The 57671-nt window shown below is 65.6% G+C and carries 50 protein-coding genes and 1 tRNA gene (2 of these 51 cut by a window edge); 22 read left to right on the plus strand and 29 right to left on the minus strand.

Going from position 1 to position 57671, the window contains the following annotated elements; genetic code table 11:
* A protein-coding gene (locus tag WS68_RS03930) for a xylulokinase (RefSeq protein ID WP_059569601.1) crosses the window boundary here: on the minus strand, nt 1-61 show its start. It extends 1472 nt beyond the left edge of the window; only the first 61 of its 1533 coding nucleotides appear in the window; its start codon is at nt 59-61; its stop codon lies off the left edge, out of view.
* 379 nt (nt 62-440) lie between these two features.
* On the opposite strand from WS68_RS03930, the gene WS68_RS03935 reads away from it, so the two are divergent.
* A complete protein-coding gene (locus WS68_RS03935; RefSeq protein WP_059569508.1) occupies nt 441-1814 on the plus strand; it encodes a nucleobase:cation symporter-2 family protein in 1374 nt (457 codons plus the stop codon).
* Between the two features lie 366 nt (nt 1815-2180).
* Here WS68_RS03935 and WS68_RS03940 read toward each other — a convergent pair whose 3' ends face one another.
* Genes WS68_RS03940 through WS68_RS03950 form a run of 3 tightly spaced genes read right to left on the minus strand, consistent with a single transcriptional unit; the run spans nt 2181 to nt 8249 of the window.
* Complete coding sequence (locus tag WS68_RS03940; protein ID WP_059569509.1) at nt 2181-3758, minus strand: efflux transporter outer membrane subunit; 1578 nt, start codon at nt 3756-3758, stop codon at nt 2181-2183.
* Between the two features lie 3 nt (nt 3759-3761).
* Entirely contained in the window at nt 3762-6965 is a 3204-nt protein-coding gene (locus WS68_RS03945; protein WP_059569510.1) for an efflux RND transporter permease subunit, read from the minus strand.
* 18 nt (nt 6966-6983) lie between these two features.
* Nucleotides 6984-8249 carry an efflux RND transporter periplasmic adaptor subunit gene (locus WS68_RS03950; protein ID WP_059569511.1) on the minus strand — a complete coding sequence of 422 codons (1266 nt, stop codon included), beginning with the start codon at nt 8247-8249 and terminating at the stop codon, nt 6984-6986.
* Nucleotides 8250-8662: 413 nt separating this feature from the next.
* Here WS68_RS03950 and WS68_RS03955 point away from each other — a divergent pair, with 413 nt between their 5' ends.
* Nucleotides 8663-9301, plus strand: coding sequence for a TetR family transcriptional regulator (locus tag WS68_RS03955; protein WP_059569512.1), 639 nt, complete (start codon nt 8663-8665; stop codon nt 9299-9301).
* An 82-nt stretch (nt 9302-9383) separates the two neighbouring features.
* Here the strand turns inward: WS68_RS03955 and WS68_RS03960 are convergent, their stop codons facing one another.
* Nucleotides 9384-10025, minus strand: coding sequence for an isochorismatase family protein (locus WS68_RS03960; protein WP_059569513.1), 642 nt, complete (start codon nt 10023-10025; stop codon nt 9384-9386).
* A gap of 179 nt (nt 10026-10204) precedes the next feature.
* Between WS68_RS03960 and WS68_RS03965 the strand changes: the two genes are divergently transcribed.
* Nucleotides 10205-11176, plus strand: a complete 972-nt coding sequence (locus WS68_RS03965) for a helix-turn-helix domain-containing protein (protein ID WP_059569514.1) — start codon at nt 10205-10207, stop codon at nt 11174-11176.
* A gap of 148 nt (nt 11177-11324) precedes the next feature.
* Here the strand turns inward: WS68_RS03965 and WS68_RS03970 are convergent, their stop codons facing one another.
* The 6 genes from WS68_RS03970 to WS68_RS03995 all read right to left on the minus strand — a co-directional run bounded on the left by WS68_RS03970 (nt 11325) and on the right by WS68_RS03995 (nt 16937).
* Nucleotides 11325-12077, minus strand: a complete 753-nt coding sequence (locus WS68_RS03970; protein WP_059569515.1) for a CoxG family protein — start codon at nt 12075-12077, stop codon at nt 11325-11327.
* Nucleotides 12078-12101: 24 nt separating this feature from the next.
* Nucleotides 12102-12449, minus strand: a complete 348-nt coding sequence (locus WS68_RS03975) for a hypothetical protein (protein ID WP_059569516.1) — start codon at nt 12447-12449, stop codon at nt 12102-12104.
* 117 nt (nt 12450-12566) lie between these two features.
* Complete coding sequence (locus WS68_RS03980; RefSeq protein ID WP_059569517.1) at nt 12567-12989, minus strand: carboxypeptidase regulatory-like domain-containing protein; 423 nt, start codon at nt 12987-12989, stop codon at nt 12567-12569.
* A gap of 82 nt (nt 12990-13071) precedes the next feature.
* Complete coding sequence (locus WS68_RS03985) at nt 13072-14556, minus strand: DegQ family serine endoprotease (RefSeq protein ID WP_059569518.1); 1485 nt, start codon at nt 14554-14556, stop codon at nt 13072-13074.
* A 395-nt stretch (nt 14557-14951) separates the two neighbouring features.
* Nucleotides 14952-16268 carry an ATP-binding protein gene (locus WS68_RS03990; protein WP_059569519.1) on the minus strand — a complete coding sequence of 439 codons (1317 nt, stop codon included), beginning with the start codon at nt 16266-16268 and terminating at the stop codon, nt 14952-14954.
* A 3-nt stretch (nt 16269-16271) separates the two neighbouring features.
* A complete protein-coding gene (locus WS68_RS03995; RefSeq protein WP_059569520.1) occupies nt 16272-16937 on the minus strand; it encodes a response regulator in 666 nt (221 codons plus the stop codon).
* Between the two features lie 190 nt (nt 16938-17127).
* Between WS68_RS03995 and dacB the strand changes: the two genes are divergently transcribed.
* The 4 genes from dacB (at nt 17128) to WS68_RS04015 (ending at nt 22560) form a co-directional block, all read left to right on the plus strand.
* Nucleotides 17128-18699, plus strand: a complete 1572-nt coding sequence (dacB, locus tag WS68_RS04000; protein ID WP_059569521.1) for a D-alanyl-D-alanine carboxypeptidase/D-alanyl-D-alanine endopeptidase — start codon at nt 17128-17130, stop codon at nt 18697-18699.
* Between the two features lie 254 nt (nt 18700-18953).
* The gene (locus tag WS68_RS04005; RefSeq protein WP_059569522.1) at nt 18954-19862 is read left to right on the plus strand and encodes a sterol desaturase family protein; all 909 of its coding nucleotides are present in this window, start codon (nt 18954-18956) and stop codon (nt 19860-19862) included.
* Between the two features lie 105 nt (nt 19863-19967).
* Nucleotides 19968-21107, plus strand: a complete 1140-nt coding sequence (locus tag WS68_RS04010) for an SGNH/GDSL hydrolase family protein (RefSeq protein WP_059569523.1) — start codon at nt 19968-19970, stop codon at nt 21105-21107.
* 316 nt (nt 21108-21423) lie between these two features.
* A complete protein-coding gene (locus WS68_RS04015; protein ID WP_059569602.1) occupies nt 21424-22560 on the plus strand; it encodes an SGNH/GDSL hydrolase family protein in 1137 nt (378 codons plus the stop codon).
* 193 nt (nt 22561-22753) lie between these two features.
* On the opposite strand, the gene WS68_RS04020 is transcribed toward WS68_RS04015, so the two are convergent.
* From WS68_RS04020 to WS68_RS04060, 9 genes are all read right to left on the minus strand, one after another.
* The gene (locus WS68_RS04020) at nt 22754-23779 is read right to left on the minus strand and encodes an L-threonylcarbamoyladenylate synthase (RefSeq protein WP_059569603.1); all 1026 of its coding nucleotides are present in this window, start codon (nt 23777-23779) and stop codon (nt 22754-22756) included.
* Nucleotides 23780-23790: 11 nt separating this feature from the next.
* Nucleotides 23791-25005, minus strand: coding sequence for a 5-(carboxyamino)imidazole ribonucleotide synthase (locus WS68_RS04025; protein ID WP_059569524.1), 1215 nt, complete (start codon nt 25003-25005; stop codon nt 23791-23793).
* A gap of 222 nt (nt 25006-25227) precedes the next feature.
* Complete coding sequence (purE, locus tag WS68_RS04030; RefSeq protein WP_059520552.1) at nt 25228-25752, minus strand: 5-(carboxyamino)imidazole ribonucleotide mutase; 525 nt, start codon at nt 25750-25752, stop codon at nt 25228-25230.
* A gap of 36 nt (nt 25753-25788) precedes the next feature.
* Nucleotides 25789-26679, minus strand: coding sequence for a phosphoribosylaminoimidazolesuccinocarboxamide synthase (locus WS68_RS04035; RefSeq protein ID WP_059569604.1), 891 nt, complete (start codon nt 26677-26679; stop codon nt 25789-25791).
* A 142-nt stretch (nt 26680-26821) separates the two neighbouring features.
* Nucleotides 26822-27886 carry a class II fructose-bisphosphate aldolase gene (gene fba, locus WS68_RS04040; protein WP_059520554.1) on the minus strand — a complete coding sequence of 355 codons (1065 nt, stop codon included), beginning with the start codon at nt 27884-27886 and terminating at the stop codon, nt 26822-26824.
* Nucleotides 27887-28154: 268 nt separating this feature from the next.
* Complete coding sequence (gene pyk, locus WS68_RS04045; protein ID WP_059569525.1) at nt 28155-29591, minus strand: pyruvate kinase; 1437 nt, start codon at nt 29589-29591, stop codon at nt 28155-28157.
* A 226-nt stretch (nt 29592-29817) separates the two neighbouring features.
* Complete coding sequence (locus tag WS68_RS04050; RefSeq protein ID WP_059569526.1) at nt 29818-31011, minus strand: phosphoglycerate kinase; 1194 nt, start codon at nt 31009-31011, stop codon at nt 29818-29820.
* A gap of 313 nt (nt 31012-31324) precedes the next feature.
* Nucleotides 31325-31648 carry an AzlD domain-containing protein gene (locus WS68_RS04055; RefSeq protein WP_059569527.1) on the minus strand — a complete coding sequence of 108 codons (324 nt, stop codon included), beginning with the start codon at nt 31646-31648 and terminating at the stop codon, nt 31325-31327.
* Entirely contained in the window at nt 31645-32403 is a 759-nt protein-coding gene (locus WS68_RS04060) for an AzlC family ABC transporter permease (protein WP_059569528.1), read from the minus strand. The genes WS68_RS04055 and WS68_RS04060 overlap by 4 nt, the downstream gene beginning before the upstream one ends.
* Before the next feature lie 260 nt (nt 32404-32663).
* Here WS68_RS04060 and WS68_RS04065 point away from each other — a divergent pair, with 260 nt between their 5' ends.
* From WS68_RS04065 to WS68_RS04090, 6 genes are all read left to right on the plus strand, one after another.
* Entirely contained in the window at nt 32664-33587 is a 924-nt protein-coding gene (locus tag WS68_RS04065) for a branched-chain amino acid transaminase (protein ID WP_059569529.1), read from the plus strand.
* Nucleotides 33588-33635: 48 nt separating this feature from the next.
* Complete coding sequence (locus WS68_RS04070; protein ID WP_059520560.1) at nt 33636-33833, plus strand: zinc-finger domain-containing protein; 198 nt, start codon at nt 33636-33638, stop codon at nt 33831-33833.
* 139 nt (nt 33834-33972) lie between these two features.
* Nucleotides 33973-35013, plus strand: coding sequence for a lipopolysaccharide heptosyltransferase II (gene waaF, locus WS68_RS04075; protein WP_059569530.1), 1041 nt, complete (start codon nt 33973-33975; stop codon nt 35011-35013).
* Nucleotides 35014-35113: 100 nt separating this feature from the next.
* Nucleotides 35114-35563: a nuclear transport factor 2 family protein gene (locus WS68_RS04080; protein ID WP_059520562.1), complete on the plus strand. Its 450-nt coding sequence runs from the start codon at nt 35114-35116 to the stop codon at nt 35561-35563.
* A 19-nt stretch (nt 35564-35582) separates the two neighbouring features.
* Nucleotides 35583-36617, plus strand: coding sequence for a YheT family hydrolase (locus tag WS68_RS04085; protein WP_059569531.1), 1035 nt, complete (start codon nt 35583-35585; stop codon nt 36615-36617).
* Nucleotides 36610-37215, plus strand: a complete 606-nt coding sequence (locus tag WS68_RS04090) for a DUF2946 family protein (protein WP_059569532.1) — start codon at nt 36610-36612, stop codon at nt 37213-37215. Before WS68_RS04085 ends, WS68_RS04090 begins: the two co-directional genes overlap by 8 nt.
* 177 nt (nt 37216-37392) lie before the next feature.
* Here WS68_RS04090 and WS68_RS04095 read toward each other — a convergent pair whose 3' ends face one another.
* Complete coding sequence (locus WS68_RS04095) at nt 37393-39126, minus strand: M48 family metalloprotease (protein WP_059569533.1); 1734 nt, start codon at nt 39124-39126, stop codon at nt 37393-37395.
* Between the two features lie 224 nt (nt 39127-39350).
* On the opposite strand from WS68_RS04095, the gene moaC reads away from it, so the two are divergent.
* Complete coding sequence (gene moaC / locus WS68_RS04100; RefSeq protein ID WP_059569605.1) at nt 39351-39839, plus strand: cyclic pyranopterin monophosphate synthase MoaC; 489 nt, start codon at nt 39351-39353, stop codon at nt 39837-39839.
* A 219-nt stretch (nt 39840-40058) separates the two neighbouring features.
* Here moaC and WS68_RS04110 read toward each other — a convergent pair whose 3' ends face one another.
* The 7 genes from WS68_RS04110 to recA all read right to left on the minus strand — a co-directional run bounded on the left by WS68_RS04110 (nt 40059) and on the right by recA (nt 48561).
* The gene (locus WS68_RS04110; protein ID WP_059569606.1) at nt 40059-41837 is read right to left on the minus strand and encodes a PglL family O-oligosaccharyltransferase; all 1779 of its coding nucleotides are present in this window, start codon (nt 41835-41837) and stop codon (nt 40059-40061) included.
* Nucleotides 41838-41980: 143 nt separating this feature from the next.
* The gene (locus WS68_RS04115; protein ID WP_059569607.1) at nt 41981-42544 is read right to left on the minus strand and encodes a pilin; all 564 of its coding nucleotides are present in this window, start codon (nt 42542-42544) and stop codon (nt 41981-41983) included.
* A 198-nt stretch (nt 42545-42742) separates the two neighbouring features.
* On the minus strand, nt 42743-43456 hold the full coding sequence (locus WS68_RS04120; RefSeq protein WP_059569535.1) for a TerC family protein: 714 nt from the start codon (nt 43454-43456) through the stop codon (nt 42743-42745).
* A gap of 121 nt (nt 43457-43577) precedes the next feature.
* Nucleotides 43578-44459 (minus strand): succinate--CoA ligase subunit alpha, encoded by an 882-nt coding sequence (gene sucD / locus WS68_RS04125; RefSeq protein WP_059520568.1) that lies wholly within the window; start codon nt 44457-44459, stop codon nt 43578-43580.
* A 151-nt stretch (nt 44460-44610) separates the two neighbouring features.
* Nucleotides 44611-45792 carry an ADP-forming succinate--CoA ligase subunit beta gene (sucC, locus tag WS68_RS04130; protein WP_308410722.1) on the minus strand — a complete coding sequence of 394 codons (1182 nt, stop codon included), beginning with the start codon at nt 45790-45792 and terminating at the stop codon, nt 44611-44613.
* Between the two features lie 772 nt (nt 45793-46564).
* Nucleotides 46565-47491 carry a recombination regulator RecX gene (gene recX / locus WS68_RS04135; RefSeq protein WP_059569536.1) on the minus strand — a complete coding sequence of 309 codons (927 nt, stop codon included), beginning with the start codon at nt 47489-47491 and terminating at the stop codon, nt 46565-46567.
* The gene (gene recA / locus WS68_RS04140) at nt 47491-48561 is read right to left on the minus strand and encodes a recombinase RecA (RefSeq protein ID WP_059569537.1); all 1071 of its coding nucleotides are present in this window, start codon (nt 48559-48561) and stop codon (nt 47491-47493) included. Before recA ends, recX begins: the two co-directional genes overlap by 1 nt.
* Before the next feature lie 211 nt (nt 48562-48772).
* On the opposite strand from recA, the gene WS68_RS04145 reads away from it, so the two are divergent.
* The 8 genes from WS68_RS04145 (at nt 48773) to WS68_RS04175 (ending at nt 55648) form a co-directional block, all read left to right on the plus strand.
* The gene (locus tag WS68_RS04145) at nt 48773-49513 is read left to right on the plus strand and encodes a response regulator (protein WP_059569608.1); all 741 of its coding nucleotides are present in this window, start codon (nt 48773-48775) and stop codon (nt 49511-49513) included.
* A 14-nt stretch (nt 49514-49527) separates the two neighbouring features.
* A complete protein-coding gene (locus WS68_RS04150; RefSeq protein ID WP_059569538.1) occupies nt 49528-51087 on the plus strand; it encodes a sensor histidine kinase in 1560 nt (519 codons plus the stop codon).
* A 222-nt stretch (nt 51088-51309) separates the two neighbouring features.
* Nucleotides 51310-52968: an MFS transporter gene (locus WS68_RS04155; RefSeq protein WP_059569539.1), complete on the plus strand. Its 1659-nt coding sequence runs from the start codon at nt 51310-51312 to the stop codon at nt 52966-52968.
* Between the two features lie 188 nt (nt 52969-53156).
* Nucleotides 53157-53233 (plus strand) — tRNA-Met (locus WS68_RS04160).
* 182 nt (nt 53234-53415) lie between these two features.
* Nucleotides 53416-54414 carry a site-specific integrase gene (locus WS68_RS04165; protein ID WP_059569540.1) on the plus strand — a complete coding sequence of 333 codons (999 nt, stop codon included), beginning with the start codon at nt 53416-53418 and terminating at the stop codon, nt 54412-54414.
* A 53-nt stretch (nt 54415-54467) separates the two neighbouring features.
* Nucleotides 54468-54743 (plus strand): hypothetical protein, encoded by a 276-nt coding sequence (locus tag WS68_RS04170; protein ID WP_156429325.1) that lies wholly within the window; start codon nt 54468-54470, stop codon nt 54741-54743.
* A gap of 150 nt (nt 54744-54893) precedes the next feature.
* Entirely contained in the window at nt 54894-55265 is a 372-nt protein-coding gene (locus WS68_RS28210; protein WP_147483672.1) for a hypothetical protein, read from the plus strand.
* A complete protein-coding gene (locus WS68_RS04175) occupies nt 55262-55648 on the plus strand; it encodes a hypothetical protein (RefSeq protein ID WP_059569542.1) in 387 nt (128 codons plus the stop codon). Before WS68_RS28210 ends, WS68_RS04175 begins: the two co-directional genes overlap by 4 nt.
* Before the next feature lie 2 nt (nt 55649-55650).
* On the opposite strand, the gene WS68_RS04180 is transcribed toward WS68_RS04175, so the two are convergent.
* Nucleotides 55651-57671: the 3' portion of a conjugal transfer protein TraG N-terminal domain-containing protein gene (locus tag WS68_RS04180; RefSeq protein WP_197419514.1), read on the minus strand. 925 nt of this gene lie beyond the right edge of the window; the window shows 2021 of its 2946 coding nt (coding positions 926-2946); its start codon lies beyond the right edge, outside the window — the gene reads right to left on this strand; the stop codon is at nt 55651-55653.

The raw sequence follows: 57671 nt of genomic DNA on the forward strand, positions 1-57671 counted from the left end.
CGCCGTCGACGATCGCGAGCTTCAACGAGCCTGTCCCCAGATCAATGCCGAGAAATCGCATGACGTAATCGCAATGGATATGCATAAGCCGGCGCCGATGATAACCGGCCTGCCGCCGTCCGGTCCCCAACGCCCGCGCGAACGGCCGGCTGAACGCGCCTTGCCGCCGCCGAACGAACACCATGCCGATTCTTCGATACCGAAGATAAAGCCGGCGATATTTGACGGCATCGACCCATCATTTTTGAACTGCGATAAAAGCACGGCACACCGCCCGCACCGCTTCATTATCCGGCCCCGAGCATGAACGCATCGTCTTTTCCGTCTCCGAGCGCATATCGGCGCAGCAAAGCCCGGAATAAAACCGGGCGATCTTGTGGCGATTCGCCGACGCGCATAACGTTGGCCCACTGCCCCGACAAAATCATGGAGTGAGACAGATGCAATCGAACACGGTCCATCCGTGCGATGAAGTGTTGCCTGCCGGCAAGCTGCTGACGCTCGGTCTGCAACACGTTCTCGTGATGTACGCAGGCGCCGTCGCGGTGCCATTGATCGTCGGCGGCGCGCTCAAACTGCCGAAGGATCAGCTTGCGTTCCTGATCAGCGCGGATCTGTTCGCGTGCGGCATCGCAACGCTGATTCAGACGTTGGGCGTCGCGATCTTCGGCATCCGGCTGCCGGTCATCATGGGCTGCACGTTCGCGGCCGTCGGCCCGATGATCGCGATCGGCACGAATCCCGGCCTGGGCATTCTGGACGTATTCGGCGCGACGATCGCGGCCGGCGCGATCGGCATCGTGCTCGCACCGGCCATCGGCCGGCTGCTGCGATTCTTTCCGCCCGTCGTCGTCGGCACCGTGATCGCGGTGATCGGGCTGTCACTGATGGAAGTCGGCATCAACTGGGCGGCGGGCGGCGTCGGCAATCCGAACTACGGCGATCCGCTCTATCTCGGGCTGTCGTTCGTCGTGCTCGCGCTGATTCTCGCGATCAACCGGTTCGGTCGCGGCTTCGTCGCGAATATTTCGGTGCTGCTCGGCATCGCCGCGGGCTTCGCGATCGCGTTCGCGACCGGCCGCGTGAACACCGACGGCATCGCCGCGGCGCCGTGGGTCGGCTTCGTCACGCCGTTCCATTTCGGGTGGCCGCATTTCGATCCGCTTTCGATCGCCACGATGGTTATCGTGATGTTCATCACGTTCATCGAATCGACAGGCATGTTTCTCGCGGTGGGCGACATGGTCGAGCGGCCGGTCGATCGCGACACGCTCGTGCGCGGCTTACGCGTGGACGGCCTCGGCACGTTGATCGGCGGCATCTTCAATTCGTTCCCGCATACGTCGTTCTCGCAGAATGTCGGCCTGATCGGCGTGACGGGCGTGAAGAGCCGCTTCGTCTGCGCGACGGGCGGCGTGATCCTCGTGCTGCTCGGACTGTTTCCGAAGATGGCGCAGGTAGTCGCGTCCGTGCCGCCTTTCGTGCTCGGCGGCGCGGGAATCGTGATGTTCGGAATGGTCGCGGCGAACGGCATGAAGGTGCTGTCGAAGGTCGATTTCGTACACCGCCAGCACAATCTGTTCATCGTCGCGGTAAGCGTCGGGCTCGGGCTCGTTCCCGTCGTGTCGCCGCACTTCTTTTCGAAGCTGCCGGCCGCGCTCGCCCCGATTCTGCATAGCGGGATTCTGCTCGCGTCGGTATCGGCCGTCGTGCTCAACATCGTGTTCAACGGCATCCGCGGCGAGCGCGACGCGCGTCAAGCGATCCGGCAAGCGGGCCGCGATTTCGACCGGCGTCCGGCCGATCTTCATTGACGCTCATGCGCTCGTGGCGATTGCCGCGCGTGCGGACGCACCGGGGCTTGGCGCTCGCCACGAACCCACGAGCCGGCCGGGCGCACGTCGCCCTCCATGCGCCGCATGCCGGCCTGCCGATGCGATGAGTGCGGCAGTTTGACGGCACGCTGCGCGCCCATCAACGAAAACACCCCAAAGGCCGGAGGAAAGAAACGTCCGGCTTTCGGGGTGTGATACAACGCTACGCGAGATATTTCATCCGCACGGCCAACTTGCGATACAACAGTCGACTGCCGTTGCGCTCGCCTTGGCATGTCGGCAAGCCGGGCCACGGGAGGACGAATCGGGATTTCCGTTCGCCTGCCGCGCAGCCGTCGCGAATGCTCAGCTTGTCGTCGCGGCGGCAGCCGAGGCAGCCTGCGCGGCGGACGCCGCCGCAGGCGCGGCCGCGTTGCCGTAACGGACCGGCGCATCGGCCGGACGCGGCGTCTCGCCCGCCCGCTCGATCCACCCGCCGCCCAGCGCGCGGTACAGATCCACCAGGCTCGTCCACCGCGCAAGGCGCGCAGTGATCAGCGATTGCTGCGCCGAGTACAGATCCGTCTGCGCCGTCAGCACCGACAGATAGCTGTCCACGCCGTTCTTATAACGCAGATCCGACAGATCGAACCGCCGCTGCTGCGCGTGCTCGTTGCGCTCCAGCGCCGCAATCTGCTGATCATACGTGCCGCGCGCCGCCAACCCGTCCGACACCTCCCGGAACGCCGACTGAATCGCCTTCTCGTAGTTCGCGATCTCGATGCGCTTTTGCACGTTCGCGTAATTCAGATTCGCGATATTCTTCCCGCCTTCGAAGATCGGCATCGTGATCTGCGGCGCGAACGACCACGCCGCCGTGCCCGCCTTGAACAGGCCCCCGAGCGTCGGGCTCGCCGTCCCGAAGGCGCCCGTCAGCGAAATCCGCGGGAAGAACGCGGCGCGCGCCGCGCCGATGTTTGCATTCGCTGCCAGCAACTGCTGCTCCGCTTCCATGATGTCCGGGCGGCGGGTCAGCAGATCGGACGGCAGTCCCGCCGGAATGTCCGTCAGCAGGTTCTGCGCGTCCAGCGGCAGCCCCGCCGGCAGATCCTCCGGCAGCGGCTCGCCGATCAGCAGCACCAGCGCATTCAACGCCTGCGCGCGGGCGCGCGCCTGCGCCTGCTGGTTCGCCAGCGCCGTCTCGACCACCGTCTGCGCCTGCCGCAACGCCAGCTCCGTGCCCGTGCCGTTGTCGAATTGCAGCTTCGTCAGGTCATATGACGACTGCGCGGTCTTCAGCGTGTTCTCCGTCACCCTCAGCAGATCATCGGTCGACAGCAGCGCCAGATACTGGTCGGCCACCTGCGAGACGAGCGAAATCTCCGCCGCCTTGCGCGCCTGCGCGGTCGCCAAATACTGCGCGAGCGCCTGGTCCTTCAGGCTCTGCAGCCGGCCGAACAGATCCAGCTCCCACGACGCCGACAGCCCGACGTTGTAGGTTGTCGTGATGTTGTGGTTCGGCGTCACCGTCAGCGCGTCCGTGCGGCCCTGCGTCGCCGTCAGCGCGTTCGGCAACCGCTGGCGGCTGCCGGTGCCGCTCGCGTCGAGCGCCGGAAACAGCGCCGCGCGCGTGATCTGATACTGCGCGCGCGCCGCTTCGACGTTCAACACCGACACCCGCAGGTCGCGATTGTTTTTCAGCGCGATTTCGATCAGCCGCTGCAGCCGCGGATCGGCAAAGAACTCGCGCCAGCCGATCTCAGCGGCCGATTGGCCGTTCGCGCTGCGCGTACCCGGCGCGGCACCCGGCTGCGTCGCATACACGCCGTCGGTCGGGAACGCGCCGGATACCGGCGCGGCTGGGCGCTCGTAGCGCGGCGCCAGCGTGCAGCCCGCCGCGAGAAGCGCGACCGCGAGCGCGGTCAAAGCATGGATTGGCTTCATCAGTTATTCCTTCCTGCCAGCGTCGTCATCGCCGTGCTTCGGCGCTTCGGTGCGATGCGAGTGCTCCTGCGCGAGACGCAGCGCATCGTCGGCATCTTCCTTCTCGCCGCTGAACACCGCGCGCACCTTCACGAAGAACATCGGGATCATGAAGATCGCGAGGAACGTCGCGGTGATCATCCCGCCGATCACGCCGGTACCGATCGCGTGCTGGCTCGCCGAACCCGCGCCGTTACTGATCGCAAGCGGCAGCACGCCGAGAATGAACGCAAGCGACGTCATCAGAATCGGACGCAACCGCAACCGCGCGGATTCCAGCGCCGCCTCGATCGGCCCCATCTTCTCGGTGATCTGCAGCTCACGCGCGAACTCGACGATCAGAATCGCGTTTTTCGCCGACAAGCCCACCGTGGTCAACAAGCCCACCTGGAAGAACACGTCGTTCTCCAGCCCGCGCAGCGTCGCCGCAAGCAGCGCGCCGATCACGCCGAGCGGCACGACCATGATCACCGAGAACGGAATCGACCAGCTTTCATACAGCGCCGCGAGACACAGGAACACGACGAGAATCGAGATCGCATACAGAATCGGCGCTTGCGAGCCCGACTGGATTTCCTGGAACGACAGCCCCGTCCACGAATAGCCGATGCCCGTCGGCAGCTTCTTCGAGAGCGCTTCCATCGCCGCCATCGCTTGGCCGGTCGACTTGCCCGGCGCGGCCTGGCCCTGGATTTCCATCGCCGAGACGCCGTTGTAACGCTCGAGCTTCGGCGAGCCATACGTCCAGTGTCCGGTCGCGAACGAGCTGAACGGCACCATTCCGCCCGCACCGTTGCGCACGTACCAGATGTTCAGATCTTCCGGCTGCATCCGGAACGGCGCATCCGCCTGCACGTAAACCTTCTTGATCCGGCCATCGGTATCGAGGAAGTTGTTCACGTAGCTCGATGCCCAGGCGATCGAGAACGTCTGGTCGATCGCCGCCGCCGTGACGCCGAGCGCGTTCGCCTTCTCGCGATCGATGTCGACCTTGTATTGCGGCGTATCGTTCAGGCCGTTCGGACGAACGCCCATCAGCGTCGGATCCTTCGCGGCCATCCCGAGCAGTTGGTTGCGCGCGGCCATCAACGCATCGTGGCCAAGGCCCGCGTTGTCGGTCAGCTCGAAGTCGAAGCCGGCTGCCGTGCCCAGCTCCGGAATTGACGGCGGGTTGAACGGAATCACCATCGCATCTTTGTAGCCCGCATAGCGCCCGAACATCCGGCCGATCAGCGCCTGCACCTTCTGGTTCGCGCTCTGCCGCTTCGAGAAGTCCTTCAGCCTGACGAACACGAGACCCGAGTTCTGGCCGCGGCCCGCAAAGCTGAAGCCGTTCACCGTGAACGCCGATTCGACGATGTCCTTCTCGTCAGTGAGCAGATAGTCGGTGATGTTCGCGAGCGTCTTCGCGGTCGTCTCCTGCGTCGAGCCCGACGGCGTCTGCACGATCACGAACATCAGGCCCTGGTCTTCATCCGGCAGGAACGACTTCGGCAGCCGCACGAACAGCAGACCCACCGCGACGATCACCACCAGATAGATGATGAGCCAGCGGCCCGAGCGTTTGATCACGTGGTGCACGCCGACGTGGTATTTGTCGCGGCTCTTGTTGAAGGTGCGGTTGAACCAGCCAAAGAAACCCTTCTTCTCGTCGTGGTGCCCCTGCGGAATCGGCTTGAGGATCGTCGCGCACAGCGCGGGCGTCAGAATCAGCGCGACGAGCACCGACAGCACCATCGCCGAGACGATCGTCAGCGAGAACTGCCGGTAGATCGCGCCGACCGAGCCGCCCGAGAATGCAACCGGCACGAACACCGCCGACAGCACGAGCGCCACGCCGACGAGCGCGCCGGTGATCTGCCCCATCGCCTTCTTCGTCGCCTCCTTCGGCGGCAAGCCCTCCTCGGCCATCACCCGCTCGACGTTCTCGACGACGACGATCGCATCGTCGACGAGCAGGCCGATCGCGAGCACGAGACCGAACATCGACAGCGTATTGATCGAGAAGCCGACCGCCGACATGATCGCGAACGTACCGAGCAGCACGACCGGCACCGCGATCGTCGGAATGATCGTCGCGCGCAGGTTCTGCAGGAACAGATACATCACGAGGAACACGAGGACGATACCCTCGAGCAGCGTCTTCACCACTTCCTCGATCGACAGCCGCACGAACGGCGTCGTGTCATACGGATACTTGACGACAAAACCGTGCGGGAAATACGGTGCGAGTTCGGCGATCTTCGCGCGCACGGCACTCGCGGTGGCGAGCGCGTTCGCATTCGTCGCGAGCTGAATGCCCATCGCGGCCGCCGGACTGCCGTTGTACTTTGAGTCGAAGTTGTAGTTCTCCGCGCCAAGGCCGATCTTCGCGACATCCTTCAGACGCACCTGCGAGCCGTCCTGGTTGACCTTCAAGAGGATGTTGCCGAACTGCTCGGGCGTTTCCAGCAGCGTCGCCTCGGTGATCGTCGCTTGCAGCACTGTGCCCGGCTCGGCTGGCGTGCCGCCGACCTGGCCGCCCGCAACCTGCACGTTCTGCGCCGAAATCGCGCTCGTCACGTCAGTCGGCGTGAGGCCATAGTTCGTCAGCTTGTTCGCATCGAGCCAGATTCGCATCGCATATTGCGAGCCGAACACCGTGACCGTACCGACGCCGTTGATCCGGCTGATCGGGTCCTTCACGTGCGACGCGACGTAGTTCGCGAGGTCATACCGGTTCATGCTGCCGTCTTCGGATACGAACGCGAGCACGAGCAGGAAGCTGCTGCTCGACTTCGTCACCGACAAGCCGAGCTGCTGAACCACCTGCGGCAGAATCGGCGTCGCGAGGGACAGCTTGTTCTGCACCTGCACCTGCGCGATATCCGGATTCGTGCCCGGCGCGAACGTCAGCGTGATCGTCGCGGTGCCCGAGTCGTCACTCGTCGACGACATATACAGGAAGTTGTCGAGACCGCTCATCTGCTGCTCGATCACCTGCGTCACCGTGTCTTCCACCGTCTTCGCGGAAGCGCCCGGGTAATTCGCGCTGATCTGAATCGACGGCGGCGCGATGGTCGGATACTGCGCGATCGGCAGCGTGAAGATCGCCGCGACGCCGGCCAGCATCAGAATGATGGCGATCACCCAAGCAAAGATCGGGCGATCGATAAAAAACTTTGCCATGAAACAGGCCCCCTGCTGTTAACGCGCGCTCGACGCAGCGGCGGCGCTTGCGGATGAAGCGCCCGAGGCCGCGCCCGGCGCAGCCGAAGCGGACGACGATGCCCCTGCTTGCGCCGGCGACGCCGCGCCCGGCGCCCCCCCGGCTGCGGGCAACTGCGCCGGCACCGCCTTCACTGTCATCCCGGGCTGCACCTTTCCGGTGCCCTGCACGATCACCCGGTCGCCCGCCGACAAGCCGCCCTCGACCACCCAGTTCTGCCCTTGCATCCCCGTCGTCGTCAGCACCCGCGGCGCAACCTTTCCATCGCCGCCGACCACCAGCGCCACCGCCTGCCCCTTCGCGTCACGCGTGACGCCCACCTGCGGCACGAGGAACGCGTTCTCGTTGACCCCTTCCTCGATCCGCGCGCGCACGAACATGCCGGGCAACAGCACGCGCTGCTTGTTCGGGAAGATCGCCCGGACCGTCACCGAACCCGTCGTCTGATCCACCGTCGCGTCGGTGAATTGCAGCTTGCCCTGCTCCGGATACGGCTTGCCGTCCTCCAATATCAGCGTCACCTTCGCCGCCCCCGGGCCGTCCTTCTTCAGCCGCCCGCTCTGAATGTCCTGGCGCAGCTTCAGCCCGTCCAGGCTCGATTGCGTCAGATCGACGTATACCGGGTCCAGCTGCTGCACCGTCGACATCAGCGTCGCCTGGCTCGCCTGCACGTATGCGCCCGGCGTCACCTGCGAAATCCCCACGCGCCCAGAGATCGGCGACACCACGTCCGTGTATCCCAGGTTGATCTGCGCCGTATCCACTGCTGCCTTGCCCGCCGCCACGTCCGCGGCCGCCTGACCTTGCGAGGCCACCGCGTTGTCGTAGTCTTGCTTGCTCACCGCGTTCGCCGCCACCAGCACCTTGTAGCGCGCGACCAATGCGTTCTGCGTCGCGAGATTCGCCTGCGCCTTCGCAAGTGTCGCCTTCGCGCTGTTCAGCGCCGCGACATACGGCGCGGGATCGATCTTGTACAGCCGCTGCCCCGCCTTTACGTCACTGCCTTCCACGAATTCCCGGCGCAACACGATCCCATCCACGCGCGCGCGGACCTGCGCGACCAAGAACGCATTCGTGCGCCCCGGCAATTCGGTGACGACCGGCACCGATTGCGGCTGGACCGCGACAACCCCGACTTCCGGCGTTTGCGGCGCAGGAGCCGACTCTTTTTTTCCGCACGCGGCCAGGAAAACAGCGGCCGTCGCAACAGTGATTAAGCGGTATGGAACCCGTTCGACGCGCATGGAGCGACCTCGTTTGTAGCAAAAGAAATAAGCGCCAACCCGCTGGGACACGAAACATTTACCCCGTGCGCCGCGGATCGGACAACTGAATTGCTTGACTGCGGATGCAAAACTTGCCAGCGGCACGCGACCACCGTGCCGGGATGCCGCCGTGCAAGCCGCACGCGACACTGAGGAGGGAAATCAGCAGGAACCGATAATAACTGATTGCCTCGGAAGCGATTCAGTCGTAGCCTCGCATTGTATATACATTCACGAATGTATATAAATAACTTTACGCGCCGCACAATTTTTTACAAATTACTGTCGTTTACGCCGTATCGGCCGGTGGAGCCTGCTTCCACGCGCGGCATTCACTATATCTTTCATATTGCCTTCACATGATCCCGCTCCTGTCCACGACGAGTCCTTGAATGGTCAGACGCACGAAAGAGGAGGCGCTCGCCACCCGCGACCGGATTCTCGATGCCGCCGAGCATGTCTTCTTCGAAAAAGGCGTGTCGCATACGTCGCTTGCCGATATCGCCCGGCACGCGGGCGTGACGCGCGGCGCGATCTATTGGCATTTCGCGAGCAAGAGCGAACTGTTCGACGCAATGTTCGACCGCGTGCTGATGCCGCTGGACGAACTGAAGGCCGACACCGGCAAGACGCTCGCGGATCCGCTCGGCCGGATCCGCGAGATCCTGACCTGGTGCCTGCTGGGGGCCGCGCGCGATCCGCAGTTGCAGCGCGTGTTCAGCATCCTGTTCATGAAGTGTGAGTATGTGGCGGACATGGGCCCGCTCCTCGAGCGCCACCGCGCAGGCATGCTCGACGCGCTGAACAACCTCGAAGCCGATCTCGTGCAGGCGGTCGCGAACGGCCAGATGCCGGCCGATCTCGATACGTGGCGTGCGTCGCTGATGCTGCATACGCTCGTCAGCGGCTTCGTGCGCGATATGCTGATGCTGCCCAACGAGATCGACGCGAACTGCCATGCGGAAAAGCTCGTCGACGCCTGCCTCGACATGCTGCGCACCAGTGCGTCGATGCGGCGCGATCCGGCTTGAGGCACGCGCTGCGCCGTGCATCGTTCAGCCGCCGCAGCCCTCGGCGACCACGCCGCGCGCGCTGAGCGTTGCTCGGCCTCGTTCAACCTCGTTCAGCGCGCCGCGCCCTCGCGCGCTGGTTCGACGCGTAGATGTTGTCGCGCGCGAGCGCCTCGCCCGTGGCAAGCGCCTCGATCCAGTCACGCGTCGATGTCACCGCCGCGAAATTCGACTGCATCACGACCGTGAACGCGCGGTGAATCTCTTGCGCGCTCGCCGCGCCTGCCGCGTTCTCGTATGACAGCGCGCCCGTCGCGTCGGCCAGATACTCGAGCGCATACCCCGCCTGCGCCGCCTGATAAACGGTCGATGCATTGCAGTTGTGCGTCATGTAGCCGGCGATCGCGAGCGTGTCGATTCGATGAGCGTCGAGCCACGCAGCCAGATCGGTGCCGACGAACACGCTCGCCTTCTGCTTCTCGATCCGGTGCGTGAACGCGCGCGATGCGACGACCGGGTGCAGCGCGGCGCCCGCGCTGCCGCGCGCGAAAATCGGCGAGCCGGCCGGCGCAACGTGCTCGACGACCACGACCGGCACCCCCGCGCCGTGCGCCGCGTCGATCGCGCGCCCGATGTTCGCGAGCGACGTATCGACATCCGGATATTCGATCGGCAGATCGCCCGTCACATATTCGTTCTGCACATCGATGACGAGCAGCGCACGGCGGGAAAAAGAAGCGGACATGAGAGGCTCCTGGCAAATAAACGGGAACGCCGGACAAGTTGACGGCGCGAATCGCGCGGCCCGGCTGCGGCGCGACCCGCTACCCCGGATTGTTCGCGCACAGGCCATTGCTCGATAGCGGCCCGATTGCCAATATTCGCTAGAATCGGGCCAATCGTCCGCCTTCCGGAGTCCGATCGATGCGCACCGTCGCCGCTTCCGAACCGCCGCATGTCGTCGCTGTCGTCGCCTACGACGGCATCAGCCCGTTTCACCTTTCGGTGCCGTGCATCGTGTTCGGCGAGCCCCGCCCCGGCGAGCCGCGTTTCGAATTGCGCGTGTGCGCGATCGACGCGGGCGCACTGGCGACCACCAGCGGCTTCACGATTACCGCGCCGCACGGGCTCGATGCGCTCGAAGGCGCCGACACCGTCATCGTGCCGTGCTGGCACGACGGCACGGAAACGCCGCCTGCTGCGCTCGTCGATGCGCTGCGCGCCGCGCACGCGAACGGCGCGCAGCTCGTCGGCCTATGTCTCGGCGCGTTCGTGCTCGCGGCAACGGGCCTGCTCGACGGCCGAACAGCGACGACGCACTGGGCCTGGGCCGACGACTTCGCGCGGCGCTATCCGCGCGTGACGCTCGATGCCCACGTGCTCTACATCGACGACGGTGACGTGATGACATCGGCCGGCACCGCGGCGGGCCTCGACTGCTGCCTGCACGTGGTGCGCAAGCGGTATGGCGCGAGCGCCGCGAACCGGATCGCGCGGCGTCTCGTCATTCCGCCGCACCGGCAAGGCGGTCAGGCGCAGTTCGTCGACCAGCCGGTGGCTGCGAATCCGCGCGACGGCAGGCTCTCCGAACTGTTCGACTGGGTCCGCGAGAATCTCACGCTGCCGCATACGCTCGATTCGCTCGCGGCGCGCGCACTGATGAGCCGGCGCACGTTCACGCGCCATTTCCGACGCGCGACGGGCACGACGGTGGGCACCTGGCTGCTCGCGCAGCGGCTCGCACGCGCGCAACAGTTGCTCGAGGCAACCGATCGGCCGATCGACGCGATTGCACAGACAGCGGGATTCGGCTCGAGCGCCTCCCTACGGCAGCATTTCGCCGATGCGTTCGACACGTCGCCATCGGCTTACCGGCGTGAATTCCGCGGCGCTTGAGAAAAAGAGGCGCCGCAGCGCATGCAGAGGCGGCTCGCGATGAAACCGGCGCAAGCGGCACAACACGCCCGGCCGCCGCATCGCAAGCGCGATTCAGGAAAGAAAATGCAGGCGGCGCGAGCAATCGCGCGGCAGCAGGCCGAACGCGTCAGCGCACCGCATACAACAACAACGCGACGAAGACGATCATCGCCGCCCACGCCCACGGCGGCAGCGGACTCGATTCGCGATGGCCGAGCGCGCCGGCGGCGCGCGCGGTCAGCGCGCCGTCGGCCGGCATCGTAGGCGAGCGCTTCGCACCGAGCGTCATGCTCGCGGGCCGCAAAAACACGTGCCGACGCTCGCGCGCCCCGGCGCGCGCGCGATTCGGCGCAAGCCCGTGCTTGGCCAGCACGATCTGGCCGAACTCCGTGAAGAAATCGTCGGCCAATTCGGCGAGCGCATCGCGCAATTGCCTCACCGGCAGTTCAGCAAGCGGGCCGAACGCCGTCGCCCATATCGCATATTCGATTCGCGTTGCCGGCTTGGCCGGCAAATCGTCGCGCTCGCCGCCGCAGCCTGCGCCGCCAGCCTCGCGCGGCGCGCACTCGGCCGACGGCAGCGACACGTCGATCTGGCCGCGCAGCGCGCCAAGCTTGTCCGAGCGCGCCCTGAAGTGCAGCGTATGCCGGGCCGATCCGCGCGCGTCGCCGGGCTCGCCCGCGACAACATGCGCGCGCACCTCGTAACGGGCGCGCAACAGCCCGAACGGCACCGACAGCGCAACCGAAAACCCGTCGCGCGACAAGCGCGAAAATGCTTCGCAGTATTCAAGACTCGCGCGCACGAGCGCGGGATCGCGCAGCGCATCCCGCACGACGAGCGGCGCGAGCGGTATCCACAACGCGTCGTGCAATTCCATGATCGCCTCCGCCGGTGAGTTCGATCAGCGCGCCATGCGCAGACGATCGGCGCGCGACATATCGAAGACGGCATCGCACCGACGCGCACGCATGGCCCGCGACATTCGCCCGCCGTCTCCGGCAATGCCGCCGGCGGCATACGGATAAAAACAGGCGGCCCGACCGCGCTGCCCGCCGAGCGTGAGGCGATGATAATGCGCGCGCCACGATGCATCGGCATCACGGCGCGGCTGGGGGAAGAGGCCGAACGGCTGTGTTTCGTACAGCGTCGAGGCGGCGCTCGATTCGGCATCGGCGATCCGGTTGCGGATCGCGTGCGCGCGAAGGCGGTTCGGCCCGGTTTCAATGCAGTGACTTGCGGCGTCGGACATCGGTTTCCTCCGAGGCCGCCACGCCTATACGCACCGGCCGGAAATTGGAATGGTCCACGGCAACAGATGCCGCTCACGCCCCATTATCAGCCAAACCGCCTGACGAATGTGCAAAATTTACTGCATGCGCCACGAGAACGCGACCTTCGCGCCCCCTTTCGCCGGCACCGCGACCGTGCGCGTCTGCTCGTTGCCGTTGTACGCGGCGCGGATCGTGTAACGTCCCGGCGCGAGTCTGACAAGCATGTAAGGTCCGCGCGCGTCCGCCGCCAACACCTCGCGGCCGCGTGCATCGCGCACCGACACGCGAACGTCAGCAAGAAATTCACCGCCCGCGCCGGTAAAGCGCAGTGCGAGCGGCCAGCGCCGTTCGTTGCGCTGGAACGCGCTCGATTCGTCCTGCCCCACGCCCCCCGAGACGAAGCTGACATTGCCTTGCCGCTGCACATCCGGCAAGCCGGACTGCGCAAACGCCGAGCCCGCGATGCCGAAAGTCAGCGCCGCCGCGGCCAAATACCTCGAAATGGCTTGCTGTCGCATGGTTCGCTCCTTGAGTTCGTCAGCCGGAAACGGCGGGCCGACGCAGCGGCCCGCTCGAGCCGGACGAACCTGCCCGACCGGCTCAACCCAGATCGACCGGCACGAAGATCTGGGCGTCGTCACGCTGGATCAGCAACGCAAGATTGTTGCCCGCGCGCTTAACCACGTCGCGCAATTGCTCGGCGCTCGTCACCGGCGTGCCGTTCACCGCGAGAATCACGTCGCCCGGCTGGATGCCCGCGCCCGCTGCCGGACCCGTCGATTGCTGGACGACGAGGCCGTGCGTGAGCGACGTGCCATTGCGCTCGCGCGGCGTGAGCGGCCGCACCGACACGCCCAGACGCCCTTGCTCGGCGCTCGCGTCGCTGCTCACCGTCGTCTGGTTGTCGCCAAGCGATGCGAGCGTCACCGATACCGTCTTTTTCGACTTATCCCGCCAGATTTGCAACTGGGCCTGCGTGCCGGGCTTCATGCTCGCGATCTGCGAAGGCAGCGTGGTGGAATCCTGTACCGGTACGCCGTTGACCGCAAGGATCACGTCGCCGGGCTGCAACCCCGCCTTCGCAGCCGGCCCCTTCGGGTCGACCGCGCTGACGAGCGCGCCGTCCGGCTTGGGCAGACCAAACGAGCTGGCGAGCGTCTGATTGAGCCCCTGCACCGCGACGCCGAGCCGGCCGCGGCTCACGTGGCCCGTCTTCACGAGTTCGTCCTTCACCTTGATCGCCTCGTTGATCGGAATCGCGAACGACAGCCCCTGGAAGCCACCCGTCTGCGAGTAGATCATCGAGTTGATGCCGATCACTTCGCCTTGCAGATTGAACAACGGGCCGCCTGAATTGCCGGGATTCACCGGCACGTCGGTCTGGATGAACGGCGTGTAGTTCTCGTCAGGCAGCGCGCGCGATTTCGCGCTGATGATGCCCGAGGTCACCGTATTATCGAAACCATAAGGCGAGCCGATTGCGACGACCCACTGGCCAACCTTGCTCTGCGCCGGATCGCCAACCTTGACGGTCGACAAGCCGGACGCGTCGATCTTCAGCACCGCGACGTCCGACTGCTTGTCGGCGCCGACCACCTTTGCCTTGTATTCGCGCTTGTCGGTCAGTCTGACCGTCACGACGTTCGCGCCGTCGATCACATGCGCGTTAGTCAGGATATAACCGTCGGAACTGATGATGAAGCCCGAGCCCAAGCTCGTGCTCGGCTGATCGTCGGGCGGCTGCGGCCCCACGCCCATGCCCGGAATCTGCCCGTAGAAATGCCTGAAGAACTGGTAGAACGGATCGTTCGGATCGAGCGGAATCTGCGGCATCCCCCGACGCTGCGCGGCACGCTGCACGACATGCTTCGCGCTGATGTTCACGACGGCGGGCCCGTAGGTCTCGACCAGCCCGGAAAAATCGGGAACGCCGGTCTTGGCGGCAGCTTCGGCCGGCATCAGCGCGGCAACCGCCGGCGTGATGATCTGCGGCTCCGCATGACGCGTACCCGCCACGTACCCCGCCGACAACGCTGCGGCAACGGCCACGGCAACTGCGCCACGCGCAAGGAATCGGGTAGTCATATCGTTCTCCTTGTTTAATGGTTCGAAGCGTAACGAGCCTGTCTTAAAGCAGTCTTAACCGGTTTCGCAGGCGCACGGGCAATGCGTATGCAAGGAGCGCAGCCGGTGGAGCAAGCGTGCGCGCGGCGACGCACGCAGACGCGGGCACGCCCGCGCGCCGGTACGCACGCGCACGCAACGCGCGAAGCAACGCCGATGCGCAACATACCGGACGCCTAAACGCGCGCTCGCGCCGTTGCAACGATCGCCCGGATGCGCGGCGCGAAAGCCTGCGCGTGTTGCGTCCGCGCGCCTCGCGTGAATCCGCCCGGCAAGTCCGGCTCACCCGGCCTGAGGAGTGGCCGCGCGCGGCATACGCGTCGATCAGATACCGGCCGCCCATCGTTCACGCCTCGTCACGCATCGGCCGCGCATGGCAGCCTGACGCTGACGAGCAAGCCGCCCGCCGGCGCTTCGCCCATCGCAATGCTCGCACGCTGCTGCGCGGCGATCCGCTTGACGATCGCAAGACCAAGACCGCTGCCCGACACGTCGGTGCGCGCCCGCGCGGACGAATCGCGATAGAAGCGGTCGAACACGCGCTCGCGTTCGGCGGCCGGAATGCCCGGGCCGCTATCGCCGATCTGCACCAGCGCGCTCGCGCCTTCGCCGCGCGTGAGCGACACGTCGATGCGTCCGCCTTGCGGCGTGTACTTCACCGCGTTGTCGAGCAGGTTGTTGAACATCACGCGCAGCGCGGCGGGATCGGCGAGCACCGCCGCATCCTCGAGCGCGTCGAAACCGAGATCGATATCGCGCCGCTGCGCGAGCGGCGCATGCGCGGCGACGCATTCCTCGATGAGCGCGCGCAAGTCGACGCGCTCGCGCACGGTTGCGTCGCCCGGCTCCGCGCGGGCGAGCGCGAGCAATTGCTCGGCAAGGCGCGTCGCGCGTGTCACGCCGTTTTGCAGATCGGCGATCGCCTCGCGGCGCGACGCGTCGTCCTGCGCACGCGCGACGAGCTGCGCCTGGATCTGCACGGCGGCAAGCGGCGTGCGCAATTCGTGCGCGGCGTCCGCGACGAACGCCTTTTGCGTGTCGAGCGCGGCGGCCAGACGCGCGAGCAGTCCGTTCAGCGCGCGCACGAGCGGCTGCACCTCGAGCGGCAACGGCGTATCGGGCAGCGCGTCGAGCGCGTCGGGCCGGCGCGCCTCCACCGCGCGCGTGACGCGCTGCAATGGCGCAAGACCGCGCCCGATGATCATCCACACCGCCGCGCCGAGAAACGGCAGCAGCACGATGAGCGGCCAAAGCGTGCGCAGCGCGACGCTCGCGGCAAGCCGGTTGCGCACCGACAGCGGCTGCGCGAGCTGCACGACGTTGTCGCCGACGATCGCGCCATACACTCGCCACGCGCCGCGCTCGGTGCGCTCGGTCGAGAAGCCCAGCTCGGCGCGCGGCGCGATCGGCGCGCGCGGATGTGAGAAATACATCAGCACGCCGTTGCGGTTCCAGATCTGGATCACGATCCCCTCGTCGCCGTTCGTGTGCGAGCCCAGCACCTGCGAGAACGGTTCGGACGGCAACGCGGCCGCGATCAGTTGCAACTGGTTGTCCATCACTTCGTTTGCCGCGTCGAGCGCCTGCCGGTAGATCAGCCAGCCGGCGATCCCGACGCCGGCCACGACAATCGCGAGCAGCCAGATCAGCAGTTGATGACGAATCGACTTCACGCGCTACGATTCCTTCACGACCATATAGCCCAGGCCGCGGACGTTGCGGATCAGGTCCGAGCCGAGCTTCTTGCGCAGCGCGTGTATATACACCTCGACGGTGTTGCTGCCGATCTCCTCGCCCCAGCCATACATCTTCTCCTCGAGCTGGCTCTTCGACAACACCGCGCCGGGACGCGCGAGCAGCGCCTCGAGCAGCGCGAATTCGCGCGCGGACAACGCCACGGGCGCGCCGTCGAGCGTGACCTGATGCGACGCCGGATCGAGCGTCAGCGCGCCGTAGCGGACCAGCGATTCGCTGCGCCCCGCCTGGCGGCGGATCAGCGCGCGCATCCGCGCGGCAAGCTCGTCGAGATCGAACGGCTTGACGAGATAATCGTCGGCGCCCGCGTCGAGGCCCTTCACCCGATCGGCAACCGCATCGCGCGCGGTGAGAATCAGCACGGGCAGCGCGAGCCCGCGCGCGCGCAGCGCGCGCAGCACGTCGATACCGTCGCGCTTGGGCAGGCCGAGATCGAGCAGCAGCAGGTCGTGCGCCTCGCCGGTGGTAAGCGCGGTCAGCGCGGCTTCGCCGTCCTGGACCCAGTCGACCGCGCAACCATCGGCTTTCAACGCCTTTCTCACTCCTTCGGCGATCATCCGATCATCTTCGACTAGCAATATCCGCATTCTGAAAAACGTCCGTCGCATGCATTCACGATGGCGGACATTGTAGCGCCGTGCCGTGCCGTGCACGCGCGGACAACGGCGCGATGCAGCGCGGTACGCGCCGTTTTCTCTACAATGTGCGCCTTCGCCGCCGCGCAAGCGCACGGCTGTTCGCTGCGCCTTTCCTGTTCCGGTATCCCGATATTCGTCGATGAATCCACCTGCCCGTCACCTCGCCGCTCCAGCCAGCGTGTGCCGCCCATCCCGCCCGCGCCGCTGCGCCGCAAGCGCCCGCCGCGCGATTCTGCGCGGCGCGATGCTCGCCGCCGCTGCCGCCGCGCTCGCATTCGCCGCGCCCGCCAGCGCGCGCCAGACCAAGCCGCACCGGCCGGCTGCGGCCGCCGTGTCGGCCGCGCAAGGCGTGCTGCCGGCGCCGATGCTCGCCGCACTGCAGCGTGCCCACGTGCCGGCATCGAGCGTGAGCGTCGTCGTCGAGCGGATCGGCAATCCATCGCCGGTCGTCGCATGGAACGCAAGCCGCGCGATGCAGCCCGCATCGACGATGAAGCTCGTCACGACCTATGCGGGGCTGTCGCTCCTCGGCCCCGACTACCGCTGGCGCACGACCGCTTACGCGCAAGGCGCGGTCGACGCGAGCGGCACGCTGCACGGCACGCTGTACGTGAAAGGCACGGGCGACCCGAAGCTCGTGCCGGAAGAATTGATCGACCTGGTCAACCGTATCCGGCGCATGGGCATCGTCAACATCGACGGCGCGCTCGTGCTCGACAAGACGTTCTTCGCGCCGCAAACGCGCGACCTGCCGCCGCTCGACGACGACGTGAGCGCACCGTACAACGTCGGCCCCGATCCGCTGCTTTATGCATTCAAGTCGCTGTCGTTCACGGTGACGCCGACCGACAACGGCGCCGTCGCGATCGACGTGCTGCCCGCGCTGTCGGATCTGACGATCGACAACGCGCTCGTCGCCGGCAACGGCGCGTGCGGCGCGGCCGCGGCCGCCGCCGCACGCCCCGCCGTGTCGATGGGCGCGGACGGCGCGCTCGACGCGTCGTTCGCGGGCGCGTATTCGCAGCGCTGCGGGCCGACGACGACCAACATCGCCGTGCTCGACCACACCGTGTTCTTCGCGCGCGGCTTTCTCGCGTTGTGGCGGCAAACGGGCGGCGCGTTCACGGGCACGGTCGGCGAAGGCAAGGTGCCCGCGGGCGCCCGGCTCGTCGCCACGCATCACGGCCCGGTGCTGTCGAGCGTCGTCCACGACATCAACAAGTTCAGCAACAACGTGATGGCGCGCAACCTGTTTCTCACGATCGGCGCGGTGAAGGGCCACCCGCCCGCGACGCCCGATGGATCGGCGAGCACGATCCGCGCGTTTCTCGCGAAAAGCGGTCTGCCGACGGCCGGACTCTCGCTCGAGAACGGCTCGGGGCTGTCGCGCAACGAGCGCGTATCCGCGCTCGCGCTCGCCGATCTGCTGCAGGCGGCGAACGCGAGCCCCGTCGCGCAGACGTTCGTCGATTCGCTGCCGATCGCGGGCGTGGACGGCACGATGAAAAACCGGCTGACGAACGCGCCGGTGCTCGGCAATGCGCATATCAAGACCGGTACGCTGCGCGACGTGCGCGCGATCGCAGGCTACGTCGGCTCGGCGGATGGATCGAGCTACGTCGTCGTCAGCTTCATCAATGACGATCGCGCGGGCGCCGCACGCGCCGCGCACGATGCGCTCCTCGAATGGGTGTACGAAGGGCCGCGCTGACACGTTCAAATCCGCGCCCAAACACGCGCCGCTTCGCGCGCGACGCACGCCGGCGCGCCGTCATCGCTTAAAACGTCCGCCGGCCACGCCTGCACGCCGGCGGCCGTGCACTACCCATCGAAGATTCCCTCTACGAAACACTCTCGCGCCCGGTACGTCGATTGCGTACCCTTTCGGCTACAACCGAAGACACCAGGCCGCACGCACCGCATCGAGCCGCCCGGCGCCCGATTCGCAATAATGGGGAGACAATCGTGCAATTCAGCATCGAATTGCTGCTGCTCGCGCTTGCGCCGGTCTTCCTGCTGTGCATCGGCTGGGAAGCATGGCACGTCTCACGCACGCGCCCCGCGGAGGCGATCTACAGCCTGCGCGACACGCTCTGCAACGCCGCGCTTGCGCTGATGCATCAAGGCGCGGACAAGCTGGCGTGGATCGTCGTGCTTCCCATCTACGCGTACTGCTATACGCATTACCGGCTGTTCACGTGGGACGACACGTGGCTGTCGTTCGCCGTGCTGTTCGTCGCACAAGACCTGCTCTACTACGTGTTCCATCGCGCGAGCCATCGCGTGCGCTGGCTATGGGCCGCCCACGTCGTTCACCATTCGTCCGAGCGCCTGAACTTCTCGACCGCGATGCGGCAAAGCCTGATGTATCCGATCGCCGGCATGTGGGCATTCTGGCTGCCGCTGGCGTTCCTCGGCTTTGCGCCGCAGCAGATCGTCGGCATCGTGCTCATCAATCTCGCGTTCCAGTTCTTCGTCCACACGCAGACGATCGGCAAGCTCGGCTGGCTCGAATATGTGCTGAATACGCCGTCGATCCATCGCGCGCATCATGCGCGCAACCCGCGCTACATCGATCGTAATTACGCAGGCGTCCTGGTAATCTGGGACCGGCTGTTCGGCAGTTTCGTCGAAGAAGATCCGCGTGATCCGCCCGAGTACGGAATCGTCGAGCCGCTGCACTCGAACAATCCGCTCGTCGCGACGTTCGCCGAATGGCGGTCGATGGCCGTCGACGCTTGGACGGCCGACGGATGGCGCAACAAACTGCGCGCGATTATCGGACCGCCCGAGTGGGCGAGCGCTTATCATGCACGGGCGGCGTCCGACACCGCCGAGGCGTCAGCGCTCGCCACCGTGCGCCGCGGACGATAAGCGCGCGGGCGCCTCGCATCACGGCTTCAGCGATTTACCGCGCCGGCCGCTTCGCTGCCCGGCGCACACCATGCAACACCGACATACCTACGAGGAGATACCCGCATGAACCAGCCGCAACGACCGTCACAACCCACTCGCGCCGCACGCGTGAAACGCTACGCGCAGGCCGTGCTCGCAAGCGTCGCCCTCGCCGCCCTTGCCGCGTGCGGCGGCGGCGATGACAACGGGCAGCCGGCGGCGGGCGCCGGTGTGAACATGCAGGTCGTGTCGTTCGGCGACAGCCTGTCGGATGTCGGCACCTATTCGCCGAAAATCCTGCTGGGCTTCGGCGGCGGCCGGTTCACGACGAATCCGGGCCAGGTGTGGACGCAGGACGTCGCCGCCTATTACGGCAACACGCTCACGCCTGCGTTCGAAGGCGGCTTCGGCGTGCCGCTGCAAGCCTCGGGCGGCTACGGCTATGCGCAAGGCGGCGCGCGCGTGACGCAGCAGCCGGGCGTCGGCCACGCGAGCGCGGGCACGCCGAACGCCGATTTCGCCCAGGCAACGACCACTCCTGTCGCGACGCAAGTGCAGCAATACCTGCAGCAGCACGGCAGTTTCAACTCAAACCAGATCGTGCTGATCAACGGCGGCGCGAACGACATCTTCTATCAGGTGCAGGTCGCGCAGGCGCAAGGCTCGACGCCGGCCGCCCTGCAGCAAGCCGCGCAGCAAATCGGCCTCGCCGCGCAGCAGCTCGCGGGAATCGTTCAGCAGATCGTCGCGGCGGGCGCGACGCACGTGTTCGTCGTCAACGTGCCGAACATCGGCAACACGCCGCTTGCGTTGTCGGGCGGCGCGCAGGCGCAGGCGTTGTTCACGCAGGTCACGACGCTCTTCAACGGCACGCTCGCGGCAGCGCTGAAGGCGCTCAACGTCGATCCGAAGAAGGCGGTGCTGATCGACGCGTTCACGTGGCAAGACCAGATCGCCGCGAACTATCAGGCGAACGGCTTCTCGGTGGCGGCAAACGGCACTGCGTGCAACCTGCAATCGATGATCGCCGCCGCCACCAAGGCCGGCGTGCCGAATCCGACCGCCTTTGGCTCGTCGCTGTTCTGCTCGCCGCAGATGTACACCGCGTCGAACGCCGATCAGACCTACATGTTCGCCGACACCGTTCACCCGACGACCCGCCTGCACGCGCTGTTCGCGCAATACATGGAGCAGCAGATCAAAGCGGCGGGTATCGGCAACTGATCCCGCTGACGCCGGCGCATCGCCCGCGCCGCCCGAAAACGCCTGGTTCGCATCGCGCGAACCAGGCGTTTTTTGTCTGACGAGAGCGTTCGGAGTGACGCCGTAAATCTACTCGTACCCCACTGGGACAAAGCCTTAACCGCTCCTGCGATCTGGCGCACACATCGCGCGCGCGAAGGTCCGTTTGCGCACAAACCACCGGCACCGTACCTCCGATAATCTCATCGCCGGTTGCCTTTCGGGGCTCGATGCGCCGCATTGATGCCTGACGCGACGCAAGCCCGGCCACGCGAATTCCCTCTTGACCGACAAAATCATGAATACGAGACCAACGCTACTCTCTTCCGCCCGCTTCACGACCCGCCTGCTGCGCCGCACCGCCCAAACAGCATGCGCAGGCGCGCTGCTCGCCGTGCTCGCCGCCTGCGGCGGCGGCGACGACACGCCCGCCACCGCCGGCCGCGCGAACATGCAGGTGGTCGCATTCGGCGACAGCCTGTCGGACGCCGGCACCTACGCCAAGCAAGTCCAGCATCTGTTCGGCGGCGGCGGACGCTTCACGACGAACCCCGGCCAAGTCTTCACGCAAGAAGTCGCCGCCTATTACGGCAACACGCTCACGCCCGCGTTCGAAGGCGGCGTCGGCGTGCCGTTGCAGGCCGCGGGCGGCCTGGATTACGCGCAAGGCGGCGCACGCGTATCGCAGCAACCCGGCATCGGCCATGCGCCCGAGGGCACACCGAACGCCGATTACGCCGGCGCGACGACGGTGCCGGTCGCCACGCAGGTCCAGCAATATCTGCAGCAGCACGGCAGTTTCAATTCGAACCAGATCGTGCTCGTGACCGTCGGCGAAGCCGACATTCTTTACCAGATGCAGGCCGTGCAAACGGCCGGCAACACGCCGGCGGCTCAACAGGCGGCCGGGCAGGCAGTCGGCGCGGCCGCGCAGCAGCTTGCGGGAATCATCCAGCAGATCGTCGCAGCGGGCGCGACGCACGTGTTTGTCGCGAACACACGGGATATGGGGCAAACGCCGGTGGCCGTGGCGGCCGGCGCTCAGGGCGCGTTCACGCAAATGTCGCAGCTCTTCAACGGCACGCTTGCCGCATCGCTGAAGGCGCTCAACGTCGATCCGGCGAAGGTCGCGGTCCTCGATCTGTTCACATGGGCGAACAACATCGCCGCGAACGCGAAGACTTACGGCTTCTCGGTGACGAATACGGGCACCGCGTGCAATTTGCAGGCGATGGAGGCCGCCGGCGCGGCGGCGGGCGCGCCGGACCCGTCGGTGTTCGCATGGGCGCTGTTCTGTTCGCCGCCGATGTATACGACGCCTGACGCCGACCAGACCTATATGTTCGCCGACCCGCTCCATCCAAGCACGCGTATGCATACGCTGCTCGCGCAGTATGTGAAGCAGCAGATCGCGGCGGCGGGCATCAGCCGCTGAACCCGGCGCGGCCGATTTCGCGCATCTAAGGAAAATGCCCGGCTCGCGTGACGCGAGCCGGGCATTTTTTGTCGTGATCCGATTTCACCCACGCCGGCGCGGACATGGCAGCGTGCCAGCAATGACGCCCCCATGCGCTGCACACGGGCGGCCGCGTCCTGGCGGGCAGCGGCACGCGCAATCCGCGCATGTGTCATTGCTCGGCGTCGAACGCCGCCGCCGCGCGGCCAAGCCGATCGTTGAGCGCGGCCCACTCGGGCGTATCCGGCAGCTTCTCGACCAGAATGCGCGCGACCCGCGCCCGATCGAGCGCGCGCAGCAGCCCGTAAAGCTCGCGCGCATACCCTTGCGGGTCTTCGGGCGCCGCGACGAAATGCACGCCGTCCGCGTGCGCCCACGCACGCGCGCTCGTCGGGCGCGCGACGAGCGCCACGCGCTCGCCATTGGCACGCGCGGCGGCAAGCCACGCGTCGAGTTGCTCGAATGGCGCGAGCGCAAGCGGTGTACGCGGCGCGTAATGCGCCTTCAACGTGCCGGATGCGCGCGGCGCGCCCGCATCGCTCCCGTCGGGCAACCGGGGCGCGACGCCGAGCACGTCGGCAATCTGCTGCGGCGTCACATGGCCGGGGCGCAGCAGCGCCGGAAATCCACGCGACAAATCGACGATCGTCGACTCGATGCCAACGTCGGACGCACCGCCGTCGAGCACCTGCACCGTGCCGCCGAATTCGTCGCGCACGTGCTGCGCGGTAGTCGGGCTCACGTGGCCGAAACGGTTCGCCGAAGGCGCCGCCACGCCGCCATGCCCGCCGCGCCGCGCATCGAACGCGCGCAACAGCGCCTGCGCGACCGGATGGGACGGGCAGCGCAACCCGATCGAATCCTGGCCGCCGCTCACCGCATCGGGAATACGCGCGGCGCGCTTGACGATCAGCGTGAGCGGGCCCGGCCAGAACGCGTCCATCAGCTTGCGCGCGTCGGCAGACAGCGCATCCGACCAGTAGCCCGGATCGCTGCCCGGCGCGAGGTGAACGATCACCGGATGATTCGCCGGACGCCCTTTCGCCGCATAGATCCGTGCGACAGCGGCCGGGTTCTGCGCATCGGCGCCGAGCCCGTAGACGGTCTCGGTCGGAAACGCGACCAGCTCGCCCGCGTCGAGCCGCGCGGCCGCGTCGGCGATCTGCGCGGCGCTCGGAAACGGTCGATCGTTCGACATCGTCCGCCCCATCAATCGAGCGCGATGCGCAGCAGCCGAGCGCACGCGTTCGCGCCTTCGACCGCTTCGTCGAGCGTCGCCGCGGTGAAATTCACGTGGCCCATCTTGCGGCCGATCCGCGCATCCTCCTTGCCGTACAGATGCAGCCGCGCCGTCGGCATGGCGGCGACCTGATCCCACGGCGGCGTAACCGGCTGCGGCAACGCGCCTGCGTCGGCGGGACCGCCATGCGCGAACCACACATCGCCGAGTATGTTGAGCATCGCCGCGGGCGAATGCTGGCGCGTGCTGCCCAGCGGCAGCCGCGTCATTGCGCGCACCTGCTGCTCGAACTGGCTCGTCTCGCACGCGTCGAGCGTGTAATGGCCGGAGTTGTGCGGCCGCGGCGCCATCTCGTTCGCAACGAGCGAACCGTCTTCGAGCACGAAGAATTCGACGCACAGCACGCCGACGTAATCGAGCGAGGCGGCGATCTTCAACGCCGCTTCGAGCGCGTCGCTCGCCAGCACGTCGCTCGCCGCGGGAGCGGGCGCGACGCTCAGCGCCAGAATGCCGCCGCGATGGGTGTTCTGCGCGAGCGCAAACGTCGCCGCCTCGCCGTTCACGCCGCGCGCGATCAGCGCCGATACCTCGAATGCGAGCGGCAGACGCTTCTCGAGCACGCAAGGCACCGCGCCCATCGCCGCATACGCATCGCGCACGTCCTGCGCGCTCGCGACACGCGCCTGCCCCTTGCCGTCGTATCCGAGACGCGCGGTCTTCAGGATGCCGGGCAGCACCGCCTCGAGTTCGGCGTCGGCGAGCGCCGCGAGCGCATCAGCCGTTTCGATCACGACGTGCGGCGCGACCGGCACGCCGCAGGCCGCGATAAAGCGCTTCTCGGCGATGCGGTCCTGCGCGATCGCAACGCACCGGCCGGCCGGTGCGACGAAGGTGGTCTGCGCGAGAAAATCCAGGCTGGCCGCCGGAACGTTCTCGAATTCGGTCGACACCGCGTCGCAAAGCTGGGCAAGCTCGGTGAGCGCCGCCTGGTCGTCGTAAGCGGCACGCAAATGCCGGTCGGCGACGGTGCCCGCCGGGCTTGCCGGATCGGGATCGAGCACCGCGACGCGATAGCCCATCGCCTGCGCGGCAAAACAGAACATGCGGCCAAGCTGGCCGCCGCCGACCATGCCGAGCCAGGCGCCGGGCAGAATCGGAGAAATCGGAGTGGGGATTGCAGTCATGTCAGCCTTGCATAGGACCGGCTTCGGCGCCCGTGCGCCGGTTTCCGGATCGACAAGTACTCGCCGCGCCGCCCGGCGCCCCGACGGCGGTTGCGTCGGGCACGCATGTCGGCCGCTCCCCGGGGGAAAGCGGTGAAAAGCAGCGCGGACGTTGTTTCATTTCAGGAATCGGCGGCAACAGACGGCCCGGACGCTCCCGCCCAGCCCGCTTGGCCGCCCGCATCACAGCGGCGGCAGCACCATCGCGTGCGCGGCCTCGTTCTGCCGCACGCGAAAGCCAGCCAGCCGGTTCGCATAATCGGGCAACGTGCCCGACAGAATCGACACCGCGAACAGCGCCGCATTCGCCGCGCCCGCCTCGCCGATCGCGAACGTCGCGACAGGCACGCCTTTGGGCATCTGCACGATCGAGTGCAGCGAATCGACGCCCTTCAGATACTTGCTCGCCACCGGCACGCCGAGCACGGGCACCGTCGTCTTCGCGGCGAGCATGCCCGGCAGGTGCGCGGCGCCTCCCGCACCCGCGATGATCGCGCGCAGGCCGCGTTCGCGCGCCTTCTCGGCGTAATCGAACATCTCGTCGGGCATCCGGTGCGCGGACACGACCTTGGCCTCATAAGGCACGCCGAACTCCTGCAGGATCGCAACGGCATGCCGCATCACGTCCCAATCGGAACTGGAGCCCATCAGCACGCCGACCAGCGGCGCGCTGTGCGTGTGATGTTGGGCGTTCTGTACTTCGCTCATCGTGCGCTTCCTCGCGTCAATCAATCGGGGCGCGAATCAGGCGAGCGTACCGCCGGTGATTCGCTCGAGCGCTTCCTGATACTTCGCGCTCGTCTTCGCGATCACCTCGTCGGGCAGCTTCGGCGCGGGCGGCGTCTTGTTCCAGTCCTGCGTCTCCAGCCAGTCGCGCACGAACTGCTTGTCGAACGACGGTGGATTGGTGCCCACTTGATACTGATCGGCCGGCCAGAAGCGCGACGAATCGGCCGTCAGCGCCTCGTCCATCAGGTACAGCTCGCCGTGGTTGTCGAGGCCGAATTCGAACTTCGTATCGGCGATGATGATGCCGCGGGTCGCCGCGTAGTCGGCCGCTTCCTTGTACAAGCGGATCGAGATGTCGCGGATCGTCGCGGCAAGCTCGGTGCCGATGCGGCGCTCGGTTTCCTCGAACGAGATGTTCTCGTCGTGGTGGCCAAGCTCGGCCTTTGCCGCCGGCGTGAAGATCGGCTCGGGCAGCTTCTGCGCGTTTTGCAGGCCGGCCGGCAGTTCGACGCCGCACACCTTGCCCGTCGCCTGATAATCCTTCCAGCCGCTGCCGGCCAGATAGCCGCGCACGACCGCTTCGATCAGGATCGGCTCGAGACGCTTGACCACCACCGCGCGCCCTTGCACCTGCTCGACTTCGTCGGCCGCGACGACCGATTCCGGCGCGTCGCCCGTCAGATGGTTCGGCACGATGTGCGCGAGCTTGCCGAACCAGAAATTGGCCATCTGGTTGAGCACGCGCCCTTTGTTCGGAATCGGCTCGCCCATGATGACGTCGAACGCCGACAGGCGATCGGTCGTCACGATCAGGAGCTTGTCACGGCCGACCGCGTAGTTGTCGCGGACCTTGCCGCGGCCGAGAAGCGGCAGCGAGCGCAGCGTGGATTCGTAAAGGGTAGACATCGTCTTTTCGCAGAAATGAGGGCCAAACAAAAAGGGAAACGCCGTTCCCGTCGATACGCGGGAACGGCGATCTTACAGCACAGCGGGCCGGCAATCGGACAACGGCGGCACGTTGCCGCCGTCCGCGTTATTGCGCGTCGATTCAGCGCACGACTTGCGCCAGTTCGCCCGACTTATAGCGCTCGGCAATCTTGTCGAGCGGCACCGGCTTGATCTTGCCTGCCTGACCTTCGCAGCCGAACGCGACGTAACGCGCGACGCAGATCTTCTTCGCCGCTTCGCGCGCCGGCTTCAGGTAGTCGCGCGGATCGAACTTTGCCGGATTCTCGACGAAATAGCGGCGAATCGCAGCCGTGATCGCCAGGCGCAGGTCGGTGTCGATATTGATCTTACGCACCCCGTGCTTGATCCCTTCCTGGATCTCCTCGACGGGCACGCCATAGGTTTCCTTCAGATCGCCGCCGAACTCGCGGATCTCGGCGAGCAGCTCCTGCGGCACCGACGACGAACCGTGCATCACGAGGTGCGTATTCGGAATGCGCGCATGGATTTCCTTGATCCGCTCGATTGCCAGAATATCGCCCGTCGGCTTCTTCGAGAACTTGTACGCACCGTGCGACGTGCCGATCGCGATCGCGAGCGCATCGCACTGCGTCTGCTTGACGAAATCGGCTGCCTGCTCCGGATCGGTCAGCAGTTGCTCACGGGTCATCGTGCCTTCCGCGCCGTGACCGTCCTCCTTGTCGCCCTTCATCGTCTCGAGCGAGCCGAGCACGCCCAGCTCCGCCTCGACGGTCACGCCGATCGCATGCGCGAATTCGACGACCTTTCTCGACACGTCGACATTGTATTCATACGACGCGACCGTCTTGCCGTCGGCCTCCAGCGAGCCGTCCATCATCACGCTCGTAAAGCCGCTTCTGATCGCCGCCGCGCATACCGCGGGCGACTGGCCGTGGTCCTGGTGCATGACGACCGGAATATGCGGATACGACTCGACCGCCGCTTCGATCAGATGGCGCAGGAACGGCTCGCCCGCATATTTCCGGGCGCCCGCCGACGCCTGCATGATCACCGGCGCGCCGACTTCGTCGGCCGCCGCCATGATCGCCTGCACTTGCTCGAGGTTGTTCACGTTGAACGCGGGCAGGCCGTAGCCGTGCTCCGCCGCGTGGTCCAGCAGTTGACGCATTGATACGAGAGGCATTGTGGTACTCCTTGTATGAAAACCTTGCGCCCTGCACGGCGTGCGGCGCGAGCCCCGGCAGGTGAATGAGCGCGGGGAACCGCCGACGCGGGAGCGTCGAATAGCCGCATTTTATCGCGAAGCGCCGCCGATTCAGACCAAACCAGCATTCGGCGGGCAGTTTGTTACGTCTTCCAGACCGCACTGAAGCGAAAAAAGCAAAAAAATCGCGCGGGGTCGGAAACCCGCGCGATTGGCTCGATCCGGCCCGGGCAAATGCCCGCCGGGCTCAGTAATGCTCGCCGACCCGCACGATCTTCAACGTGTTCGTGCCCCCTGCTTGCCCCATCGGTTCGCCCACCGTCAGCACGACCATGTCGCCATGCTCGACGTAACCGCGCCGCGCGACCAGTTCAAGCGCCTTTTGCAATGCGGAATCGCGATCGCTGTCGAAATCGACGTGCAGCGGCGTGACGTTCCTGAACAGCGCCATCGCGCGCTCACTGGCGACCCGCGGCGTCAGCGCGTAGATCGGCACATGCGTGTAGTGGCGCGACATCCACAGCGCCGTCGCGCCCGATTCCGTCAGCGCGATGATCGCCTTCGCGCCAAGATGGTATGCGGTGAAAAGCGCGCCCATCGCAATCGACTGATCGATTCGTGTGAACGTGCGGTTCAGAAAATCGCGGTCGAGTTCGACCTGCTCGGACTTCTCCGCCTCGACGCAAATGGCCGCCATCGCCTCGATCGTGACGACCGGATACTTGCCCGCCGCCGTCTCGGCCGACAACATCACCGCGTCGGTGCCGTCGAGCACCGCGTTCGCGACGTCCGACACCTCCGCGCGGGTCGGCACCGGCGCGTGGATCATCGATTCCATCATCTGCGTGGCGGTGATCACGAGCTTGTTCGATTCGCGCGCCATCCGGATCATCCGCTTTTGCAGCGCCGGCACGGCCGCGTTGCCGACTTCGACGGCGAGATCACCACGCGCGACCATGATCCCGTCCGATGCGTCGAGAATCTCCTGCAGCGCCGGAATCGCCTCCGCGCGCTCGATCTTCGCGATCATCTTCGGCTTGATGCCGAACGGCGCACCCGCGATGTTCGCGAGCTGGCGCGCCATTTCCATATCGGTCGCGGTCTTCGGAAACGACACCGCGACGAGATCCGCGCCGAGCGACATCGCGGTGCGGATGTCCTCCATGTCCTTCGCGGTCAGCGCCGGCGCGGACAGCCCGCCGCCCTGCCGGTTGATCCCCTTGTTGTTCGACAGCTCGCCGCCGACCGTGACCGTGGTGTGGATCTCGTCGCCCACCACCCGCTCGACCTTCAGCACGATAAGCCCGTCGTTCAGGAGCAGCACGTCGCCCGGCTTCAGGTCGCGCGGCAGCTCCTTGTAGTCGAGGCCGACCCGCTCGTCGTTGCCGAGTTCGCAGCCAGCATCGAGGATGAACGGCTGGCCGGGCGTGAGCATCGTCTTGCCTGCCTCGAACTTGCCGACGCGGATCTTCGGGCCTTGCAGGTCCGCCATGATCGCGATCTCCCGGCCGACCTTGCGCGCGGCGTCGCGAACCATCTCGGCGCGCGCGCGGTGATCGTCCGCCGAACCGTGAGAGAAATTGAGCCGCACGACGTCGAGCCCCGCCTGCATCATCTGCAGCAGAACTTCCGGCGAGCTGGAGGCCGGGCCGATCGTCGCGACTATCTTGGTGGCGCGATGCATGCAACTCCTCGTCTGACTGAGTAAAAGCGCTGGATGGGTCGCTGCGAGAGCCGAAAGCCATGCGGCCCAGCCGCCGCCGCCTCCGTCGGTGCGCGCCGGTGCTCGCGCCCGGCGTCGCTTTGTTCGCGCGCGCCGGCTCGCATCGCCGGCGCCGCATCGTCCTGCCTGCCATGTGCATCCGGCGCGCCTCGCGCGGCCCGCCGGACGCATCATCACGACGCGTGCATCATGCGCGCGTTTCGAGCACCTCGACGGCGGGCAGCTTCTTGCCTTCGAGGAATTCGAGGAATGCGCCGCCGCCCGTCGAGATGTAACTGACCTTGTCGTGGATGCCGTACTTCGCGATCGCGGCAAGCGTGTCGCCGCCGCCGGCAATCGAGAACGCGGCCGAATTCGCGATCGCCGTCGCCAGGGTCTTCGTGCCGTTGCCGAACTGGTCGAACTCGAACACGCCAACGGGGCCGTTCCAGACGATCGTGCCCGCCTTCTCGAGCTGCCCGGCCAGCGCCTTCGCGGTTTCCGGGCCGATGTCGAGCACCAGATCGTCGGGCTCGATCTCGCTCACCTTCTTCACGGTCGCCGCGGCCGTCGCCGAGAATTCCTTCGCGACGACGACGTCGGTCGGAATCGGCACCGACGCGCCGCGCTTTCGCGCATCGTCGATGATCGCCTTCGCCTCGCCGACAAGATCCGGCTCCGCGAGCGATTTGCCGATCGACAGCCCCGCCGCGAGCATGAACGTATTCGCAATGCCGCCGCCGACGATCAATTGATCGACCTTCTCCGCGAGCGACTTGAGAATCGTCAGCTTGGTCGACACCTTCGAGCCCGCGACGATCGCGACGAGCGGGCGCTTCGGATTGCCGAGCGCCTTGCCGAGCGCATCGAGCTCCGCCGCGAGCAGCGGGCCCGCGCATGCGACGCCCGCGTATTTCGCGATTCCGTGGGTCGTCGCCTCCGCGCGGTGCGCAGTGCCGAATGCATCGTTCACGTAGATGTCGCAGAGCTTCGCCATCTTCTGCGCGAGTTCGTCCGAGTTCTTTTTCTCGCCCTTGTTCACGCGACAGTTCTCGAGCAGCACGACCTGACCGGGCGCGACCGACACACCGTTGTCGACCCAGTTCGCGACGAGCGGCACGTCGCGACCGAGCAGCTCAGCCAGACGCTTCGCGACGGGTGCGAGCGAATCCTCGGGCTTGAACTCGCCCTCCGTCGGGCGGCCGAGGTGCGACGTGACCATCACGGCCGCGCCCGCGTCGAGCGCCGCCCGGATCGCAGGCACCGACGCGCGGATGCGCGTATCTTCGGTGATATTGCCGTGATCGTCCTGCGGCACGTTCAGATCGGCCCGGATAAAGACGCGTTTGCCGGAGAGTTGGCCTTCGGCGATCAAATCGGTAAGACGCTTGACTTGGCTCATGGGACTGGATGAAGGTTGGTGAAGGAAGGCGCTTCGAACGCGCGCGGGCGGCCGCCGTGAAAGGCGCCTCGCGCGACCCGCCGGCTTCGCCTGGCCAGGCTCGCGCCGTGCACGCGCGGGAAATTCCGGAAAGGGCCATTCTAGCCGATCCGACTGCCGCGCTGCCGTCCTGCGGCCATCAGCAGCGACGAATTCCGGCGATCAGGCGGGCGAACGCACAATGGCACCAATGGGCGGCGCGCGGTGCGGCCAGACACCGGCCGCCGGCATCGCGGCGCCGCGCCGGCGCCCGTTCACGCGCGGCGGCCCGGCGTCACACCAAAACGCGCAGCAGCGTGAACACCAGCATCCCGACAACGATCGTGCCGAGCATGCTGCGCCGCCACAGGAACCATCCGAGGCCCGCCACGGCCGCGTAGAAATCGTGATTCGACAGCGCGAACGAAATGCCGGCCGGCGTCTCGAGCACGTCCGGCAGCACGACCGCGACGAGCGCGGCGGCGGGCGCGTAGCGCAGCGCGCGCTGCGCGCGCTCGGGCAGCACCGTGCGCTCGCCGCCAATCAGGAACAGCGCGCGCGTGAGCGCAGTGACGAGCGTCATCCCGGCGATCGCGAACCAGATCTGCAGATCGGTCATTCGGCATCCTCCGCGCACGCGCGCCGCTCGGCGCGAATGCGCCGCCAGTCGGCGCGCTCGACGATCCAGTCCGCGATCACGCCCGCGGCAAGCGCCGCAGCCACCGCGAGCGGCAGCGCGAGCCGGTACGGCAACTCGAAGGCGACGAGCGACACGGTTCCCGCAACCGATACGGCCACAAGCGTCGAGCGGTTCGCGATCGCGGACACCATGATCGGAATCAGCGCGAGCGTGCCGGCAAGCGCGAGCCCCCAGCTATCCGGAAAAATATTCGCGAGCGCGATCCCCGCGAGCGACGACACCTGCCACGACAGCCAGCTCGACAGCGCCATCCCCCAGAAGTACGCCTCCTTGCCCGGCACCTGCCCCGTCGCAAAGCCCTGCTTCTGGAACAGCAGATAGATCACGTCGCCGTTGAAATAGCCGATGGCGAGCCGCCGCCAGAGCGGCAGGTGGGAGAAATGGGGCGCAAGCCCGGCGCTGAAGATCACGAAGCGCGTATTCACCATCGCAGCCGTCAACAGGATCGTCCAAACCGGCAGCTTCGCGGCGAACAGCGGCAGCACCGCAAGCTGCGACGAGCCCGCGTAGACGAGAAGCGACATGCCGAGCGCCTGCCCCGTCGTCAGCACCGACTTGCTCATCGCAATGCCGGTGACGAGCCCCCACGACAGAATCGCCATCAGCGTCGGCGAATAATCGCGGGCGCCTTGGGCGAACGCGAAACGGTCGGTGGCGGAAAAGCGGGCGAGCATCGGATATGGGAAGCGCCTTCGACGCGCAAAGCCGGGCGGCTTGCGCGCGCCGCCGCAATATTGTTGCGCGCTGCGTGCTGCCGCCCATTATTGTTGCGATGGGATTGATGCGGCGATTATAGCGCCGCCCCCTTGGTCCTGCTGACCGTTGCTCGCGCAAAAACGCTAAAATGAGCGTCTTTTCGACGCGGCCGCGTACCGGAGCACACAGGCTGACCGCGCTCGTTTTCCGCGAATACCGCATTCACCGGGAGAAACCTATGTCAATGGCCGATCGCGACGGCAAGATTTGGATGGACGGCAAACTGATCGACTGGCGCGACGCCAAGATCCACGTGCTGACCCACACGCTGCACTACGGCATGGGCGTATTCGAAGGCGTGCGCGCTTACCAGACGGCTGACGGCGGCTCCGCGATCTTCCGCCTGAAGGAACACACGAAGCGCCTGCTGAACTCGGCGAAGATCTTCCAGATGGACGTGCCGTTCGACCAGGAAACGCTCGAGGCGGCGCAACGCGAAGTCGTCCGCGAGAACAAGCTCGAATCGTGCTACCTGCGCCCGATCATCTGGATCGGCTCGGAGAAGCTCGGCGTGTCGGCCAAGGGCAACACGGTCCATGTCGCGATCGCCGCGTGGCCGTGGGGCGCGTACCTCGGCGAGGAAGGTCTGTCCAAGGGCATCCGCGTGAAGACGTCGTCGTTCACCCGCCATCACGTGAACGTGTCGATGGTGCGCGCGAAGGCCTCCGGCTGGTACGTGAACTCGATCCTCGCGAACCAGGAGGCAACCGCCGACGGCTATGACGAAGCGCTCCTGCTCGACGTCGACGGCTATGTGTCCGAAGGTTCCGGCGAGAATTTCTTCGTCGTGAACCGCGGCAAGCTGTTCACGCCCGACCTCTCGTCATGTCTCGACGGCATCACGCGCGACACGGTGATCACGCTCGCGAAGGAAGCCGGCATCGAAGTCATCGAGAAACGCATCACGCGCGACGAAGTCTATACGGCCGACGAAGCGTTCTTCACCGGCACCGCGGCCGAGGTCACGCCGATCCGCGAACTCGACAACCGCACGATCGGCAGCGGCGCGCGCGGCCCGATCACCGAAAAGCTGCAAGCGGCGTTCTTCGATGTCGTGTCGGGCAAGAGCGCGCAGCACCAGGACTGGCTCACGAAAATCTAAGCGCGCGGCGCGCCGGCGCCGCGTTTCATCGCGATAACGAGAATCCCCATGAGTGAAATCAAGGAAATGCCGCTCATCGAGCTGACGGCAAAAGATCTGCCCGCGTACTGCCCGAATCCGACGATGCCGCGTTGGAGCGCGCATCCGCGCGTGTTCATCGACGTCACGCACGGCGAAGCGCGCTGCCCGTACTGCGGCACGCGCTACAAGCTGCGCGACGGCGAAGTCCTGCAAGGCCACCATTGAGCCGCGGCCGGCCGGCTCACGGCCCCCGCGCCCGGCGCGGCGCGATCGGCCGGGCCGGCTCGCGCCGCCGCCCCGTTTCCCACAACCCGAGCACGGCGCACGCGCGCCGCGTTTCATCACGACATCGGAAATCGACCTGATGCGTCGAGCGTTGGTAATCGCACCGAACTGGATCGGTGACGCATTGATGGCGCAACCGCTCTTTGCGCTACTGAAAAAACTGCATCCCCGCATCGTCATCGACGCCGTGGCGCCGGCATGGGTCGCGCCCGTGCTCGAGCGCATGCCCGAGATTCACGATGTCCATGCGACCGATCTCGCACATGGCAAGCTGCAGCCGCTGCGGCGCTGGCAGCTCGCCAGCGACTTGCGCGACGTCGGCTACGATGCCGCTTACGTGCTGCCGAATTCGCTGAAATCGGCGCTGATTCCATGGATGGCAGGCATTGCGCTGCGGATCGGCTATACCGGCGAGCATCGCTACGGCCTCCTGAACGTGCGCCATGCGAACCCCGCGAAGGCCCGGGACGCACGCCCGCCGATGGTCGAGCATTACGCGGCGCTCGCATACGCGCCCGGCGCGAAGCTGCCCGACGCGCAAAAAACGCTGCCGCCGCCGCGCCTGGACGCCGATCTGAACGAGACGGCGCGCGTCTGCGCGCGCTTCAACCTCGATACACGCAAACCGCTCATCGTGTTCTGCCCGGGCGCCGAATACGGCCCGGCAAAGCGCTGGCCGCCCGAGCATTTCGCGGCGCTGGCGCAAAGCGTGAGCCAATCGTTCCCCTATACGCAGATCGTCGCGCTCGGCTCGCCGAAGGATGCAGCCGCCGCGCAGGCCATCGCCGAGCGCGCGCCGAACGTGAAAAGCCTGTGCGGCCAGACTTCGCTGTCCGAAGCGTGCGCGCTGATCGCGCGCGCCAACGCGGTTGTCACCAACGATTCCGGGCTGATGCACGTCGCCGCAGCGCTGCGGCGGCCGCTGATCGCGCTCTACGGCTCGACCGATCCGCGCCACACCCCGCCTCTGTCGGAGCTGGCAAAGGTACAATGGCTGCATCTCGAATGCAGTCCCTGTTTCGAACGCGAATGCCCGCTCGGCCACCTGAACTGCCTGCGCGAGCTGAGCCCGGAGCAGGTTTTCAGCGATTTGCGCGGGATGCTCGTCGAACAACGTTGACGCCGGGCGGCCCAAGGGCCGCTCGCGTCGCGCGCCGCGCGCCCGCATCCCCCCAACGGTACGATGAAATGGCGCGCGCCGCGCGCGAGAGATAGACCCGATGCCACGTTTTGCCCGCCTCTTCGAAGCCGCCGCCGATACGCTGAACGCGTATTACCAGGCAACCGCCGACGCCAATCTCGATGCGCTGATGGCCCTCTGGATCGACGAGGATTTCGCGAGCTGCATATGGGCGGACGGCGCGCACCTGCACGGCCTCGACCAGATCAGGAGCGGCTTGGGCGCCCGGCTTGCCGCCCAGCCCGTGACGATCGAGCCGCTCGACATCCGCGTCTACGACAGCCTCGGCACCGTCGTCTATACGGTCGCCGAGGCGCACCAGCAGCAGGCCGATCCCGCGGCCGCGCCGCACATGGTGTTTACAACTTACGTGATGATCCATGAACGTGGTGAATGGCGGATCGCGCATATCCATGCGAGCGCGATCCCCGAACGCACGGCGAACGAGTTCGCCGCGAAGATCCGCCACGCCCAAGGGCCGCTTCACTGAGCGCGGCGCGTTCGCAGCGATGAGTACGGCGCTCCCTCCGCTTCCCGCTGCCGACGAGCCCCCCCGGGCGGCCGCCTTCGCGCCGTATCGCGCGCCGCTGTGGCTGCCGACCAGCCATGCGCAAACGATCGTTCCCGCGCTGTTCGGACGCCGGCCGGATGTCGAATACCGGCGCGAGCGCTGGAATACGCCCGACGACGATTTCATCGACGTCGACTGGCTCACATACCCCGACGGCGCGGCCCCCACGCCGGATGCGCCGCTCATCGTGCTGTTCCATGGCCTCGAGGGCAGTTCCGATTCGCACTACGCGCGCATGCTGATGGCCGCCGCCCGCGCGCGCGGCTGGCACGGCGCGGTACCGCACTTTCGCAGTTGCAGCGGTGAAATGAACCGGCGCCCGCGCTTCTATCACCTCGCCGACAGCGACGAAGTCGATTGGATCCTGCGGCGGCTCGCGAGCGGCCATCGCGGCCCGCTCGTCGCGGCGGGCGTATCGCTCGGCGGCAACGTGCTGCTGCACTGGCTCGGCGCACGGTGCGGCGACACGTCGATCGTCGCGGCGGCGGCCGCCGTCTCGACGCCCATCGACGTCCATGCGGGCGGCTTGGCGATCTCGCGAGGCTTCTCGCTGGTCTATACGCGCAGCTTCCTGAAGACGCTGAAAACGAAAGCGCTGATGAAGCTCGACCAATATCCCGGTCTCTTCGACAGGCAAGCGATGCTCGCCGCGCGCACGCTGCACGATTTCGACGACGTCGTCACCGCGCCGCTGCACGGCTTTGCCAACGCGAACGACTACTGGACGCGGGCGACGACGCGCCCGTTGCTCGCCGCGATCAACGTGCCGACGTTGATTCTCAACGCGCGCAACGATCCGTTCCTGCCGGCGTCGGCGCTGCCCGGCCCGCGCGACGTGTCGCGCATGGTCGAACTCGACCAGCCGGAGCACGGCGGTCACGCAGGCTTCATGACGGGCCCGTTTCCGGGGCGCATCGACTGGCTATCGGCGCGCATCTTCGATTTTTGCCTACGTTTCGTCAACCATGGATGACATCGTCAAGCAGGCACTCGCCAAATGGCCGAACGTCGCGCATTGCGTCGGATGGCTGCTGCTCGATCGCCGCGGTGTGTGGCGCATGCGCGACGACGCGGCGCAAGCCGCGGGCGCGCTCGGCTCGCCCATCCGGCATCCGGCGCTGATCGACTTCATCGGCCGCAACTACGAGCGCGACGCCGACGGGCAATGGTTTTTCCAGAACGGGCCGCAGCGCGTCTATGTCGAACTGGCATATACGCCGTGGATCGTGCGGATCGTGCCGGATAGCGCCGAGCCCACGCGCGTCGCGCTCGCCGATCATACAGGGCATGCGTTCGAGCCTGCCGGCGTGTGGCTCGACGATGCGGGCGGCGTGCTGTTCGCCGATGCGTCGGCGCCGCCGCGCGTCGCCGCACTGCACGACCACGACCTCGGGCTCTTCGCCGACCGCGCGGATCTCGACGGCGATGGCACGCACGGCGTACTGCATCTGGGCGGCGGCGTGGACTTGCGCATCGAGCCGATCCGGCGCGACGACGTCGCGCGGCGGTTCGGCTTCGTGGCAAGCCCCGCGACGCGCAATCGGCAGCCGCGGAAACACGCCGCGGACTGACCCGAGGCGGCGCTGGGCCGGCCGCCTCGGATTCCGGATTCGGCCCGCGCTTGCTCGAACGCCGCGCCGGAACACCGCCGCCAGGCCCGCGGCCCACGGCCCAAGCGAGCGCGCCAGTCCAGCATGCCGATACCGGCCGCCACGAACCAGCGCACGAACGCGCAACTGCCACACGCGTCAACCGCGCTTGTCCTTGTCGTCTTCCTGCTCTTCTTTGTAGCGCGCCTCAAATTCATGCAGCCGCGCGCTGATGATCGACTGCTCGTAAAAGCCCGCCGACTTGTTGTCGCGCGCCTCGCGCAACTGCCGGATGGCCGATGGCCACGCGCCGTCGAGCGCGAACTTCTCCGCAAGCGCGCGGCGCTGCATCAGCGCATCGCCTTTGCCGAGGCTTGCCTGCGCGAGATAGTTCCACCAGTCCGGCTGGCCGGGATCGGCGCGCGTCTCGGCATGGGCGAGCGTTTGCGCGTCCGCGTAGCGGCGTGCGGCCAGCAATGCCTGCAAGTGCGCGGCAATCGCCGCGTGCGAGCCCGGCCATCGCTTGTGCGCAGCCGCGGCAAGCCGCACCGCGTCGTCGACGCGGCCCGATAGGCGCGCAATCTGCACCGCGAGCATGTCGAGGCTGGGCGAGTCCGGCGGCCCCCCGGCATCGCGCGCCGCATCGCGGGCCAACGCGTCGCGCGCCGCCGCGAGCGCGCGCGACGCTTCATCGTACCGGCCGCCCAGCGTCTCGCCGAGCGCAATCCCATACCAGTTCGCCGCGACGTTCGGCGCAATCCTGTCGTCGATTTCGCTGCGCATGCGCCGCACCTCGTTCGCGTAATCGGTCAACGAACGGTTCTGCAAAATCCGCAGGCGCGCGCGCACGAAACCGTATTCCGGCGACTGCCGCGGTTGCCGGTACGGCGCGCGCCGCGCGCGATCGTCCATGTCGGCGATCCGCTCACCCGTCAGCGGATGGGTGCGCGCATACGGGGGCACGCCCGCATCGCCACCCGTCGACGCACGGTCGAGCCGCTCGAAAAAGCCCGGCATCCCGTATGGATCGTAGCCCGCGCCGGCCAGCAACTGAAAGCCGACGCGATCCGCCTCGCGCTCGGCCGAGCGCGAAAAGCGCAGCTGGTTGTCGATCGCGAACGCTTGGCCGCCCATCGCGATCGCGCTGCCCAGATCGCCGCTGCGCGCGAGAATGCCCGCGAGCAAGCCGAACAACATCGTCGCAAGCGCCGCGTAGCCGGTCTTCTCGTTTGCGCCGATCATTCGCGCGATGTGCCGCTGCAGCACGTGCCCCATTTCGTGACCGATCACGGACGCGAGTTCCGATTCCGTCTGCGTCGTCGCGACGAGCCCGCTGTTGATGCCGATAAAGCCGCCCGGCAGCGAAAACGCATTGATCTGCGGATCGCGCATTGCAAACAAATCGAAATCCGGCACGTAGCCGCCGATGAATTGCGCGGTGGCCGCCGCCGACAGTTTCGCCGCCACCGAATTCAGGTAGTCGCGCACGAGCCAGTCATCGAGATAATCGGGATCGCGCCGCACTTCGCGCATCACGCGCTCGCCGAGACGGCGCTCCGCCCGCGGCGTCAGCGCGCCGCCGGAACCGTCGCCGAGATCGGGCAATTGCAGCGCACGCAACGGCGCGCGCCAATTGGGCGCTGCGTCGGATGCATGATTCGATACGTCCGACAGCCGGCTTTGCGCGCCCCCATATGTGCCGAACACCCCGGCGGCAATGCCGGACGGCAGCGTCGACCAGGCATCGGCAAGACCGGGCGAAGCAGCCCGCATGCCGATGTCCGCCGGCGCGGTTTCGAGCGGCGGCGCATCGGCGCGCGGCTGCGCATAACCGCCGGGCGGCAGCGCAATTGCCGAGCAAAGCAGAACGGCAAGCAACGGTTTGACGCGCATGAAGAAAATCGGGACAGCCGTGGCGCGGCAGTGGTTTCGTCTGCGCTATTGTAGCGGCGGGATGCGCTCACGCGTGGCGCGGCGGGCGATGGCGAACTGCGGGGCGCCGGCGCTATTCGGAAAGATCGGCCGGCACCCGCGCTGCTATGATGGGCGCCCTTTGGGTTCGCATGGAATCGGAGCCGGTGCTGAAGCGCTGGCTCCGACCGACACTGGAGCACACCGTGACTGAATTCACGCACTTCGACGCCGCAGGCCACGCACAGATGGTCGATGTCGGCGGCAAGCAAGAAACGAAACGCATTGCCATCGCTCGCGGCGCAATCCGAATGCGGCCCGACACTGTCGCGCTGATCCGCGAAGGCCGCGCGAAAAAAGGCGACGTGCTCGGCGTCGCGCGCATCGCGGCAATCCAGGGCGCGAAGCGCACGGCCGATCTGATTCCACTGTGTCATCCGCTTGCGTTGACGCGCGTCACGGTCGACTTCGAATTCGACGATGCACTGCCCGGCGTGCGTTGCAGCGCGCAAGTCGAAACGCTCGGGCGCACGGGCGTCGAGATGGAAGCGCTGACCGCGGTACAAATCGGGCTCTTGACCGTCTACGACATGTGCAAGGCGGTTGACCGCGGGATGGTGATCAGCGACGTGGGCGTGGCCCACAAGCGTGGAGGAAAATCGGGAGATTGGACGACAGATGAAGCCGCCGGCTGACCTCTTTTCCCGACGCTCCCACCCCGGATGGCCGCTACCGCCGCACGCGGCCGCGCCGCGCGCAACGAACGCCGCGCAACCGGCACCCCGACACGACTGCCCGCCCGGGCATTGGCTGCGTCGAATCAGATCGCATGCGTTCGATCGATAACACCGGCTGCGCCGGCTGGCCATCGCCGCGAGCGAACGCGATCGAGCCCGCCGTCGGCCCGCCCGCGGTCACTCGCTGCCCGCGTCATCCTCGTCGTCGCTCGCCGCATGTGCCGCCGCGATCCCGTATTTCGCGACGAGCGCCGCCCTGAAGCGCTTCAGCGACGGTTGCTCATCGAGCAGCTTGTACAGTGCGGCAAGCTGCGTCGGCCAGTCTTTCAGTTCCACCGCGAATATGTGCAGCCGCTCGACCGTGTCGAGCGCGTCCGCCTGCCGCCCGTCAAGCGCCTGCAACACCGCATAGCGGCGCAGCACGGCCTCGCCCGGCAGCAATGCGATCGCCCGCTTGTGTGCGAAGAGCTTTGCCTGCAGATCGTCGCGCGAGATCGGCATCAGGGTAGCCGCGCCGTAATCGCCCCATGCGTGGAACAGGAACGACGGATTTTCGCGATATTGCTCGGCCGGGTTGGTTCCGTAGTAGAGCACTTCGGCACGCTGATAATCACGCAGCACCGGATACAGCGATGCCAGCCCCGCGGCCGAAAGCATCGCGAACAACGCGAACGCGGCGCGGCTCGGCAGCATGGAAAGCGGCTTCGTTTCGAGCAAGCCGATGACGAACATCGCCGGCAGCAAGAAGAACGTATACTGTTGCGGATATTCGACCAGCGCATGCATCAGCAATACGCCGATGAGCGCAAAGCCGAATACGCGGCTTTCGGCGTGCGGCGCGCGCAGCGCGCGCACGAACCATGCAACGAGCGTGACGAGCAGAACACCCAGACCGAACAGGCCTGACTTCGCGAGTAGATCGATGAAAATGTCGTGCGCGTTGTTGGCGATCTCGACGCCGCCCAGCGCACGCACCAGTTCGAACTGATGAATCGGAAATTCGCCCCATCCGACGCCCAGCAGCGGATGCTCGCGAAACATCGTCAAGCCGTATTTCCAGAGCGCGAGGCGCGGCGCGACCTGCCCGGCATCGCGCATCCGGTCGGCAGCCGATTCGGCAAGACCGAGCTGATAGCGAACGTTCGCCCAGCGCACCGCGATATTGACCACGACGAACAGCACCGCGAGCAAGACGGGCATCGCCCATGAGCGGCCAGTCGCCGCGCCGCGCCGCGCCTGCGCGAGCGCGGTCCAAAAGCCGGCGACGACGATCACCGCGACCTGCAACCATGGCCCGCGCGACACGGTAAGCGCAAGCCCGACACACAGGAAAGCCGACAGCGCCGCCCATGCGAGCGCCGGCAGCCGGCGCGCCTGCGCGAGATAGAGCGCCCCCGTCAGCGCGAACGCGATATAGGTTGCGAGATGATTCGCTTGCGCCATGTTGCCGTATGGCCGGCGATCGACGCTTACGCCATATGACACGACAAACGGCGAAAACGTCCCTTCCAAGCGAAAGAGCTGCACGAGCTGGCAAGCAACGGCAAAGACGCCGCCGACGATCAGCGCGCCCGCGGCCATACGGGCGGCCATCTCGAGCAGGTTCGCACGAGCGAGCGCGTAGCCCGATTGCATCGCGGCGACCGCGGCTAGCAGGTAGCCCATTGCGAGCCAAGCCATCGACGGCTGCTTTAGCGGCAGCAGCACGACCTGCGCGAGCAGCACTGCGCCGAAGCCGAGCGGCACGGCAAACGCCGCAGGCGCCGCGAAAGTTCCGGATCGCTGCGCCCTCACGAGCAGCACGACAACGATGCCGAGCAGCCAATACAGCGCGAATGCGGCGAATTCGGAATAAAAAGTCGGGATCGGATACGTGTGATTCGTAATCGAGTACGGCAGAATCAGGGCGAGGGCGAGCGCGATCAGCGACAAAGAGCGCAGTAAAGAAACGGGCATGAGCGAACCGGATGTCAGCAACCGGCGCACTATACAAAAAAATCCCCGCGCTGTGCGCTCGTGCCCGGCTCCCGCAGCAAATTCGCCCGAATCGGCCCACGCGCCCGCCGCCATGCCACCGCGCTGCGGGAACATCGCCGGCCTCACGCCCGGCATTCCGGCGGGGCAAGCCGGCCGGCAAGCGTCGGCGCATCGGCAGGCATCGGCCCCGCGCCGGGCGCGGGCAGCGACGACGACGTCTTACCGCTTGCGAAACATTCCCAAGTAATCGCCCCCGGCTGCATTACACCCTTCGTCAGCCCGATACGCGCCGTCGGCGCCTCCTCGCGATCCGGCGACGACGGCACGAGCACGAGCGTATTCGCTCCGTCGGGCGCGACGCGTGGCGTAAATGCGACGACGATCTGGCCGGTGTCATCGTCGACGCGGATCGAATCGACGTTACGCGTCGCGGCCGGCGACGCGTAACCGCCCGCGAGCCCGCCGCCGCTCGCGGCATTTTCCGCGACCGCGAGCTGCGCGGACGCCGCCAGCGACAACCCCTCGCCGACCCGGCTACGTGCGAGGTAATCCTGATAGGCGGGAATAGCGTAAGCGGCAACGACTCCGACGATCGCAAGCACGATCATCAATTCGATCAACGTAAAGCCGCCGCCGCCGGCAATGCGGCCGGCCCCGATCCGGCGGCGCGCCAAACGGCGGCCCATCACCGCGCGAACCGCCGGTACCGGGCGCCGCGCTCGAGCAAGCGGCGGAACAATGAAAAACATTTCGCACATGACAGCCTCCGGAAACGAAATACGCGTGCTTCGAGACTCAAGCCTCGAAGCACGCGTATCGATCGTAGCCAGAGCACCCGCGCACGGGCAGTCGGCCGAACGGCCAACGCCGCGCGCCGCTGGGCGTCAGCGCGAGTGCGTCGCGTCCAATGCGGCGCGCCGCCGCTTCAACGCATAGCCGACGACGACGACGAAAAGCGCTCCCGCGATGCTCGCGCCGTAAATCGCGGCGGGCGTATCGAGGAGCGGCCAACGGTCGCCGGCCGGATCGTTGACCATCAACCCGCCCGCGATCCAGCCCAACAACGCCGCGCCAAACGTGACGACGACCGGAAAGCGGTCGAGCAGCTTGAGCACGAGCGTGCTGCCCCAGACGATGATCGGAATGCTGACGACGAGGCCAAAGATCACGAGCGTAAGCCGGTGCGCCGGATCGGCCTGCTCGGCCGCGCCAGCGATCGCGATCACGTTGTCGAGGCTCATCACCGCGTCGGCGATCACGATCGTCTTGACCGCCTCCCACAGCCTATCGGCCGGCTTGACGTTCTCGTGTCCGTCGCTCGCAGGCGCCATCAGCCGGATGCCGATCCATAACAGCAGCACACCGCCCGCGAACTTCAGCAGCGGCACGTCGAGCAGCAGCACCGCAAACGCGATCAGCACGACGCGCAGCAAAATCGCCCCCGCCGTTCCCCACAGCACGCCTCGCACCCGCTGCTCCGGCGGCAAATTACGGCATGCGAGCGCGATCACGACAGCGTTGTCGCCGCCCAGCAAAATATCGATGATGACGATCTGAACGATAGCGCCCCAATGAAGCGTGGCAAAAAATTCGAGCATGGATAAAAGCGCAGCGATGCGTAAGAAAAGGAAATTGGCGAAATCTTACGGAATAATTGCACGAGCATAGCAAAACGCCGGCAACGCCGGCGTTTTTAGCGAGACGAAACAGCGCCGGCGCTTACAGCGCAGCCTTCAGCAGACGGCCCATTTCCGACGGATTGCGCGTGACCTTGATCCCGCACGCATCCATGATCTCCAGCTTTGCCTCGGCCGTGTCCGCGCCGCCCGAGATCAGCGCGCCGGCATGGCCCATGCGCTTGCCCGGAGGCGCCGTGACGCCCGCGATAAAGCCGACGACCGGCTTCTTCATGTTGTCCTTGATCCACTGCGCGGCCGTCGCCTCGTCCGGACCGCCGATCTCGCCGATCATCACGACTGCGTCCGTATCCGGATCGTCGTTGAACATCTTCATCACGTCGATGTGCTTCAAGCCGTTGATCGGATCGCCGCCGATGCCGACCGCCGACGACTGGCCCAGACCGAGCGCCGTCAGTTGCGCCACCGCCTCATAGGTCAGCGTGCCCGAGCGCGACACGACGCCGATACGGCCCTTGCGGTGGATGTGGCCCGGCATGATGCCGATCTTCAGTTCGTCCGGCGTGATCGTGCCGGGGCAGTTCGGCCCGAGCAGCAGCGTCTTGCGGCCTTCGCGGCGCATCCGGTCTTTCACTTCGATCATGTCGCGCACCGGAATGCCTTCGGTGATGCAGATCGCGAGGTCGAGATCGGCCTCGACCGCTTCCCAGATCGCTGCCGCGGCACCCGCGGGCGGCACGTAGATGACCGACACGGTCGCGCCGGTCTCGGCCTTCGCTTCCTTCACGCTCGCGTAGATCGGAATACCCTCGAAATCCTCGCCGGCCTTCTTCGGGTTCACGCCCGCGACGAATGCCTCGCGGCCGTTCGCATACTCACGGCACGCGCGCGTGTGGAACTGGCCGGTCTTGCCGGTGATGCCCTGCGTGATGACCTTTGTGTCTTTGTTGATCAGAATCGACATGTATTGACCTCTGTTCGATCGGCGTCGCGAGAATAACCGCGCCGCCATGCATGTTCATTGATGCGCTCGAGCGTTGACAAAACGCCGGGGCGCCCCCGGTTTTCTTGCCCGTCGCGGGTCGCTCGCGCACCGCGCCAAGCCGGGGTGCCCGTTACTTGCCCGCAGCCGCGGCAACGACCTTCTGCGCCGCCTCTTCCATGCTGTCAGCCGAGATGATCGGCAGGCCGGACTCGGCAAGCATCTTCTTGCCGAGGTCTTCGTTCGTGCCCTTCATGCGCACGACGAGCGGCACGTTCAGGTTTACCGCCTTCGAGCCGGCGATCACGCCTTCCGCGATCACGTCGCAGCGCATGATGCCGCCGAAGATGTTCACGAGAATCGCCTTCAGGCCCGGGTTCTTCAACATCAGCTTGAACGCTTCGGTGACCTTCTCCGTCGTGGCTCCGCCGCCGACGTCCAGGAAGTTCGCGGGCTCGCCGCCGAACAGCTTGATCGTGTCCATCGTCGCCATCGCGAGGCCGGCGCCGTTCACCAGGCAGCCGATGTTGCCGTCGAGCGAGATGTAAGCGAGATCGAACTTCGATGCTTCAATTTCAGCCGGATCCTCCTCGTCCAGATCGCGGTACGCGACGATTTCCGGATGACGGAACAGCGCGTTCGAGTCGAAGTTGAATTTCGCGTCGAGTGCAATAACCTTGCCGTCGCCCGTCAGCACGAGCGGGTTGATTTCCGCGAGCGAAGCGTCGGTTTCCCAGAACGACTTGTACAGGCCCTGCAGGATCGCGCGGGCTTGCGGAATCGACGCGTCCGGCACGCCGATCTTCTTCGCGAGATCGTCGGCTTCCGCATCCTTCAGGCCCGTCGCCGGCTCGACAGCGACCTTGTGAATGGCTTCGGGCGTCTTCGCCGCAACTTCCTCGATATCCATCCCGCCCTCGCTAGACGCCATCACGACGACCTTCTGCGACACGCGGTCGATCACGATGCCGACATACAGTTCCTTCTTGATGTCCGCGCCTTCCTCGATCAGCAGACGGTTCACCTTCTGGCCTTCCGGGCCGGTCTGGTGCGTGACGAGCTGCATGCCGAGGATCTGGTTCGCATATTCGCGCACCTGCTCCAGCGACTTCGCCACCTTCACACCACCGCCCTTGCCGCGGCCGCCCGCATGAATCTGCGCCTTGACGACCCACACCGGACCGCCCAGTTCTTCCGCCACCTTGACGGCTTCGTCCACCGAGAACGCCGGCTTGCCGCGCGGGACCGCGACTCCGAATTTCCGCAGGATTTCTTTACCCTGGTACTCGTGAATCTTCATGCGTGATTCCTTCAGTCTGAGAGTTGGCTAAATAAAAGTCGATTGACGATCGCTTCTTCTTACATCTTGCAATCCGCGCGCCCGCCCGCTCATGTCGCCGCGCCGCGTGCGCGGGCGTGCGCGGCCTTTGCGCGCCCCAATACGCCACCGACCGCGCCCGCGCGCAACACGGCTGCCGGGCCGAGCCCGGACGCCCGCCAGCCAGACGCGAGTTGGCCATGCGGCCCACGCTGCATGGCAGCGACCAGCAAGCATCGCGACGGAAATGGCGGGAAAGGGGAGTTCCGGTAAGAATGCGGCAGGCGGATTGGAAGGCTTGGGGGCTTCGCATCGATCGGAGCGCAACCCGCTCGACGCGGGCGGGATATCGTGCGATTTGGGTACGGCTGGACAGGCTTCGATGCCCGGCGGGCCGACGCGCTCGCGAGCTTCCGCATGCATTGCGCGGCAAAGGCGCAACTGACGAGAAACGGGCTCGGATAGCGGCATGCGGAGAAATAAAGCCGGAGACGAAAACCTATTGATTTTAGCATATCGGCCGTCGCCACCGCGGAGCCCGACCGGGCATCCGGGCAAGCGGCGACAGGCAAATATTGAACAGAAACGGCGGAAGTTCGATGCGGATGGGCGAAGGGCGATGCGGACGCGGCGACGGGCCACGCGATTGCCGGGGAAACATTCTGAGTGATTCACCGCACTGCCGCTGAGCCGCTGAGCCGCTGAGCCGCTGAGCCGCTGAGCCAACAGGATTATGCGTCTACGACAGGCTATACGTGCAACGCGGCGCTCAATCGCCGCCGAATTCGTCGATGTCGCCTTTGAGCACTTTCGCGATTGCCGTGCGTGAGAAACCGCGCGAAGCAAGAAAGCGCGCTTGCTTCGCGCGTTCGGCCAGCGTTTGCGGCACGACGCCGAATTTTTTGCGCCAAACCGCCTGCGCGCGCTCAAGCTCGCTGTCGAGCAATTGCGCGCTCACAGCTTCGACGAGCGCATCGCCAACCGCATGCCGCTTCAATTCGCCGATGATACGCACCGCACCGACGCGCGCCGCGCGCCGATGGAGAAGACTTTCGGCAAACCGCGCATCAGATAGCCACCCTTCGGTTTCGAGCGTATCGAGCAGCGATTGAGGATCATCGCCGTCACCAACATATGGCGCGAGCTTGCGCGCCAGCTCCGCACGGCTGTATTCGCGGCGCGACAAATAGGCGATCGCACGCGCCTTCAGTGAGCGCGTGGGGCGTTGCGCGGCCGACTCGCACTCGGCGCCCGCGCCTTCGCTTGAAATAGCGGAAGATCGTGACGCGCGCCGCCGCGACCGCGAAACGGATTGGTTTGTACGCGTATAGACATCGCCGCCCGCGCTACCACCCTCGCTAACCGCCGACGAAAACATGGATCGCGCCGTTGCGCCGCCCGCCGCGCGCGGGCGCGCGTCATCATGCGCGTCAAAGGATTCGTCCGGCTGGAACGAATCGGCAGAAACGAACGAATCGCGTGAATCGTGCAAATCACGCGATTCACCTGCGGCCGGCCGCTCAAACGAAACGAGGGCATCATCGTCTGACGCCCCCGCTGCCGGGCGGCCTGTTGGCCGCCCGGCGCTCGAATCCGCAGTGCGCATATGCCGCCCGGCGCGGCGGCTGCCGGCAGAAGCCGCCTGCATGCCGTATGCCGTGGAATGCGGCCCCGCGCCCTCCCGGTTCTTGCGCATTACTCCTCTTCGTCGAGAAACTCGGCTTCGGAGCCTGCGCCCTGCGGCATCGCGGCAACTCCAAGCGATTCGCGAATGCGATTCTCGATCTCACGGGCAATTTCCGTATTCTCACGCAGGAACTCACGCGCGTTGTCCTTGCCCTGGCCGATCTTCTCGCCGTTATAGCTGTACCACGCACCCGCCTTGTCGACAATTTTCGCCTGCACGCCCAAATCGATGATTTCGCCCTGGCGCGAAATACCCTCACCGTACAGGATATCGAAAATCGCCTCGCGGAACGGCGGCGACACCTTGTTTTTCACGACCTTCACGCGCGTTTCGTTGCCGATCACTTCGTCGTTCTTCTTGATCGAGCCGATCCGGCGAATATCGAGACGCACCGACGAATAGAACTTAAGCGCGTTGCCGCCCGTCGTGGTTTCCGGATTGCCGAACATCACGCCGATCTTCATCCGGATCTGGTTGATGAAAATCACGAGGCAGTTCGTGCGCTTGATCGTGCCCGTCAACTTGCGCAGCGCCTGCGACATCAAGCGCGCCTGCAGACCCGGCAGCGCATCGCCCATCTCACCTTCGATTTCGGCCTTCGGCACGAGCGCCGCGACCGAGTCGATCACGATCATGTCGATCGAGCCCGAGCGCACGAGCGCATCGACGATTTCAAGCGCTTGCTCGCCCGTGTCCGGCTGGGAAATCAGCAGCTCGGGCACATTCACACCCAGTTTCGACGCGTATTGGACATCGAGCGCGTGCTCCGCGTCGATAAACGCCGCAGTGCCGCCGATCTTCTGCATCTCTGCGATCACCTGCAGTGTCAGCGTCGTCTTGCCGGACGATTCCGGCCCGTAGATCTCGACCACGCGGCCGCGCGGCAGGCCACCGACACCGAGCGCGATATCGAGGCCGAGCGAGCCCGTCGACACCACCTGGATATCTTCGACCGCCTCGCCGTCACCGAGCCGCATGATCGACCCTTTGCCGAACTGCTTCTCGATCTGCGCGAGCGCAGCGGCCAACGCCTTGCTCTTTTCCGCAGTCAGCCCGGAGCCTTTCTTGCTTTCTTCCATGAATCGTCCTTTGCTATGATGAGCAGCGTCTGAGACAGACGCACCTGCCCCGGCCAGAAGCCGCACATGAGCCGTTAGGTGCGCGAATGCAGATACTGTATAAAAAAACAGTGGTTTGTGCAAGCCCGCGTTGCGGTCGCGCACCAACCGGTATCTTTCGGAGACAGCCGCGCGCAGCGCCACGCCGCAGCAGCGGCATCGGTTGCGCATCATGCGAATTCTCATCGCCGAAGATGACAGCATACTCGCGGACGGACTCACCCGGTCACTCCGCCAATCGGGCTATGCAGTCGATCACGTGAAGAACGGCGCCGACGCCGACACCGCGCTGTCCATGCAGACGTTCGACCTGCTGATCCTCGATCTCGGCCTGCCGAAGCTGCCCGGCCTCGACGTGCTGCGCCGCCTGCGCTTGCGTAATTCGAACCTGCCCGTGCTGATCCTGACCGCCGCCGACAGCGTCGACGAGCGCGTGAAAGGGCTCGATCTCGGCGCCGACGACTACATGGCCAAGCCATTCGCGCTCACCGAACTCGAGGCGCGGGTGCGCGCGCTGACCCGCCGCGGCGCGGGCGGCGGCCCGACCGTCGTGCGGCATGGTGCGCTTGCGTTCGACCAGGTCGGCCGCGTCGCATATGCGCACGATCGCGCGCTCGACCTGTCCGCGCGCGAACTCGGTTTGCTCGAAGTGCTGCTGCAACGGATCGGCCGCCTCGTATCGAAGGAGCAGCTCGTCGAGCACCTCTGCGAATGGGGCGACGAGGTCAGCAACAATGCGATCGAGGTCTACGTGCACCGGCTGCGCAAGAAGATCGAGCCGAGCGGCGTGCGCATCGCAACCGTGCGCGGCCTCGGCTATTGCCTGGAAAAATCCGCGCCCCCCGCCGAGAGCGGCTCGGCGGCGCCGGCCCAGCCGCGCGCCGAGGCCGCCGCGGGCCCGTCGCTGCGCTGACGCGCGAGCAAGCCATGGCCACGCCGGCCCGTCCCGCGGCAGCCGCGCGCGACGCGCGCTGCGACAACCCGTTCGCGCCACCCGACGAAGCCGATGCTGCCGACGGCCCGCGCCCCCGTTCGCTGTTCGGCGAGATTCTCGACTGGATGCTAGCGCCGCTGCTGTTGCTGTGGCCGATGAGCATCGCCGTCACCTACCTCGTCGCCAAGACGATCGCGAACGGTCCGTTCGACCGCGCGCTCGAAGCCGACGCCTACGTGCTCGCGCGGCAGATCGCAGCCGTCAACGGCGTCGCCGAATTGAAGCTGCCGCAGACAACGCTCGATCTGCTGCGCGCCGACAATGTCGACAGCGTTTATTTCCAGGTGCTCGGCACGCGCGGCGAACTGGTCGCGGGCGAGACCGACCTGCCGCTGCCGCATGACGACGATCGCCCGCCGCCCGGCGTCGTCGTGTTCCGCGATGATCTGCTGCGCGGCAACGATGTGCGCGTCGCCTACACCACCGTCGCATTGCCCGGCGCGGCGAGCAGCACGAAAGCGAGCGGAGCCGCCATGGCCGTGCAGCCCGTGCTCGTGCAAGTGGGCGAAACGCTTGACAAGCGCAACGCCCTCGCCAACGACATCATCAAAGGCGTGATCCTGCCGCAGTTCGTGATTCTGCCGCTCGCGATCCTGCTCGTCTGGTTCGGGCTGTCGCGCGGGCTCGCGCCGCTTACCGCGCTGCAAGCGCACCTGCGCGGCCGCCGCCCGGACGACCTGTCGCCCGTCGACGCGCAAAGCGCGCCTCCCGAAATTGAGCCCCTCGTCACGTCATTCAACGATCTGCTCGCCCGCCTCGAACAAAACGTCACGCTGCAAAAGCGCTTCATCGCCGACGCCGCGCATCAGATGAAAACGCCGCTCGCCGGCCTGCGCACGCAAGCCGAGTTCGCGCTGCGCCACGAGGTGCCCGCCGACGTCGCGCGCTCGCTCGAGCAAATTGCGACAAGCTCCGAGCAGGCCGCGCGGCTCGTCACGCAACTGCTCGCGCTCGCGCGCGCGGAAAATCGCGCCAGCGGCCTCACGTTCGAATCCGTCGAAATCGCGTCGCTCGCGCGCGATGCCGTGCGCGACTGGGTACAGGCCGCGCTCGCGAAACAGATGGATCTCGGCTACGAGGGACCAGACGACGATCACGGCCCGCTGCCGCGCATCGACGGTCATCCGGTGATGCTGCGCGAAATGCTCGGCAACCTGATCGACAACGCCATCCGCTATACGCCGCCGGGCGGCCGCATTACCGTGCGCGTGCGGGTGGACAGCGGGGCGGACGTCGCGCATCTCGAAGTCGAGGACACCGGGCCCGGCATTCCCGTTCACGAGCGCGAGCGTGTCGTCGAGCGCTTCTACCGGATTCTCGGTCGCGAAGGCGACGGCAGCGGGCTCGGCCTAGCCATCGTCCGCGAGATCGCCACGCAGCATGGCGGCACGCTCACGATCGACGATAACGTGTATCAAAAGTCGCCGCGCGCCGCGGGCACGCTCGTCAGAATCAGTTTCGCGCTGCGCCGGCCGCCTCCGGATTTACCCTGAGCGGCATTCCGTCCCGCCCGGCGCAAAAAATTGAAGATAAATGAAATTGAGCGAATTATCGGCGAACATAAACAAAAAAGCCTGTACCAGCACCCAAACCGCCTGCCCCGCCGCCACACTCAGTCAGTACGCCGTAAGTTTGCCCTCCAACAATACCGACGCGAGCCCGCCCACGAGACGGACCGCATCGACATCTATATCAACAAGAATTGGAGACGATTCATGGCAACGTTAGGCGGGCATATAGCGCACTCGCCGATGACGAGCGACGAAAAACGGGTAATCTTCGCTTCGTCGCTCGGCACCGTGTTCGAGTGGTACGACTTCTACCTGGCCGGCTCCCTCGCGGCATATATCAGCAAGAGCTTCTTCTCCGGGATCAACCCGACCGCGGCATTCATCTTCACGCTGCTCGGCTTCGCCGCCGGGTTCGCAGTCCGCCCGTTCGGCGCGATCGTGTTCGGACGCCTCGGCGACCTTGTCGGCCGCAAGCACACGTTCCTCATCACGATCGTGATCATGGGAATCTCGACGTTCGTCGTCGGCTTCCTGCCGGGCTATGCGTCGATCGGCATCGCGGCGCCCGTGATCTTCATCGCGATGCGGTTGCTGCAGGGGCTCGCGCTCGGCGGGGAATACGGCGGTGCCGCAACCTATGTCGCCGAACATGCGCCGGCGCATCGGCGCGGCTTCTATACCGCGTGGATTCAGACGACCGCGACACTCGGACTCTTTTTGTCACTGCTCGTGATTCTTGGCGTGCGCATGTCGATCGGCGAGGAAGCGTTCGGCGCGTGGGGCTGGCGCGTGCCATTCGTCGCGTCGATCCTGCTGCTTGCCGTGTCCGTCTGGATCCGGCTGCAATTGAACGAATCGCCCGTGTTCCTGCGGATCAAGGCGGAAGGCAAGACGTCGAAGGCGCCGCTCACGGAAGCATTCGGCCAGTGGAAGAATCTGAAGGTCGTGATTCTCGCGCTCGTCGGGCTCACCGCCGGACAGGCCGTCGTCTGGTACACCGGCCAGTTCTACGCGCTCTTCTTCCTCACGCAGACGCTCAAGGTCGACGGCGCGAGCGCGAACATCCTGATCGCGCTCGCGCTGCTGATCGGCACGCCGTTCTTCGTGCTCTTCGGGTCGCTGTCGGACAGGATCGGACGCAAGCCGATCATTCTCGCCGGCTGCCTGATCGCCGCGCTCACGTATTTCCCGCTCTTCAAGGCGCTCACGCACTTCGCGAACCCGGCGCTCGAGGCCGCCACGCAAAGAGCGCCGATCACCGTCGTCGCCAATCCAGATGAGTGTGCGTTCCAGTTCAACCCGGTCGGCACGGCGAAGTTCACCAGCTCGTGCGACATTGCGAAGAGCGCGCTCGCGAAAGCCGGGCTCAACTACGAGAACGTCGCCGCGCCGGCGGGCACCGCCGCGAAAATCAAGATCGGCGACACCGTGGTGAACACTTACGACGGCAAGGCCAGCGACGCGAAAGACCAGGCGAAGGCGTTCGACAAAACGCTCGCGTCGACCCTCAAGGCCGCGGGCTACCCGGCGAAGGCCGATCCCGCGCAACTCAACTGGCCGATGACGATCGCCATTCTGACGATTCTCGTCATCTACGTGACGATGGTGTACGGACCGATCGCGGCGATGCTCGTCGAAATGTTCCCGACGCGAATCCGCTATACGTCGATGTCGCTGCCTTACCACATCGGCAACGGCTGGTTCGGCGGCTTCCTGCCGGCGACCGCGTTTGCGATTGTGGCGGCGAAGGGGGACATCTATTCGGGGCTGTGGTATCCGATCGTGATCGCGCTCGTGACATTTGTCATCGGGCTGCTGTTCGTCAAGGAAACCAAGGATTCGGATATTTATTCGCGGGATTGATGGATGAAATGAGCGGCGGGCGAAAGCGGGCGGGTTGGCGTGGATGAATGGCCGGCGTCGCGGGCGTTGCCTGGGCAGGTTCTCAGGTGGTGCCGGGTGGAACGGCTGACGAACTCCGCCGCGTTCTCGAAGAAATCCGCAAAGGGGGTTGACATGTTCAAATCAGCCATCCATAATTACTTTTCTTCGGCGAATTAGCTCAGTCGGTTAGAGCGACGGAATCATAATCCGCAGGTCCGGGGTTCGAGTCCCTGATTCGCCACCAAATTATTCTGCAGTAGCATCAAGGGCTTAGCTTCGGCTAGGCCCTTTTTGTTTTGCGCGAATCAGGCATCTTCGCTGCCTTTGGCAAAAAATTGCCATAGTTCCATGGCGACATCTTTGCCTTAGCCAGCAAGCTGCTGCAGCTCGACACTGGACCCACGGATTTCATCTGGAGGTTCCGTCGTGGCGAGCATCACCAAACGCGGGCGTTTCTGGCGCGCCCAAATCATCCGCAAGGGGTATCCCCCTCAATACCGCACGTTCGATACCCAGGCCGAAGCCGAGGCATGGGCACGCCTGTACGAAAGCGAGATGGACCGCGGGATTTTCCAGTCTCGAACCGAAGCCGAGCGAACCACGCTCGCGGAAGCGCTGGAGCGCTACTGGCAGGAAATCGCGTCGTTGAAACGCCATCCGCGGCAGGAGCGCTATCGAATCGACCACTGGCTGCGTCAGCCCGAGCGACACTATTCGCTCGCCAATCTCCGAGGAACCGATTTTGCCCGGTATCGGGACCGGCGCCGCGATGCTGGCCGCGCGGAAAACACGATTCGACTCGAGCTGGCGATCGTCTCCCACCTCTTCGAGACCGCTCGCAAAGAATGGGGCATGGAGGGACTCGCCAATCCGCTGAAGAACATCAAAAAGCCCTCCGGTTCCCGTGAGCGCGACCGTCGATTACGTTCGGGCGAGTATGAGCAGATCTCGACCGCCCTCACCCAATGCGGCAACCCGTGGACGCGCCCCGCCTTTGATTTGGCGCTGGAAACCGCACTCCGACAAGGGGCGCTCTTCATGCTTCGGTGGGACTGGGTCTCGCTCGAACGGAGGATGATTGCGATCCCTTCGGCCTATCGCGGCACCGGAAATAAGGTCGTTCCCGCAATGCTCCCCCTCTCGCAAAAGGCAATTTCCGTCCTCATGGAGTTGCCACGTTCCATTGACGGCCGTGTTTTGGGCACAACTCAAAATGCGGTGGTCTGCGCTTGGAAGAAGACCCTCAAGGATCTCGGCATACGCGATCTGCGCTGGCACGACCTTCGTCACGAAGCAGCATCACGTCTTTTTGAGAAAGGGCTGAATCCAATGGAAGTCGCAAGTATCACGGGCCACAAAAATTTGAACATGTTACGGAGATATACCCACCTTGCCGCAGAAAACCTGGCAGCCAAGCTAGGGTGAGTAGCTCGATAGCATCGGGTTCAACAACTAGTTGTCTTATAGGAATGCAAATCATGCAAGCCGAAAAATTTCAGCAACAAGAGATTCGGGCATTCATGACATATCTCGCAGCAAACCGCGACGCTCGTCACGAGATGTTGATCGCAAGCGGTCTACGACTTGAGGACATCCTCGAGGACGAGATCGGGGAAACACCCGCTGCCCTCGCCGAAGCATCGAGCGAAACCATCTGCGAGTGTCGCCCCGATCTCGTTCTAGCGTGGCTCGCAGACAACAACATGAGTGCTCGACCACAATCGGCGCGGCATGAGGGTCAAGGAGCCGCGTAGCGGCCCCGCAGGGCTCGTCCTTGACGCTCTTGCCGAGTCGAAACAGGCTGCATCAAGGGGATGACGCAGCCACACTGCGGCATCTCCTTGATAACGCGCTAGCCCGAATGCATCCCACGCTGTAATGCACACTACAACCGTGAGGCAAAAATGAATGCTCCTTCCATCCGCTTCTTGATTGCTACCATCATGTCACCACTAGTGGTTAGTGGCTGCGCCCCTAACGGTACCGGCAACAACATCGCCAAGGCGGTCGTTGGAACTGCGCTACAAGCAGTAGGCATCGATACGGCCGGCGCTGGACTTCTAGTCGGAACCGTGGATAACGTAAATCGGTCGATCTACACTGATCGCGCAATGAGTGACGCAGCCGACGCACGAGCGGCAGCAGCGTCGGACGCGATTGCCCCTCGTAAGGGGAATGCTACCGAAACACAGTTACGGCAGATGTTCCCAAATGCGACGATTCCTGTTGACACTGTTGCCCCGGATTCGATACCAACGAAGGAGGCCGCAAAATGAGCATCGCTCACGCAATCCTTGCTCTGTTCTTCGCGGTGGCGTTCACGATCGTGTGGCACTGCATACATATCGCGAATGCCAACTCAGACGATCGCCGGCCAAACAATGCAGGTGGCACGCCTGAGTCGCCCGGACGAAACAGCTTTCTTGAAAATATGTTGCAAGATATGGCCACGCAAAGCGACCCAACGATCCCAGGTACGCAAGCGTGGCTAGCGTCGAAAGACAACGATCCTACCAACATCGGTTCGACCGCCTGGCTGCTAGCGCAGTCGGCGTCATCGGAGCGGACCACCGCCCCGCATGTCGATGGCGAGTGGATTCATCACCACGCCGAATGGGTTGACGAACACAACCATCGACACGACTCTTTCGGGACATAGCGCTAATTCTTAACGTCATCGTTTTTCACGGCCTGGTCGCGGATTCTGCTGGCAGCACGACGAGACGCTTTCACGTCGTCATCCATCATATGACGGACATCAGTGACGCTGCCCTGTGTGTCAAGCTGACGAGAGATCACATCCATTGCGTGGTTTTCCACGCTGTCTTTTATAGCCCCAAGATCCGGGGGCACATCCCCACCTCCCCGTCGCACGTCCGGCGATATTGTGGGCTGCGGGCCATAAGCCGCACGCCCGGCAAAAGCTGCACGGCTCCCGGCACCATCGCCGTGACGAGCATCGGGTGCCATGGCCGGTTGCGGACCAGCTGCAGGTGCGGCAAAAGCAGGGCGAGTTCCGCCACCGCCCCCAATGGACGGCGCACCGCTCACAGCGCTCTCGACACCGCCTCTGATGGCCCCGCCTGCCGCCACGCGCGACGGCACATTGCCGGCGCCCACCGCGTCGAGAATCGCCTGGCCACGGCCCGATTTCAGGTACTCGGCAGCATACTGTGCAACATCTGCCGCCCCAGAAGCATCCCCCATGTTCGCCTTCTTGATGTCGCTCTCGAGGCGCGCAAGCCCGCCGGATTCGTGTCGGAGGGCATTGAGGATGTTTGTCTCGAAGCCTGCGCCGCCTTGCTTAACGGAGCGGGCCGCCTCGGAATACTGTCGCGATTGCTGCGCACTCTCCGCTAGCTCCCGCGAGGCGGTGTGAGCCTTGCGCAGCTCCGACATCACGCTGCTGCCGGACGTGACACTGCCGGTGGAACCGCTGGCTGAAGTGGTTGTATGAGCGGCCCTTTCCATGACCCCTTTGATGGTCTTGAAGTCTTGGCTGCTTGCGAATTGTTGAGCCGCGCTCTCTTGAGCACTCGTTCCTGAGGCAGTCGAGGTCTCCGCCCTTCCTGAAACACCAGCGCTAACTGGAACGAGCCCCTTTCCTGGTGTTGACAGGCCAGCGGAAGCAGCAGCAGCCATGGTAAGGAAATCGCGCGTTTCCACACCTAGGCTGCTTGCGACACTTTGTGCATTGCGCATCGCACTGTCGAAGCTCGTCCCTGAGCTTGCATCCGTACCAGTTGACCAACCGTCATTGTGGCCCCACGACATTCCGGTCGATGTCCCCTGCTGCTGCGAACTACCCCACGCCTTCATGAGGGAATCGCCCACACGCGATGAAGCCTGCGCCCCCTTCTGCCAACTCATCGCAGCATCCTGAGACAGCTGTTCCGAGACGGCGCCTGACAATTTCCCGCTCAGCGGGCCGCCGTTATCCGACAGCGCGCTGGCATTGACGCCGAGCACTTGGCTTCCGCCACCGCCCCAACTCATACCGCCACCGCCTGCACCGAAACTCATCCCTGCGCCGAGATTGCCGATCGTGTATTGGATGCCGTCGCCGCCCTTGAGCGACGTCGTGCCCGTGTCGACGCTCGCGCTAGTGCGCATCTGATTGGCGTTCGTATTGTGGGTGTTGACGTTCCCCCAACTCACCTGACCCATCTGCATATTGCCATGACCGACCTCGTCGCCGGCGCGCGATGCCGCACTTTGTGCGGGAGAAATCACGCTCGATGCGAGGCTCGTCATCACCATCTCACCGCCCTTGACGATCGCGTACGAGAGCAACGGCACAGACAAGCAGATCATCGACGCGAGCTGCTGCTCGGACATCGCCTGACCGAACACAATGCCCATATTTTGCATCGACATGCCCGGATTGCCGTTTCCGTTGATCGCGCTGACGATGCTCGGAATGTTCGATTGCGATGACATGATTCCGTTGACCAGTGCGTAAAGCGGGCCCCAGAACTGGATCCACCCGGCTGCCGTGAGCCACATCCGGATGACCCCGAGAATCATTGGGCCCGCGATGAATGCCATCACCATCACCAGCGGGAACAACCCGATCACGATCAACTCGATGACGTTATGCAACGCCGGCAACACGTTGGCCGCGAGCTGCGACATCACCGCGTAGGTGTTGTCCGATGCGCTGGAGGCCATTGCACCGGCAA

The sequence above is a fragment of the Burkholderia sp. TSV86 genome (assembly GCF_001522865.1).
Lineage (GTDB): Bacteria > Pseudomonadota > Gammaproteobacteria > Burkholderiales > Burkholderiaceae > Burkholderia.

Bases quoted from the DNA above. Each gene is read 5' to 3' on its own strand.
- WS68_RS04060 (WP_059569528.1), bottom strand. From the start codon at position 32,403: ATGCTCGCCCGCTTTTCCGCCACCGACCGTTTCGCGTTCGCCCAAGGC.
- waaF (WP_059569530.1), top strand. From the start codon at position 33,973: ATGCGTCGAGCGTTGGTAATCGCACCGAACTGGATCGGTGACGCATTG.
- WS68_RS04155 (WP_059569539.1), top strand. From the start codon at position 51,310: ATGGCAACGTTAGGCGGGCATATAGCGCACTCGCCGATGACGAGCGAC.
- WS68_RS04035 (WP_059569604.1), bottom strand. From the start codon at position 26,679: ATGTCTACCCTTTACGAATCCACGCTGCGCTCGCTGCCGCTTCTCGGC.
- pyk (WP_059569525.1), bottom strand. From the start codon at position 29,591: ATGCATCGCGCCACCAAGATAGTCGCGACGATCGGCCCGGCCTCCAGC.
- WS68_RS04110 (WP_059569606.1), bottom strand. From the start codon at position 41,837: ATGCCCGTTTCTTTACTGCGCTCTTTGTCGCTGATCGCGCTCGCCCTC.
- WS68_RS04055 (WP_059569527.1), bottom strand. From the start codon at position 31,648: ATGACCGATCTGCAGATCTGGTTCGCGATCGCCGGGATGACGCTCGTC.
- WS68_RS03960 (WP_059569513.1), bottom strand. From the start codon at position 10,025: ATGTCCGCTTCTTTTTCCCGCCGTGCGCTGCTCGTCATCGATGTGCAG.
- WS68_RS04015 (WP_059569602.1), top strand. From the start codon at position 21,424: ATGAATACGAGACCAACGCTACTCTCTTCCGCCCGCTTCACGACCCGC.
- dacB (WP_059569521.1), top strand. From the start codon at position 17,128: ATGAATCCACCTGCCCGTCACCTCGCCGCTCCAGCCAGCGTGTGCCGC.
- recA (WP_059569537.1), bottom strand. From the start codon at position 48,561: ATGGAAGAAAGCAAGAAAGGCTCCGGGCTGACTGCGGAAAAGAGCAAG.
- WS68_RS03980 (WP_059569517.1), bottom strand. From the start codon at position 12,989: ATGCGACAGCAAGCCATTTCGAGGTATTTGGCCGCGGCGGCGCTGACT.
- recX (WP_059569536.1), bottom strand. From the start codon at position 47,491: ATGCGCAAGAACCGGGAGGGCGCGGGGCCGCATTCCACGGCATACGGC.
- WS68_RS04170 (WP_156429325.1), top strand. From the start codon at position 54,468: ATGCAAGCCGAAAAATTTCAGCAACAAGAGATTCGGGCATTCATGACA.
- WS68_RS04085 (WP_059569531.1), top strand. From the start codon at position 35,583: ATGAGTACGGCGCTCCCTCCGCTTCCCGCTGCCGACGAGCCCCCCCGG.
- WS68_RS04115 (WP_059569607.1), bottom strand. From the start codon at position 42,544: ATGGGCCGCCGTTTGGCGCGCCGCCGGATCGGGGCCGGCCGCATTGCC.
- WS68_RS03975 (WP_059569516.1), bottom strand. From the start codon at position 12,449: ATGTCCGACGCCGCAAGTCACTGCATTGAAACCGGGCCGAACCGCCTT.
- WS68_RS04120 (WP_059569535.1), bottom strand. From the start codon at position 43,456: ATGCTCGAATTTTTTGCCACGCTTCATTGGGGCGCTATCGTTCAGATC.
- WS68_RS03955 (WP_059569512.1), top strand. From the start codon at position 8,663: ATGGTCAGACGCACGAAAGAGGAGGCGCTCGCCACCCGCGACCGGATT.
- WS68_RS03940 (WP_059569509.1), bottom strand. From the start codon at position 3,758: ATGAAGCCAATCCATGCTTTGACCGCGCTCGCGGTCGCGCTTCTCGCG.
- WS68_RS03970 (WP_059569515.1), bottom strand. From the start codon at position 12,077: ATGGAATTGCACGACGCGTTGTGGATACCGCTCGCGCCGCTCGTCGTG.
- WS68_RS03995 (WP_059569520.1), bottom strand. From the start codon at position 16,937: ATGCGGATATTGCTAGTCGAAGATGATCGGATGATCGCCGAAGGAGTG.
- WS68_RS03985 (WP_059569518.1), bottom strand. From the start codon at position 14,556: ATGACTACCCGATTCCTTGCGCGTGGCGCAGTTGCCGTGGCCGTTGCC.
- WS68_RS03965 (WP_059569514.1), top strand. From the start codon at position 10,205: ATGCGCACCGTCGCCGCTTCCGAACCGCCGCATGTCGTCGCTGTCGTC.
- WS68_RS04150 (WP_059569538.1), top strand. From the start codon at position 49,528: ATGGCCACGCCGGCCCGTCCCGCGGCAGCCGCGCGCGACGCGCGCTGC.
- WS68_RS04025 (WP_059569524.1), bottom strand. From the start codon at position 25,005: ATGACTGCAATCCCCACTCCGATTTCTCCGATTCTGCCCGGCGCCTGG.
- sucD (WP_059520568.1), bottom strand. From the start codon at position 44,459: ATGTCGATTCTGATCAACAAAGACACAAAGGTCATCACGCAGGGCATC.
- WS68_RS04080 (WP_059520562.1), top strand. From the start codon at position 35,114: ATGCCACGTTTTGCCCGCCTCTTCGAAGCCGCCGCCGATACGCTGAAC.
- WS68_RS04145 (WP_059569608.1), top strand. From the start codon at position 48,773: ATGCGAATTCTCATCGCCGAAGATGACAGCATACTCGCGGACGGACTC.
- WS68_RS04065 (WP_059569529.1), top strand. From the start codon at position 32,664: ATGTCAATGGCCGATCGCGACGGCAAGATTTGGATGGACGGCAAACTG.
- WS68_RS04010 (WP_059569523.1), top strand. From the start codon at position 19,968: ATGAACCAGCCGCAACGACCGTCACAACCCACTCGCGCCGCACGCGTG.
- WS68_RS28210 (WP_147483672.1), top strand. From the start codon at position 54,894: ATGAATGCTCCTTCCATCCGCTTCTTGATTGCTACCATCATGTCACCA.
- WS68_RS04090 (WP_059569532.1), top strand. From the start codon at position 36,610: ATGGATGACATCGTCAAGCAGGCACTCGCCAAATGGCCGAACGTCGCG.
- WS68_RS04070 (WP_059520560.1), top strand. From the start codon at position 33,636: ATGAGTGAAATCAAGGAAATGCCGCTCATCGAGCTGACGGCAAAAGAT.
- WS68_RS04020 (WP_059569603.1), bottom strand. From the start codon at position 23,779: ATGTCGAACGATCGACCGTTTCCGAGCGCCGCGCAGATCGCCGACGCG.
- WS68_RS03935 (WP_059569508.1), top strand. From the start codon at position 441: ATGCAATCGAACACGGTCCATCCGTGCGATGAAGTGTTGCCTGCCGGC.
- WS68_RS03945 (WP_059569510.1), bottom strand. From the start codon at position 6,965: ATGGCAAAGTTTTTTATCGATCGCCCGATCTTTGCTTGGGTGATCGCC.
- WS68_RS04095 (WP_059569533.1), bottom strand. From the start codon at position 39,126: ATGCGCGTCAAACCGTTGCTTGCCGTTCTGCTTTGCTCGGCAATTGCG.
- WS68_RS03950 (WP_059569511.1), bottom strand. From the start codon at position 8,249: ATGCGCGTCGAACGGGTTCCATACCGCTTAATCACTGTTGCGACGGCC.
- WS68_RS04050 (WP_059569526.1), bottom strand. From the start codon at position 31,011: ATGAGCCAAGTCAAGCGTCTTACCGATTTGATCGCCGAAGGCCAACTC.
- fba (WP_059520554.1), bottom strand. From the start codon at position 27,886: ATGCCTCTCGTATCAATGCGTCAACTGCTGGACCACGCGGCGGAGCAC.
- WS68_RS04175 (WP_059569542.1), top strand. From the start codon at position 55,262: ATGAGCATCGCTCACGCAATCCTTGCTCTGTTCTTCGCGGTGGCGTTC.
- purE (WP_059520552.1), bottom strand. From the start codon at position 25,752: ATGAGCGAAGTACAGAACGCCCAACATCACACGCACAGCGCGCCGCTG.